Source organism: Photobacterium sp. GB-1, assembly GCF_003026165.1.
Taxonomy (GTDB): Bacteria; Pseudomonadota; Gammaproteobacteria; order Enterobacterales; family Vibrionaceae; genus Photobacterium.
Genome location: NZ_PYOB01000018.1, coordinates 1 through 57,671, shown reverse-complemented (window position 1 = coordinate 57,671; position 57,671 = coordinate 1). Strand labels below are relative to the sequence as shown.

The window sequence follows — 57,671 nt, the reverse complement described above, 5'->3', positions numbered from 1 at the left end:
TGATTTTCATCAAAATACAGTAACTCTTCAGGTACTTTGCCTTGAGTGTCACACTCTTCAAATAATGACTCATCAGATGTAAAAAGAAATTTACTTCTGTTCCAATATCTAGAGCCTGTCTTTATTTGATATTTGTGTTCAAAAGGACGAATCGAGTTGGTATAACCAGCATCATTCATACATTGCTTAAACATCTCTTGAGTTGTTGGTGATACTAATTCGACATGTAAGTCTTCATTCTTCACCTCTATCTTCTGATTTTCAAGAAGGTTTAAGACTTGTTGAACTGACATATTATTTAACTTTCCTTATCTATCATTCGCATGATTCTCTCACGGACCTTAGGATCCTTGACTTTAATCTCTAACTTCCGTGTTGACTCGTTAAACTCTACATCTTTACCTTCACCCTTTTTACCTATTTCTAAAGTAGAGTGTACACGTGCAATGAGTCCATTATCTTGATCGGAAAAGTCGATCCAAAGGTGCTCGTTTACTTGTTGTGCAGTAGGTTCAATGTATTGATTAATCATGAACTCACTTTCATTAACAAACGTAGAAAATGTGTTCTCCATCTCTTTTCTATGTTTTGGCAAAGCTGATTCAATAACTGTTGCAGCTTGATCGATTGAAAAAGATGACTTATCAGAGTTTTTTATATTAACAACAAAGTCTGTTAGCTTTTCTTCTGCTTCGAAATAAAAATCTTCACCAAGATTATTGATAGTAGTATATGAATCAATAGCTTTATAAAGGTTGTTAAGCGACTCACCGTTATCAGATTTTTCTTTACAGCCAAATGCCAGTCTGAAGTAGCTTGCGGAGGAAGAGCCTCTAATAAACTTCAAGTATGCTTCCGACTCTGGTGAATTTGGGTAGCAAGCATCAAAGAGATCTACATCAATTGATACTGCTTGTTTAAGAGCTTCTAAGTTGATGTGCTGAGCCTGTTTAGGTAGCAATAATTCTTCGGTAAAGTCAAAGCCTGATTTTTTATCAACCATAACAGCCAAAAGCCTTCCAAAGTCGTCATTTTCCGTGCTTTTATAATGCATAAATACGATTTTTGAACTGACAACTTTAGACGCAACTTTAAGCTCAAAGATAGCATCTTTTAGCTCATTCGTAAGCGAAGTAACTAGTGTGATGAAATCTTTCTCTAATATTGAAGAAGCAATGTACTTGTGTAGAGAAGACGCAACTTGTGTTCCTGTATCGCTATCGTAATAGCCATGAAATTTATTTTTGCGTTTGAACTTAAGTTCAATTTGTTGAATAAATTGGAAAGATACATCCTCACCTTCTAACGGCCAAATAGAACCAAAGCGTGGAGTAACTTTTGATTTACTATTATCGATTTCTAGTTCGACGGTTATTGCATGAACCGCTACCATACTATTGGTTGATTCAGTGTTCACTTTGATAGCGTCACATGAAGGGCATTGTTCTTGTTGATTATCGTATTCAGTATCGCAGCTATGACAAATATGCATGATTAAAGTATCTCAATTTTTTTGCAAATTATATACATAATATCAATAGCTTCAACAAAAAAACGCTCATAAATTGGTTGAAAACTACGTACTACTTTATAATTATATTTGACATCACACTAACAAAAGCAAAGATAAATAGTTCTTACATTTTTTATATCCATTAACTGGGGAACATTTAAATCACTCTGCAATATTTCATGCTTCTATAAGTCTAAGGACTACACTATTGTGCAGAAACGAGTCAGCCATAAATGAGTTAAAGTAAATTAAGCTATTCAAAAAACATATCAGCCTGAAATTCCGCTTTCTTGTTATGCAGTCCCCGATCTTCTAGCCAAGAGTAAAATCGACTTCTAGAAATCGAAATACCGCGTTCGTTTAGCTTTCTTAGGATTTCAGCTTTAGAGGTCTTGGTATCGAGGAGATTTAATATAAACGCAGTATGTTCATCCAGCTTAGATTTAACTTTTTGTCCCTTTTGGCGACCAGATGATAGCCCACTGGCTTTTCGTCTGGCATGACCTGCTTTAGCTCGTTCAGAACGTTTCTGAGCCTCTACTGCGCTGGCAAAGGACTGTCCTATAACCGTAAAAATGATTTCAGCGTTATCAACATTTTCTGAGCTTATGACAGTATCGTTATATGCGAGATGTAATTCACCATATGAGGCTATTTGGCCTATAGCACCGACCAACTCCATAACCTTATGACGACCTAATCGAGTGATATCCGATACAATCAGGCTTTGTTGAGAGGTGATGAGAGAAGATAACTTTCGCTCACTCAGTTCTGTCTTGGAAGCAGACACATGTTCTTCGATCCAATCTGATATCTGTATGCCACGTTTAGCGGCATAAGCCTGAATCGCTTCTCTTTGAGATTCGCCATCGGCTTTCTGTGTATCTGATACTCGAATATAACCAATCATGCCTGCCTCCAAGTGGAAGAGTTACGTATTGATGGACAGTTATTTGCTGTTTAGGTAGTCCAATACAACTTCATGGTGATCTTTGGTCTTAAACTTGTTGAACACATGTTCAAGGTTGCCAGACTCATCAATCAGGAAGCTTGTTCTTACAACACCCATATTCTCTTTGCCCATGAACTTCTTCAGTTGCCAAACCCCGTACTTTTCACATACTGCATGTTCTTCATCGGCTAGAAGAGTGAAGTTAAGCTCTTGCTTGTTGATAAAGTTCGTCAGTTTTTTTGGGGTATCAGGGCTTACACCAAGCACAACAACATTGTGAGCATCTAGTTCAGCTTTAGTATCACGCAGTCCTTGAGCCTGAACGGTACAGCCTGGTGTTGACGCTCGTGGGTAGAAGTACAGCAGTACTTTCTTTCCTTGCAGCTCAGATAGCGTTACTGGGTTATTGTCTTGGTCATTCAGGGTAAAATCAGGTGCAGTTTGTCCAGCTTCTATTGCCATCGGTTTTTTTCCTTACTTTCTTAATTAGTGGTGTGTGGCGTAGCTATATTTCCTACGTCCTTTTTAGAGCATTTTTATTACGTTAGAGTGTACATTTTTATCGATAATTCAGTGTCCTGTCTAGTGATTACACTAGGCAGGACGTTTTTAAATTACAGAGTGAAAAGCTACTTTGGCTTTTTAAATTGTGGAGTAATAATGTTATCGGAACGGGTCGATACGATTTTATCCATTGCTTTTTCTCGCTGACTTTCATGCAACATATCCATCAACTCTTGAACGATTTTGATATGCGTGGCAGCTTGAACAGCTAACGCCTCTTTATGGCTTTTAGCTTCGTCGTAATATTCTTTTTTCTTTTTATTTGCTTGCGTCCTCTCACCTTTGAGTGACTTAATTTCTTTTTGAAGAACTTCAATGGGGGAGTGCGTGGTTTCATCTTGAGCAAGTTGCGCCTCTAATGACATGTTTTTTATCATTAAAACAACGTCATCATGCCTTCTGAGTGCGCCAGCAGACAGACCCGCTTCTTTTTCAACATTACTATTGTTAATTTTGAGCTTGCCCTTGCGAGCTTTGTTACGAAGCTCTTTCGATGTTAACTTGGTTATGTCACCATCCAAAAGCCTTTCTAACGCACTGATTAGCTTATTTTTAGTTGCTTGTGACATTATGATGTTACTCCATATGGGATAAGCATGTTTGTCACTTCATCGGGAAAGGTAACAGGCTCAAAGTCGATATCTAAATCTCTCAAAATACGTTCAGCGGCTTGAATTTTTATATACGATTCAGACGCGGTTTGCGGACTTAACTCATCGTTTTCAATGTCATATAACATGTGTATTTCAGCCTCTTTACGCTTTGCTTCTGCAAATACGGCATCAACGATGAAATCATTCATGCAGTCTACACATTCGATGAGGTTAACTTGCGTTCTTAAACTACAGGAAGTCGAGGTGCAGAATATTCCCGGCGCAACGGCATGAATGTGGCGGTTTTGAGTACGAATTTGCTTTTTCCAATAGCTAAGAGAAAGCATGTCATTGTCTACCTTATCTTTGAATAAGTTGCGGTCTGTCCGCATCATATTTTTCGCAAACTCTTTGCCTTTACCACCTGCAACTCGCTCTTTGTTTGCCAGTTTTTGATAGATGTTTAAATAGATTTGGGCTTGTTGATTAACCCTTTCTTCATCAATGGCATTGGCGAGAGTTTTCTGTTTCCGAAGCTTTTGAAATTTACTGGCATTCTTTGCATAGTGGCGAGTCATTGCCATAGATACATGGCTAAATTGCTGTTTTAGTTGCGGAAAACCGCAAAGTTCAAAACCTATTAAATAATAGGCAAAAGAGCGACGAAGTTGATGCCCTGTAAATACATAATCTTGACCCACGGTAAACGATAAATTGGGATCAGATATTTTTAAATCAACAATGTCTTCATTGGTAAGCGCCAGTGCTTTACCCATCACCTTTTCAAACCAATCTTGTGAATGTTTACCTAATTGCCTCTTAGTTACTTCACTACAGTCTTCTTTCATTTTATGGAAAAAAGATTGAGAGTTTGGATGAAGTTTTCTTAGTGGCGAATGCAGCGCTTGTAGTACCTCATACGCTATCATGCCTGTTTCGGTGGTGACAAACTCATCTTGTATTGATTGTGCGCCCTTGGTGGTTTTTGATAAGTCGGCATGGATAACGTGTATCTTCTGCCTTTTGATTACCTCTGTCGTGCAGCCCTGAGCGGTGTTCAGATGATACATTTCATCGGCTCTCATTCCCGTTCGAGCCATTAGTCCCCATAAGCAGCCACCATTAAGGTGTTTAAAGAGTGATTGAGCCTCTCTAAGGTTGGTGATTGTCCATGGCCCAATCGTTAGCTTACGTTTGGTGTGGAAGGTATCCATTGTTTCGTGAAATATTTCTGGTTTATGGCGCTGAAGAAGCGTCAATGTTTCTTCTTCATTTGGAGAGTGCAGTGCTAAAAAGGCGGCTTGAAAAGCAAGGGTGCGCTGTTTGTTTTTTTTGCCCGATTTTTTTAAGTACCAGCGAATAGTACCGTTTTTGCATCGGGCTTTATCACTGACCAGATACTTAGCGTACTCCTGATATGCCGTATCAAAGTAAGTGGCGATATATTGTGGAAGTTGTTCTAGCTCATCACGAAGGGCGTAAGCGTCAGTAATCAGGATTTCTGATTCTTGAAGGCCAAGGTAATACAGCCGCTGTGGAATGACAGTATGCTGCTCAGCATCTTTTATGGTTAAACCAAAGTCAGCGGAGTTAAGCTTTTTGTTCAGCTTAACCTCAAACGGCAAACCTCTGGCTTCGGTGTAAAGGCGATTTAATCCGTAGTAAATTCTTTCTCTTTCAAAGTCGATATCTGTAAAATTGCTTAGTGCCCATGATTCCAGTCGGTCAAAATCTAAACTTGATAAAGTGTTACACCCTTCATCTAAAAGTGGGGCAATGACTTTTTTGAGGTCATTTAATGCATCCCAAAGAGTGTGAAATGAATAATCACGAGGTGAGAGCCACATCATTTTAAGCACGAGACTGATAAGCTGATTTTTAAGGTTACGCTCTATTAACTTACCATCGAGAGTAAAATCAAGGGTGCTGGTTTGTGTTGCTCTTGGTTCGAAATAAGGTTGCAGGCTTTTCCACGCGGTATTATCGCCTATTTTCCCCATTGATTTACCCGCCACCGTAAAACCAATATCAAGGCTTTCGAGTTCATCCCAATCGCCACGCTCAATGGCCGGTTTTAATACATCAATCAAGTAATTAGTATGAACGCCAACATTTTCTTGTGCTTTAAGTAGCTTACTTTGATATTTAAGATCACTGAGTTTTATCATTTTAGCCTTCCTAAAGATAAAATTGCGTGGTCGATAGAGACTCTTGGATGACGCCCTTGTGTGTTAAATTTCGCCATGGCTTCTTCAAACACAGTGTCACTCGCCCCATCGAGCGTAAACTCAAATTGTTCAATTTTTTCATGAGCTTCACTTTTCGCATCGGGGTACATATTAAGCGTGTCTTTTAGCGCATCGATTAATGAAATGAGCTTATAAATTGCCTCCGTTTCATTTACCGCCTTGGCGGATTGGCATTTATGGCACATATCAAATTCAGTACAAGGTAAGTTCAACCCTAACTTATGGTTTGTAGCTCGCTGCGTGTTCTTGCCATCAATAACCTGTTGCCCATTGCACAGCAACCCATTGGGGTTGGTTTTTATGCTTTCTTCGCGCATTTTCTTCGCCTCATCGTGTGACAAAATCGGAATACCGCGCCTTTTCGCAACAATCGCCTTTGCTTGCTCTACATTTGTTTCATTATTGAGGTTTTGTAAAACCTCAATGCCCTGACTTGTGATGACATTATTTAGCCGTGGGTCGCCGTTAAGGTAATTTCTATCCAGTGTTTCCAACGTGTTGCCGAGTAAACTTTGTGCCGCTTGAATGCCGCCATCCGCATAGGCTTGGTTGCTGGTCATTTCTCGCCAGCGACTCGATTGAAGAGAAAGATAATAATTGTTTGGCTCAACAGACCAAGTTTTCATTAACGTTGATGAAATAGGGCTGATGCCTTCCCAGTCGTAAGGAACGAAGCGGCTACTTTTTGTTAAAAGTAGCCGCTCATATTTCTTTGGCTGTTTGTTTGCGTTCTCATTGGCATAGTGCTCAATATCTTTGATTAACGCTAAATCAGAGGCTGGCACGTTAAAGCAACCATGAAGGCCGTTTCTGTAGTTAAAAGAAACAGTAATATAGCCATCACTGTCTTTTTCAGAGTATGTAAGTGGAAGTAATATGCCTTTAAGCGGTAAGTCTGTGTAGCAAGATAAAATACAATAGCCACTGTTTTTCGCCCCCTGTACAGCCCCAGGTTTGGCAATTGCTTCAACTTTTTTGTGAACAACAGTGCGCCCCAAGTGATTTACAGCTTTCTTTAACGTGATTGCTTGTTGATTTCTGTATGCGTAAAACAGTGTCTTAAACCAAGGCAGGTTGCCAGCTCGATTTGGAGATAACAAATGCAGTTGGTTAACGAGCTTTTTATTTATCTCTGTCAGGTTAAAGCTATCACTTACGTTCGCAGCATTATCGAGGGTAAAAAGTAACGGATCGCCATCTTCTGTGTTGCCATAGAGTTTAGACAGTCTCTCTAGGAGTTTAATAAACTTCACACCATTTCGCTTATCAACATCAAATGTCTCACCGAGTAACAGCGCATCGACCTCTTTGTTCGCTCTAGGCTTGTAACTAGAGACTCTCACTGTCTCTAAGGTCTTATCTCGCTCTTCAATATGCACTTCAATGGGGTGTGAAATATTTCGAACGTTGCTGTCATTCAATGATGTAAAAAAACACATCAAATGATAGCCTGCGCCCATCGTGAGATTAAAAGCAGCGCCAGTATTAACTGCTGTACCATCTTTTTTACTTTTACCGACTTTTTTATTTAATGATGTGGGGATTTGCACAACTTCCTCATGCTCGCCAAGGGCAATGACAATTGGCAGCGTGGCTGGTAAAGGCGTATTGTTTTCTTTGGCTGCAATAAGCTGTGGGGCGAGAGCGAAAAACACATTACTCAAACGTGCAACAAGCAGCTTTTCTTCTTGATCAGAATATGCCTTATAAGATGTGTTTTTCCCTGAAAACCCTCGGTGGTGGCGAGCCCAATCGGTAACGGGCAAGGCACACCAATCGAGTGCACTGCGAAGCATTGATAGTTGATTCACAGCTGTCGCTTCTTTAATGCCTATTTCATCACCATGGCTGTATTCCCACAATCGCTTGGAGGGGTGATACATTTTGATACGATGCCGTAACTCGCCATCGTTGCCAGCAAACTTTAAGTAACCACTTTCAGTAAATGGGTCAACATCTACTGCCTCACAAAAAGCAATATAGCTGCGTAAGCTCTCGTAGATATTTGAAACTGTAACTGCTGAGTTTCCATTGCTAACATATTGATTTGCTTTTTTGCAAAAGCGCCGAATGTATTCAGTTCGACTACTTATTTTCAGCTTTTTCTTGTTGCCACCTAAGTGCAATAAGTGAGAGACATCGAACGATTTTGGTTGATTTGAACTAGTATTTTTATAAGGGATCGTCAGGTTTAAAGGCACGACATTTTGACTGTTGCGTACACGCTTAACGGCGTTGGATTGCCTTGCAATTTTACTTTTTGGCATTACACCCAACCTCCGTTTATTTTGCGATTTTTCGCTCTAGCTGTGCGGATTTGGTCGTCCATTTTATTCATGAACTTAATGTATTTTTCAGTGGTTGAACTGCTTGCGTGCCCCATCAATTCAGCCAGTTCGTCCATCAGGTAGTCATAGTCAACTGTGCGCGTTTTCGACTCCTGCCAAAGCCAATGAGTTGCAAAGGTAGAACGTAAATCATGAATGCGGTAGTACCATGAAGAGTCCACTTCACGAATCTGTTTTCGAAGATTTGAAAAGTGTGTTTCCAACGTCTTGTTTGAGTATGGTGTCCCTTTATTTGAAATAAAGAGGTAATCCACTGCATCTAAAATGTCGCCTGTCTGCACAAGTTCATTGCGTTTATCGAGGTTCTTCAGCCGTGCGTGACTTTCCTTGTATATTTCTAACTCTTCGTAAAGCTCAATCGGGATTTGTATTGTGCGGGTTTTACTGAGTTTTGTGTGAGTAATTTGGATTGGTACAACATCTAAGTTACTGTAATCAGCCTTTCCTATGTCATGAGCGGGGAAGTGAGTGGCTTCATCAATCCTAAGTCCTGCCTCGTCACATAGTCGGAAGATTAATGCGGTCGCTTTGGGTAGTGAAGATACATGTTTATTGAATAAAGCCCTGTGCTCTGGGTGCATCGGCTTGAGCTTTTTGTGGGGAGGGGTATTTTCTTTTTTAGGAAACATCCTCATGATATTTGATGTTTCATAAGTACGTTCAGAGTCCGATTTTGTATGAGCCAACATGTCGTGCTGGTTTAACTCTTGATGTACTTTTCCAGTTGTGTAGTGAGTAAGCACATGCTGGTCGTTATTTTTTATATAGCCGTATTTTTGCATCCACTTATAGAATCCCATCACGGCACTCATATAACTTCGAGCGGTAGATAAACTAAAGGCTTCATCGCCATTAGCCCCTTCAATGTTATTACAGTTAGCAAGGAGAAACTCAGCAAACCGCCAAGGCGCACCTTCTTCCTCATATTTGGTGAGAGATTTATAGCTTAAGTATTCAGGGGGAATGGTATTTCCATCTTCGTCTTCTTGCTCTACACAGGTTGAATCTAAGAATCGAGTAAAGGCGAGTAGCCCTTTGCCAATAGAAGCTGTGTCTTTTACTTTGCCTTCACCACGTAATTTCGAGACTAAATAGAGGGATTGAGGATAGACAACCAACCCATCACGACCAATGATGATATCGGTTTTCTTTACGAAATGTTTTAAGCTCGAAGGATCTAAGGTGGCAGAGAAAGCAACTTCCCCTGTTTCGGTGTTAGTGCTGCTGTTGTTTATCTTGAGCTTGGCTAATGTATCAATTTCTATTTTCAATAACCAATGATCATCATAAACGTCTAAGCATGTGCTATTTGTTTCTATCACAAACAATCCTCAATATGTTACCCACATATTAAAGATAGTTTGTCATGAAAATTAATCAAGGTTATCTGTCAATGAAAATTTCTAAGGGTAAATTTCTTCAGTCCCCAAACACCGAACTGATCAGCGACGGCATGATCTTCATCAGATAAAAGGGTGAAGTTTAGGTTATCGCGCTCGATAAATTTTGGTAGACGTTTTACTGCATCAATACTAATACCCAGTACGACTACATTTTTTTCATCAAGCTCGGCTTTGCTGTCACGCAGTCCACATGCCTGTACCGTACAACCAGGGGTCATTGCTTTAGGGTAAAAGTAAGCAAGTACTTTCTTACCTTTAAAATCACTGAGACTAACAGGCTCGTTATCTTGATTCATTAAAGTAAAATCAGGTGCAGGCATGCCTGCTGTGAGCGTATTCATAAGTATAATATCCTTTTAGTTATCGTATCTCGATGCATTGCATGTTGAACGAACATGAGGCTGATAATGAAAGTCTTATTATTTTTGCTTTCGTTAATTTTTATGACTAATAAAATTCACAGACCCTTTTGCTGATAAGCTATGGCACAAGGTTTCAAATTCCTCTTGCAGTGTCATCAGATTACAGTCTTCAGGTAAATTTGTGCTAATTTGCAAAATAAGTTTATTCATTGTTTCCACAGTTTGGCTTTCAACGGTATTGGCACTAAGCGTCGAAATATCGATGTGTCGGCTCGCCATAAAGTGAGTAAATTGCTTAATTAAACCTGGACTATCATTAGCTTCGACATGGAAATCAGCGGTATAAGGGAAAAAACGTTGTTGGTGTTTACTCGTACGTTTTATAACAGTAATAAGATCATGCTCTTGCCCTTTTAATGGCAAGGTCGATTCAATTCGAGATATTGCATTGTTATTACCTGATAACAGCATGATCAAGGTAAACTCAGAACCAAACAGGGCGATGCGGCTATCTACGATATTACAGCCACATTGAGTCACAAGGTGGGTGATTTCATCAGAGATACCTGGGCGATCAGTACCTACAGCAGTGATGACAAGGTAGTGTTCCATATTGGTCTTCATTGTAAAATTATAATTTAAACATGTTAGCACAGACTGCTATTGATACGATGGCAAATTTAATGACAATAGTCATTGCTGTTGAGATTAAATTTGACTGATTTTTAAGCAAAAAAAGAGAAACATGATTGGGTTTATTGATATTTGAGTTTCAAAGTACAAAATTGTGATGAAAGAAGATGATAAAGCCTGTTAGTTCACTGTTTTCAATCAGCCTTTGCTTGAGTTTATAGTCACTCAAAAGTACCATGACAAAGTTATACCCTAACGGTTTTAGCATACAGCCCCATAAGGTAATGGTGAGAAAGCCGTTTGGATATATAAGAAGAGGGGGATGGACATGTTTAAAGGAAGCATGGTTGCGCTATTAACTCCACTAGATTCAGCAGGCGAAGTAGATTACGTCGGTTTGAAAACGCTGGTGGATTATCATATTAACGCAGGAACAAATGCGATTATTGCCGTGGGTACCACGGGAGAGTCTGCAACACTTACCGTTGATGAGCATATCAAGGTTGTTTTAAAAACATTGGAATATGTTGATGGACGAGTTCCTGTTATTGCAGGTACAGGCGCAAATGCGACGCATGAAGCCATCACTATTACCAAGCTTTTTTCTGGCACGGGTGTAGCAGCATGTTTAAGTGTGACACCGTACTATAATAAACCAACCCAAGAAGGTTTATTCCAACATTATAAAGCTATTGCTGAAGCAACAGATATTCCGCAAATTCTTTACAATGTACCAGGACGAACTGCGGTAGACTTATTACCTGAAACTGTCGCACGTTTAGCTAAAATTGATAATATTATTGGTATTAAAGATGCGACAGCTGATTTATCTCGTGTGAAAAAAACACGGGAACTTTGTGGCGAAGATTTCATCCAATTAAGCGGTGATGACGCTACAGCCGTAGATTTTGTCGCTGAAGGTGGTCACGGTGTTATTTCTGTTACGGCAAATATTGCCGCTGCAGATATGGCTCAAATGTTTACACTCGCATTAAGTGGCCAAATTGACGCTGCACGAGAAATTAATCAGCGTTTAATGCCATTACACAGTCATCTGTTTGTTGAAGCTAACCCTATTCCAGTGAAATGGGCCGCTCATCAGTTAGGTTTGATTGATAATGGTGAATTACGACTTCCGCTAACTGTATTAAGCGAGTCACAGCAACCGGTTGTTAAACAGGCTCTTTTGGATGCCGGTGTGCTTTAAGTTGCACAAGCGTAGGAGCGCAGGAGCATAAATGAATTATAAATATCGACTAGCACTAGCTGCATTCGTGGTAACCAGTTTGTCTGCTTGTTCCGGTGGGCCAGAGGCTCGTCGTCAAGCTAATCAAGATTTTAACTATCTTGATACTCACCCCTTAGAATCATGGACGTTGCCGTCAGGGGCTATGCCTTTTAGTAATGCCAGTTACGCGATTCCGAGTAAGGCATTTGCTGGTGATGTTGGTGCTAGCGTTGATATTCGCCCACCGCAACAGGTTCTTAATCTGATCCCTGGTATGCGCTCTAACGTGGACCAAGATGGTGTAACAGTTCAACTTCCTCGAACTTCTGATTTAACCAAACTATGGCAAGTTACCCAAAATTTGATCAGTAAAAATAACATTGGAATTGCAAAGCAAAGCGCTGATCGTATTGATACTGATTGGGTAAGCTGGACAAATGAAGATGAAGATCATGAAGTGAGCAGTCGCTATAGTATTGAGAAATCACCAGCGACGAATAGTTACCGCATTATCTTAACGGATTGGCGTGAAGATGGTAAAACGATGCCTGTTACTGCGAATAATAAACGTCGTTACAGCATTTTGATGACTAACTTGGTGATGTCGAAATACGATGAGACTATTCGTGAGCAAGCACGTTTAGCAGCGGCTGAGCAGCTGAAAAATATCCCTATTTCAATGGGAATGGATCGCAGCGGTTTCCCTGTGCTTATTGCTCGTGCTTCTTATAATGATATGTGGGAACGTTTACCGAAAGCGTTAGAAAAACTTGGCTTTACTGTTGAAGATCGTAACCGTTCACAAGGTTTGATTGATGTTAAGTACCGTGAGCCTAATGATGAGTTCTGGCAAAAATTAGGGACTAAACCAATGAAATTAACGGATGATACGTACCGTATTTTAGTTGGTGATCTTGGTAATCGTACGTCAATTAATATTACTGACAATGATGGTAAGCCAGTGACCGGTGAAATTTTAGAATCAGCGGCTCCCGCTTTTGCTGCAAGTTTCCAGAAATAATTCGTTATTTCTGTCATAAAAAAAACCGCTTTAGTTAAAGCGGTTTTTTTATATTTAATTTTTAGCTTACTGCCAAAAATGTCGAGATATTATTTAATCTCTACACCTTGTGCTTGTAGATCGGCGTGGTACGACGATCGCACAAATGGCCCACATGCCGCGTGCGTAAAGCCAAGATCGAGAGCGATTTCTTTAAGTTCATCAAACTCTTCTGGCGGAACATAACGCTCAACCGGTAAGTGGTGACGACTTGGTGCTAAATATTGGCCCAGTGTCAGCATGGTAACGCCATGAGCACGAAGATCTTTTAATACTTGAATGATTTCTTCTTTGGTTTCACCTAAGCCCATCATTACACCCGATTTAGTCGGTACATCTGGATGAAGCTCTTTGAATTTTTTCAATAAATCCAGTGACCACTGGTAGTTAGCACCTGGGCGAGCTTTACGGTACAGGCGTGGTGCAGTTTCTAAGTTGTGGTTAAAAACATTAGGTGCAGTATCACGGAAGATTTCTAGTGCACGGTCCATACGGCCACGGAAATCAGGCACTAATGTTTCAATATGAATGCTTGGGTTTTTGGCTCTAATCTCAGTAATACAGTCAACGAAATGTTGTGCGCCACCATCACGTAGATCGTCACGGTCAACAGAGGTGACAACCACATAACGTAGCTTCATATCTGCGATTGTCTGTGCTAAATGCGCAGGCTCTTCAGCATTCGGTGGTAGAGGACGACCATGAGCAACATCACAGAATGGGCAACGACGGGTACAAATGGCACCTAAGATCATAAAGGTGGCTGTACCGTGGTTAAAACATTCGGCTAAATTCGGGCAAGAAGCCTCTTCACAAACTGAGTGAAGTTTATTTTTACGTAGGGCAGATTTGATTTCCTGAATACGCTTACTATCAGACGGTAGCTTGATTTTCATCCATTCAGGTTTACGTAATACTTCTTTTGGCGCATCTTCATTCGCAACGTTACGAACTGGGATCAATGCCATTTTATCGGCATCGCGATATTTGACGCCTTGTTCAATTTTAATTGGTTTACTCATGGTTGATTGCTTTCCGTCATCCACTCGATTTTCGGATAATCGAGTAATTTAGTTAATTCTTCAACGAGTACAGGCTGAACTTCCGTCAGTTCAGTTGGGCCATTTAATGACGCTGTTTGTGTCATTTCCATTCCAGCATAACCGCAAGGATTAATACGAAGAAAAGGCGCCAGATCCATATTTATATTGAGTGCCAGACCGTGAAAAGAGCACCCACGTCTGATCCGTAATCCTAATGAGCATATCTTTTGGTTATTCACATACACACCAGGCGCATCAGGGCGAGCGTTAGAGCTAATCCCAAAGCGGGATAAAGTATTGATTACTGTATTTTCGATGTGCGTAACTAATTCACGTACACCTAATTTTTTACGGCGCAAGTCGATCAAGATATAAGCCACTTGTTGTCCAGGACCATGATAGGTTACTTGACCGCCACGGTCACTTTGAACAACAGGGATATCGCCTGTGTTGAGCAAGTGTTCGACTTTGCCTGCCTGTCCTTGAGTGAAAACAGGTGAATGTTCGACCAGCCAGATTTCATCTGCGGAGTCTTCAGTTCGATTATTGGTGAACTCATGCATGGCATCGTACGTCGCTTGGTAATCGCAACGGCCAAGGTTTTTAATAATAAGAGCTGTTTGCAATGTACTACCCAGATAATAATTAAGATGCCAATCATAAAGAAGGCCAGGTCAGGGCATTATACCTAAACTTGTTGTGGATGTAATGTTAACGACTGATGAAGGAGTTATGGATAATAAATGAGGATTATAAGAAAGGTAAAGAGAATAGAAGACAGGCGGTATTATAACCGCCTGAAAAATAGTGCTTATAACACTACACGAACAATATCAATTGAACCTAACTCTTTGTATAAGGTTTCAATTTGTTCAACATTGGTCGCGTTTACAGCAACAGAAACTGCAGTGTATGTTCCTTTGCTACTTGGTTTTGTTGTTGGAGTGTAATCACCAGGGATAATACTCTGAATAACTTCAACCACACGATCTGGCAATTCTGGCTTGTTTTCGCCCATTACTTTAAAAGTAAAGATACAAGGGAATTCCAGTAGATCTTTTAGTTTTGGTTGCTCTTGTTCTTGCATATAGAACTCCAAAGTTCGCTTTCAATGTGTCTTTCATCATTACTATTATGGTTAATAGTAGTGTATTGCAGGCATCTTAATGTGTCAGTGATTGTAAAACAAGGGAAGGATGAAGAGGATAGGGAATATAGGAGGTAATGTTTGTATTCAGTAATGAAAACAAAGAGGCAACCGAAGTTGCCCCTTAGTCGTTGATGAAGTCGATGGTTTAAATTACTTAAACCAACTTTGTACTAGCATCATTACGTAGTCGACCATACGGCTAAATAGGCTACCTTCTTTTACATCGTTTAATGCCACAAGAGGGTATTCAGCAACGTCTTGATCGCCAACACGGTAAGTTAATTTACCGACGACTTCACCTTTGGTGATTGGCGCCTTTAGCTCTTTAGTTAGCACAAAGCTAGCTTTCAGATCTTTAGCTTGGCTACGAGGTAATGTTACGTAGGTGTTTTCAGCCACACCTAGGTTTACTGTGTCAGTGTCACCCATCCAAACTTTTTCAGTTTCAATGGTTTGATCTTTTTTGTTTGGTGAAAGTGTTTCGTAGAAACGGAAACCAAAGTTCAGTAGCTTTTTGCTCTCAGCAAGGCGAGCGTTTTTACTTGCAGTGCCCATCACAACAGAGATCAGGCGCATATTGCCTTCTGTGGCAGTACTTACGAGGCTGTAACCTGCGTTATCTGTATGGCCTGTTTTTAGACCGTCAACGTGCATGCTTTTATCCCAAAGTAGACCATTACGGTTGTATTGGGTGATGCCGTTGTAAGTAAATGATTTTTCTGAGTAGATTTTAAATTCATTAGGCAAGTCACGGATGAGTGAGCGCGCTAGAATTGAAAGATCGTAAGGTGTTGTGTATAGATCTGGGCGATCTAGGCCATGAACATTTGCAAAGTGTGTTGATTTCATGCCAAGATTTTTAGCCCAGCCATTCATTAAATCAACAAAAGACTCTTGAGAGCCAGCAACGTGCTCAGCCATTGCGACACAGGCATCGTTACCAGAATCTACGATAATACCGCGGTTTAAGTCAGAAACTTTTACGCTTTTACCGACCTCAAGGAACATTTTGGATGAGCCTGGGAAATTTTTCGCCCATGCATTTTTACTGATAACAACAGTGTCATCTGGTGAGATGTTACCGTTTTTAATTTCTTGACCGATAACGTAACTGGTCATCATTTTTGTCAAACTAGCAGGCGCTAATTTTTCATATTCATTATGACCGGCAAGGATTTTACCTGAGTTATAGTCGACGAGGATATAGCCTTTTGCCGCAATTTGTGGAGCTTCAGGTACGACTGCTGGTGATGCAGCAACAGTAGCTGAAGCCAGCAAAGTGGCTGAGATGGCGACAGAACGGAAAAGCGCAGCTGTTTTCTTCATGATTATTATAACTTTAGTTTATCTAAGACAAGAAATGACGCTCACTATAGCAGATAACGCCTTACCTATCAGTTGAATGGGGGGAGAATCCCAATTATTGACATTAAGCGGACGTAATGTGCGCAAAGATTGGTGATTACCTCATTGTTGTGAACAAAATAAAGCTTGTATGTTCATTACGTTAAACGAGTAAACATACAAGCCGATGTTATGAGTCCTAAATGTCGATTAGGTTCCCATTATCTATTAACAGTGGTTATAAATGCTTTTGGATAGTGATGAGATTTTACTTTGCTAAGTTGTATTTCAGCATCTCGGTGATCCATATAGGGGCCTAAGCGCACACGATATACCGCACGACTCTCAATTTTTTCGATATCAATATCGGTATTGAAGTTACGCTTTAGCTCTTTTTTCATCTCTTCGGCTTTTGCTAAGCTATTTACCGCCGCTAATTGGACAAAATAGTGATGAGGAATTGGAGAGTTCTTCATCGTACTTTTATTTGTCGGCTTGGGTACATTTATCACTTCTATCTTAACTGGGGCTGTGCCAAGACTAATGACGCCAATTTTTGCGGCAGCTGCCATGCTTAAATCGATGATACGACCGTCATGGAATGGACCACGGTCGTTCACTCGAACGATGGTCGATTTACCATTAAGGGTATTGGTTACGCGTACAAAACTCGGAAGCGGTAAGGTTTTATGTGCCGCTGTCATAGCAAACATATTGTACGTTTCACCATTAGAGGTTTTGTGTCCGTGGAACTTTTCACCGTACCAAGAAGCGTAGCCTGTCTCGGTGTAACCTTTGGTGTTTTTTATAATATGGTAGCGTTTACCACGTAATGTGTAGTCTTTATTACCACCACGGCTATAAGGTTCATAATGCGGTACCACTGGCGGCACTTTACTAAAATCAGGTACAACCTTTGGTGCACGGTCATCTTTTAATGAATAACGGCCCGCGTTGGGATCATCATTGGTTGGAGTATTGGGTTTAAACAGTAAACCGGGTGTGGCTTGATCTGCTTTTGTCTCTGCCTGTTGAGGTTTATCTGGCGCGGAGCTACATCCTGCAAGTAGAACAAAGAACAATAAAAAAAGTGAACGCATTTAGGTCGCCTTAGACAACATTTTTCTGTGAGTGTGGATAGACATCAAAATACCGAAGCCAGCTAGTAGGGTCATCATGGATGTGCCGCCGTAGCTCACCAAAGGAAGTGGAACACCCACCACAGGCAGAATGCCACTTACCATGCCGATATTTACAAAAACATAAACAAAGAAACTTAATACAATACTACCAGCCATCATACGCCCAAATGCAGTTTGTGCTTGGCTGGCTAACCATAAACCTCGTCCTAATATGAACAGGTACATTGTTAGTAAACCAATCACACCGGTTAATCCCCATTCCTCTGCAATTACAGCAAAAATGAAGTCGGTATGTCGCTCTGGAACAAATTCAAGCTGTGATTGAGTACCATGGAGCCAACCCTTACCGCTTATTCCACCAGAGCCAATCGCGATTTTGGATTGGATAATATGATATCCTGCACCAAGCGGATCAGACTCTGGATTAAACAAAGTCAACACTCGTGTTCGCTGGTAGTCGTGCATAAGGAAGAACCATAACACAGGAATAAACGCACCGAGTAATACTAACGCCCCGATAATCAGTCTCCAGCTCATTCCTGACAGAAACAGAACAAAGATACCTGATGCAGCCACCAAAATGGAGGTTCCAAGGTCGGGTTGTTTAGCAATTAAGATGGTCGGTGTGAAGATTAATACTAAGGCAACAAAGATATTACGCATCGATGGCGGTAAGGGACGATTACCAATGAATCTTGCCACCATCAAAGGTACAGCGAGTTTTAATAGTTCTGATGGCTGAAAGCGAACAAAACCTAAATTTAACCAACGTTGAGCACCTTTTGATACTTCACCAAAAGCTAATACACTGAATAACAGCAGTAAGCCAATACCAAAGAGGTAAGGTGCCCATGCTTCGTAATGGCGTGGTGCAATTTGCGCGAGTAAAACCATGATCCCTAGTGACATCAGCATGCGCATTGCCTGGCGTTCCATCATAGCAATGTTTTGTCCGCTTGCGCTCCACATGATGATAAGGGCAAATCCCATTAAGGCAAGGATCCCTAGTAATAGTGGCATATCGATATGTAAGCGATCAGTTAACGTTCGCTTGGTACCGGTTGCCGCCATAATACTCATTATTGTACCTCTGTTGGTTGTGTTGCAGTGAGTTCAGGCTTTGATTTAAGATCGCTGTCAGCGATTGGTTTAATTAACATATGATCAAAAATTTGACGTGCAATTGGCCCACCATTACTCGAGCCACCACCGGCATTTTCTAATACCATAGCAACGACGACTTCAGGTTTATCAAATGGCGCAAATGCAGTAAATAACGCATGGTCACGTAGACGCTCTTCAAGTTCATCAGCATTATATTTTTGGTTTTCAGCCAAACCGAATACCTGTGCTGAGCCTGACTTTCCGCCCGCTTCATATGGCGTATCATAAAATGCTTTACGTGCTGTACCACGATTGCCATAAAGCACACGATGCATACCTTCACGAGCAATCTCCCATGTTTCAGGTGTCACGCCTGTTATCGGTGGGAAATCTTTAAATTCAGCTGGTTTAACTGTTTCTTCGTCAATAACATCTTTTAGAAGATGAGGGCGATGAACTACACCGTTATTGACCAGTACAGATGTCGCTTTTGCTATTTGTAATGGTGTTGCTGTCCAATAGCCTTGTCCAATTCCGACAGGAATGGTGTCACCTTGATACCAAGGACGTTTATGGCGTGCTTGTTTCCACTCACGTGTTGGCATGTTGGCCTTACTTTCTTCGTGAATATCGATACCGGTATAGACGCCATAACCAAATTTATTCATCCAGGTTGAAAGTCTATCGATCCCCATATCGTAGGCGACTTGGTAAAAGTAAGTATCTACTGACTCTTCAATGGCTTTATAAATGTTGACGCGTCCATGTCCCCAACGTAGCCAGTCACGGAATTTACGGCTAGTCGTGTTAGGGATCTGCCACCAACCGGGATCGTTACGGGTGGTTTTTGGCGTGATCACACCTTCTGTTAATGCAGCGACTGCAATTAACGGTTTTACCGTCGATGCTGGTGGATAAATGCCAAGCGTGACACGGTTAACTAATGGGCGATCAGGATTATTTAATAATTCGCGATATTTTTTACTGGAAATCCCACGAACAAATAAATTGGGATCGTAACTTGGGCTAGAAACCATGGCGAGAATAGCATCGTCTTTTGGATCTAACACTACGACAGAGCCACGCTTGTGTTTAATGATCTCTTCACCCGTTTTAGGATCGATCTTACGTTCAGTCAGTAGTTCTTGTACATAAAGCTGAAGCTGAAGATCAATATTTAACGCAATATCTTTGCCAGGGATAGGAGGCACGTACTTAAGGGTACGAATAATACGTCCACGGCTGTTAACTTCGACTTCTTGGTAGCCTGAAGTTCCATGCAAGAGATCTTCATAATAACGTTCGATACCCAATTTACCGATATCGCGTGTGGCTTTGTAGTTACTGAGTTTCTCAGCTTTATCGAGTTTTTTAAGGTCACGATCGTTAATTTTCGCGACATAACCCAAGACGTGCGTGAGCGAATCACCATATGGATAGTAACGTTTTAAATAGGCTTTAACTTCCACGCCTGGGAATTTATGTTGGTTAACTGCAAACAAAGCAACTTGCTGCTCGTTTAATCCCTCAAGGATCGGCACAGACTTAAAACGGCGAGTACGGCGACGCTCTTTTTTAAATTGCTCAATGTCTTCATCGGTTAGACCTAATACTGATTTTAAATCCGCATAGGTTTGTTCCATGTCTGGTACTTTTTCAATGGTGACTTCAAGGTTATAGATAGGTCGATTTTCAGCCAGAAGCACACCGTTGCGGTCATAAATAAGACCGCGATTAGGTGCGACAGGAACAATTTTGATTCGATTGTCATTAGAACGGGTCTTATAGTCTTGGTGTTGTTCAACCTGAATATTAAAGAGATTGAACAATAAGACACTGACCAGAATGATAATTCCAATAAATGAGACAAGAGCTCGGCGGAAAAACAGCGCCGACTCAGCGCGATGGTCGCGGATCTGGGTTCGCTTTTGTCTCATCGATGGTTATTCCCTGTGGTACGGATGGTTAGCCGTGATGCTCCATGCACGGTATAAACTTTCTGCCATAACGACACGCACTAACGGGTGCGGAAGTGTTAATGGTGATAGTGACCAGCTTTGCTCTGCAGCTGCTTTACAGGCTGGTGAAAGGCCTTCAGGTCCGCCAATTAAAATTGAGACGTCGCGACCATCAAGTTTCCAAACTTCTAGCTGACCTGCTAGTTGCTCGGTATCCCAGCGTTTGCCAGGAATATCTAGAGTAACAATTCGGTTACCCTTAGCAACGGCAGCTAACATCGCTTCACCTTCCTTTTGAAGGATACGAGCAATGTCTGCATTTTTTCCGCGCTTACCTGCTGGGATCTCAATCAATTCCAGAGGCATATCTTTAGGGAAACGGCGGCTATATTCTTTATAGCCTTCCTCAACCCATTTAGGCATTTTTGTGCCAACAGCAATTAATTGAAGCTTCATGACTCACTTAGCTCCAAAGCTTCTCCAGTTGGTATACTTGGCGAGCATCTTCTTGCATGATATGTAGCATTACGTTACCCATATCAACGATCACCCATTGGCCTTCTTCTTCGCCACTAATACCAAATGGAGGGAAGTCAATTAACTTTGATTCTTTGTTTACGTGATCAGCAATAGAGCTCACGTGACGGTTTGAAGTACCAGTACAGATAACCATTACGTCTGTGATGCTTGATTTACCACGAACATCAATTGTTACGATGTCTTGTGCTTTAATGTCGTCAATTTTATCAACAATGAAATCGTGTAGTTCTTGAACTTGCAAAGGGATTCCCTCAATAAGCGTTTAATAAATGTTTAGTCGTTATGATCTATTTTACTACTGGCTAGGATAGGTAAAAAGGTTGCGACCGTAATAAGATCGGAAGTATACCACGCTCTTATCTGACAGCGATAAAAGGACATGGTTCAGACGGTGATTTTTCGACCGCTTAAGGTTAGTTTTATAAAAAAAACGGTCAACAATGACTGAAGACCGTATTTATATAGAATTATGTGTGTTGTAAGTGAGTTTCTAAGCCGCAGATTTCAGCACACAGGGCACTAAGGGCTGGCCATGGTGTGGTGTCGTAATCAGTTTTAACCTGGATTTCAAGTTGAGTTAATTGCCGAATGATCTTTACTAAACGCGACAACGGTAAGCGATGAAGTGCACCAATATAAATTTCACGGCGGTTTTGCCACACTCTAAATTGCTCAAAAATGATATTAAGTGGTGTCCCTTTTTTCCCCATCTCTTGCATCTTATAGAGCTGGGTTAACTCTCGTTGCAAGGTACGTAATAAGATCGTGGCTTCAACTCCCTCACCTTGCAATTGACGAAGCACGCGTTGGCTGCGTTTTGCCTGTCCTGCTAATACCGCATCAACCAATTGGAAAGGGGTATAGTGATTATGGCGACTTAATGCTTCTTGTAGGCGAATAATGGTTAGCTCACCATCAGGATAAAGTAAAACCAGCTTATGTAAGCTTTGTGCTAACGCCAGTAAATTACCTTCATGCCATTGCGCTAGCATTTGTACCGATTCATGATCTGGCTTTAAACCGAGCATTCGACAGCGGGTTTGAATAAAGCGCGGCATTTGTTTAGCGTCGGGGGTATTACATGGCACATATAAGCCTAAGCTATCAAGTGCTTTAAACCACTTTGTCGCTTCTTGCTTCTTATTTAAATAAGGGCCTGTCAGTAATAAAAGAATGTCAGGGTTTAAGTGTGCAACAATCTCTAACAAGGCTTTTGCTTGGTTGGCATTAAGCCCTGTTTCTGGAAATTCTAATTCAATGATTTGCTGGGCAGAGAATAAGCTCATTGCTTGGCAGCAATCGAGAACTTGATTCCAATCTAACTGGTTATCAATGGTAAAACGGTGGCGCTCAAGAAAGCCTTGCTGTTGAGCAAGTTGCTTAATATTGTCACCACATTCTTGTTTAAGTAGTGGCTCATTACCAAATAAAAGGTAAGCCTGACGCAGGCCCTTATTGAGTTGCTGCGTCAGTTGTTCAGGATAAACTCTCATTGCGCGTTATGACTATCATGCTCAATAACTGTATTTGACTGCTTAGCAGGTAACGTTGTAATAATCGTTTTACCTGTCTCATCTGAAGATTCTTTTTTATCTTCTTCGTTAAGAATTTCTTTTAATTGAGAGTCTAATTTATCTTCTTCAATCTTATTAAATACAGCGGTTAGACGCGCTAATTTACGCATAATTTGTTGCGCGGCTTGTTCACGCATAACGTTAACCAATTCATCTTGCTCAACAGATTTTGCTAATGCTGTTAATGGGTTATCAAGGAACGTACGAGTCACTTTGGTGGTATACGTTTGCTGACCTTGATTAGGAATAGTGACTGAGTAATTAACTGTTAAGGTTAAATCGTATTCCGCTTTACCGTTATTTTGATAAATCGATAAAGTGCGCTCACCTTGAGACTCACTGTTTATATTTAGGTTCGGCACATTTTTCGCAGGTGCAACTTCGCTAATACCATGGAGTTTAAATTGGTATCTAACCATACGGGTTAGCTGACCATAAGGGTCAAAACTGGTTAATGATAGTTTAGCAATACCGTCAGGAAGCATGTAATTACCGCGAAGGTGGAAGCCACAAGAAGCTGTTGTTAGCGCGAGAAGAGTAATGATAAGTAGTCGAGTTAGGCTGTTGGCCGAGAAAAAACTTTTCACGAAAGTCAGCTCCTTGAAGTAAAAGAAGGTGCGCTAGGCGCAAAATAAAATTGAACGGTTATTATAAAGATCCCCGCAGAAGCGGGGATCTTAAGGTTACTCGCTCTGCTAGATGCACTAACAGAGAAAATAACCTAATTAGCTAGCAACAATGTTAAGCAGTTTACCCGGTACGTAAATGACTTTACGGATCGTTAAACCATCAGTGAACTTAATGACGTTCTCATCGTTTAGACCAAGTTCTTCAACTTGTTCTTTTGTTGCATCTGCTGCAACTGTTAACTTAGCACGAAGCTTACCGTTAACTTGAACAATGATCAGCTTCTCATCTTCAACTAATGCTTTTTCGTCAGCTTGTGGCCATAGTGCATTATCAATATCAGTTTCGCCCAGTGCCGCCCACATTTCGAAACAGATATGTGGCGTGATAGGGTAAAGCATAGTAACAATTGCTTTTAGTGCTTCATCAAGAATTGCGCGATCTTGAACTGATTCTTGAGAGGCTTTAGCCAGCTTATTCATCAGCTCCATGATAGCAGCAATTGCAGTGTTGAATGTCTGACGACGACCAATATCATCACTTACTTTTGCAATAGTTTTGTGAATATCACGACGAAGTGCTTTTTGATCTGCAGTTAGTGCTGCTGTATCAACTGCTTCAGCTGCGCCTTTCGCTGTATGTTCACGTACGAGTTTCCAAACACGCTTAAGGAAACGGTTAGCGCCTTCAACGCCTGATTCTTGCCATTCAAGTGTCATGTCGGCAGGTGATGCAAACATCATGAATAGACGAACGGTATCAGCACCGTACTTATCTACCATTTCTTGAGGGTCGATACCGTTGTTCTTAGACTTAGACATTTTGATCATGCCTGAGTGTTCAACGTTGTGACCTTGAGAGTCAACAGCAGACGTGATACGACCTTTACCGTCACGTTCAACAGTTACATCTGTTGGTGCAACCCACTCTTTACCGCCTTTCTCTGTGGTATAGAAGAATGCGTCAGCCAGTACCATGCCTTGACATAGTAATTGTTTGAATGGCTCGTCAGACGTTACGTAGCCTGCATCACGTAGCAATTTGTGGAAGAAGCGAGAGTACAGTAGGTGCATACATGCGTGTTCAATACCACCGATGTATTGATCAACAGGTAGCCAGTAGTTCGCTTTTTCTGGATCTAGAATATCGTCAGCTTGTGGCGAACAGTAACGCGCGTAGTACCAAGACGATTCCATGAAAGTATCGAATGTATCTGTTTCACGAAGTGCTGGTTCACCGTTAAAGGTAGTTTTTGCCCACTCTTTATCCGCTTTGATTGGACTCGTTACGCCATCCATTACCACATCTTCAGGCAAGATCACGGGTAGTTGATCTGCAGGTACTGGGTGAACTTCGCCATCTTCAGTTGTGACCATTGGGATTGGCGCACCCCAGTAACGTTGACGAGAAACGCCCCAGTCACGTAGACGGAAGTTAACTGTCTTTTTGCCTTTGCCTTCAGCTTCAAGTTTCGTTGCAATTGCATCGAACGCTTGTTGGAAGTTAAGGCCATCGAATTCACCTGAATTAAACAGTACACCTTTTTCTGTGTATGCCGCCTCAGAAATGTCAGCATCGCTACCATCTTCAGGCTTGATAACCGCCATGATGTCGATGTTGTATTTTGTTGCAAATTCAAAGTCACGCTGATCATGCGCAGGTACTGCCATTACCGCACCTGTGCCGTAATCCATCAGTACAAAGTTTGCAACGTAAACTGGTACTTCACGACCATCTAGTGGGTGGATAGCTGTTAAGCCTGTATCCATGCCTTTCTTTTCCATCGTTGCAAGATCGGCTTCTGCAACTTTGTTATTGCGGCATTCGTGAATGAAATCGGCAAGCGCAGGGTTATTTTCAGCCGCTTTTGCAGCAAGCGGGTGGCCTGCAGCAATGCTGACAAATGTAACCCCCATAAGGGTATCAGGACGGGTAGTATAAACTTCTAGATCGTCTTGACCTTTAACGTTAAATGTTAGTTCAACACCTTCAGAGCGACCAATCCAGTTGCGCTGCATGGTTTTAACCATTTCAGGCCAGCCATCAAGGTTGTCAAGATCGTCAAGTAGCTCTTGCGCGTACTCAGTGATCTTAATGAACCATTGTGGGATCTCTTTTTGCTCAACAGGTGTATCACAACGCCAACAACAACCATCTTCAACCTGCTCGTTAGCAAGTACAGTTTGGTCGTTAGGACACCAGTTAACAGATGAAGTCTTCTTATAAACTAGGCCTTTATTGTAAAGCTTAGTGAAAAACTCTTGTTCCCAACGGTAGTACTCTGGCGTACACGTTGCGAATTCACGGTTCCAATCATAACCAAAGCCTAATAGCTTAAGCTGGTTTTTCATGTACTCAATGTTTTCGTAAGTCCATGGTGCAGGGGCTGTCTTATTTTTTACTGCCGCATTTTCAGCAGGTAGACCAAATGCATCCCAGCCGATTGGCTGCATTACATTTTTACCTTGTAAGCGCTGGTAGCGAGAGATAACATCACCGATAGTGTAGTTACGCACGTGACCCATGTGCAGTCGACCACTAGGGTACGGGAACATGGACAGACAATAGAATTTTTCTTTATTAGGGTCTTCACTAACAACAAATGTTTTTTTGTTGTCCCAATGTTCTTGAACTTTTTGTTCAATGTCCTGTGGACGATATTGTTCTTGCATCGATGACATCCGGGATTTTGTGAGTTTAATATAAACACATTAAAATTAATCGACATAGAATAACCAAAGGTAAAGGTGTCAACAATAGCTGAAGGCAATTCGGTACCTTTAATCTTCTATTTGGCGGTATTTCAGCACGCTTTTAGTCAATATAGGCTAAGGAGAAACATCATGACTCAGCAAAAAGCACATTACGAAGCACTATTAGAAAAAGTAACAGAGACATTAAAGAATAGCCCACACGAGCTTAAGAAGTTTATTGAGACGACTGAACTGTATGGTAAAGCCGCCAGCGATATGACCAAAGATGAACTTGCACTGATCGAAGCATATTTAAAAAGTGATTTAAAAACATTCAGTGATGAAGTGAAAAATAGCCCTGAACCGTTTAAAGAAAGTCCATTCTATAAGTTAGTAAGTGAAACAGTATGGCGACACCTTGCTGAGATCACAGACAAAACACAATTAGAGTGGATTGAGGTGATGGATGATATTAAACATAAAGGAGTGTATCGCGCAGGTGAGCTGGTTGGACTTGGACATTTAGTTTGTGAAAAATGTGGTCATCAACAAACCATTACGCATGTGACTCGTATTGAGCCATGCATTAAGTGCGGTTGCGTAGAGTTTAATCGTCAGCCTTTAGAGCCTTAATCTTCGTATAGGGGATTAATGCAAAAAATAAAAACGCAGCGAATAGGCTGCGTTTTTTATTTTAGAATAAGTCATGACGCTTAGGCGTTAAAAATCGTCAGGGCGCTCGATAGTATCAACCACAACAGCAGAATCATCTTGGGGTTGAGTTAACGTTGCTGCTGGTTTTTGCTGTTTCTGTTTTGCTGGCTGCTGAAGCCCTTGGGGAACATCGTTATCGTAACCTTTTACTTTTCGCGTTGCTTCTGTCATTGGCTCGAAAGTGAACTTTTGTCCAGCCAGTGATGCTTCAACCATGGCACCGCCTTTCGTTTTGGTGAAAATGGCTACGCCATTGATGTAACTTTTTGTTGCATAGTTACCATTAGAGCCAGCACCGGCACCCGCGGTTCCCGCTTTTGCAGATGCGCCTTCATCTATGGCTACTGCTGATGCTTGGGCATCTAGCTCAAAGCTGCCGCTGACGAAATTGTCATAAGCACGTTTGTCTTGGAAAAACAGAATCTCGCTGTAAGCTTGCCCCCCGAATTGTAAGCCAATAGAAACTTGAAATAGTTTTGCAAATCCAGTGGCTTTATTCGCTTTAAAGACAACGCCCTTACCATAAGCACCACCAACCCAGAAGCCACCTTTACCGACAGATGGAAAAACCGCATAGCCATAGGCTGAGTTAAAGAAAGGTTGTGTTTGCGGTGATTGGTAAAAATGATCTAATGCGATTTTTGTATCGCTATCTTGTGCAAACACAGACGTTGAACTCAGCATTACGGCACAGGCACATAAGGTTACAAATAGTTTATGTATCGCTTTCATTATCCGATCCTTGTGGGTTGCGTAAGTACCAAGGGAAGCCTTACGAATCATAGGTTCTCATTATTAAGTGTTCTTTCTATATTTATTTTGTTATTCAACTCAACATACCATGAGCTGAAAAAAAAGGTGAAGTTTAAAGCTTCACCTTTTTGAGTATCTTATTCTGTTTCTAATTGCCTTGTGTCACGGAAATGTCCACGTTGACGGCGGATAAGGATCCAAGATAACGCGAAAGCCCAGAAGCTATAGAAATATAAAGGCCAACTACCCATGGTAGTATAAGGTGTCATACCTATCGTTGGGATCACCGTTGCTTTTAGTACTCCAGTGACAAACTGAGGTAATTTTTTAGTGATCATCCCCTTATAATCAACGACCGCTGTAATACCTGTATTAGTTGCACGTAAGAGTGGTTTCCCCAATTCTAATGCGCGCATTTGGGCTATTTCCATATGTTGGAAAGGACCAATAGAGTGACCAAACCATGCGTCATTAGAAAGCGTTAGTAGCATTTCCGTGTGCTTGGTTATGTTCTCACGCATTTGCTCACTAAATGCCACTTCATAACATAATGCAGGTGCTATTGAATAGCCATGGGCTTGAATATTCGGTTGTATATAAGCACCACGACTAAATGATGACATTGGCAAGTTAAACAACGGTGCAATAGGGCGCAATAAATTGCCAAACGGCACAAACTCACCAAATGGGAGTAAGTGATGCTTACTGTATCGTGTTGCTGTGTCGTAGTTATACGGACCATCAGCATCCACACCGAGAGTTAAGATATTATTGAAGAACTGACCATCAGGTTTTTGATCAAGAATACCGGTGATCACTGTACTGTTATGGGCACGGGCTGCATTATCTAAGCCTTGTAAAAAAACAGGAATATGTGCTTCGAGTGCAGGGATTGCAGCTTCAGGCCAAATAATAAGGTCGGATCCCCAGTTTTCACGGGTGAGATCCATATATTTCATCAAGGTTGGCCAACGTTGGCTCGGTAGCCATTTTTGGTCTTGAGGAATATTGCCTTGAATTAAAGCGACAGACACGCTGTGTTTATGATCAGGTTTCACCCATTGTGCTTTTCCTGCCCATAAAGACAAACCAATAATGACAATAGGGATCAGTAATGGTTTCCAATTACGGTAGGTTATCGCAGCAACAATCGCACCGGAAATAAGCACTAAGGCAAGGGTAATACCTTCAACGCCGAAGATTGGCGCAATAGCAGCCAAGGGAGTATCAATTTGGCTATAACCCATCCATAACCATGGGAAGCCGGTAAATAGCCAACCACGTATCCAGTCTAAAATTAACCAGATCACAGGGCCTGTTAACAGTAGCTGGTGGAAAGGGCGAGTACGATTAAAGCGATTGTAGAGATAGCCATATAACGCAGGGTATAGTGCTAAGTAGCTGATCAGCAGTGTCATTAAGAATACACTTGCAATCTTTGGCATACCACCAAAGTTATCTATACTCACGTGTACCCAGCTGATGCCAGTACCAAACATACCTAAACCGTAAAGAAAACCGATTAGGGCTGAACGTTTGGCTGTTTTATGTTGGAGTAAAAAGAAAAAAGCGATGAGAGATAATGGCGCGAGAAGCCAGTAGTTATAAGGTGCAAAAGAAAGTGTTGCAATTGCACCCGCAGGTACAGCTGCAAGCAGCTGTCCCCACGATAATAATGATTTTTTTGTCATTCTTTAAGAAGTAATAGTCGGTTGAAATGCTTCGTCAGGTACCGTTACTTGTAACTGGATAACACGACGGTTATCGGCAGAAGTCACTTTAAACGAGTAACCATTAACTTCAACAACTTCACCACGTGTTGGTAGGTGACCAAAGTTCATCATCACAAGTCCGCCGACAGTATCGACTTCTTCATCACAGAATGAGGTTTGGAATAGTTCATTGAAATCTTCAATGGTTGTCAGTGCTTTTACCGCAAAAGTATGTTTACTTAACTGACGGACATCTTGCTCTTCCTCGTCATCGAATTCATCTTCAATTTCGCCAACGATTTGTTCAAGAATATCTTCAATGGTGATAACGCCTGAAACACCACCAAACTCATCAACCACAATAGCCATGTGGTAACGTTCTTCACGGAACTCTTTTAATAGTCGGTCAACGCGCTTACTTTCCGGCACCACAACGGCGGGACGCAGCACTTTATCCATATCAAAAGGCTCGCTATCAGGAAGCAGATAACGCAGGAGATCTTTAGCAAGTAAGATACCTTCTACGTGGTCTTTATCATCACTGATAACAGGGTAACGAGAGTGTTGGGCTTCAACAATTAAATCAATCAGATCTTCTAACTTCTGAGAACGTTCAATCGTGATCATTTGCGAACGTGGGATCATGATGTCACGAACACGCATTTCAGAAATTTCCATAACACCCTCAAGCATATCGCGAGTGTCATGGTCGATTAGATCGTTTTCTTCTGAATCTCGAAAAACTTCAACCAATTCTTCACGGTTTTGTGGATCACCTTGAAATAGTTGGCCAATACGTTCAAAGAAGGACTTTCTACTCGGACCTTCAGATGTTGGAGAGTTATCTTCGTTCATTATTTACTTTCAGCAAATAGCTTGTCAGCTAAGTGGACGATGCCACGGAAATGCGATTCATCGTTGGATGAATCGCGATATAAATGATTACAGCTTCTCAGAAATATAAGGGTCAACAAATCCCATGTTTTGCATGATCTCTGTTTCCAAATTTTCCATTTCTTCAGCTTCTTCATCTTCAATATGATCATAACCTAGCAGATGGAGACTGCCATGTACAACCATATGTGCCCAGTGTGCTTTTAGGGGCTTATTTTGTTCAACGGCTTCTTTTTCTACAACTTGACGACAAATAATTAAATCGCCAAGCAGTTCCAATTCCATGCCAGGAGGCGCTTCAAATGGGAAAGATAACACATTTGTTGGACGATCTTTACCACGATACTCGAGATTTAGTGCATGGCTCTCTTTTTCATCAACTAAACGGATCGTGACTTCTGCATCAGCTTGAAAAGGGATAACGGCTGCATTTAACCACTGTTGAAACTCCGCTTCTGTCGGTAACCCGTCCAGACTCTCAGTGGCGTGTTGTAAATCGAGGTAAATAGCCATTAATTACTCTTTTCTGATTCTATCTTTGCCGCAGTAGCGACGGCAACTAATGCCGCTTCTTTTGCTTCCTGCTCTGCTCGACGGCGTTGCTCTGCAAGCTTACGTTGTTTTTGGTCTTCGCTTTCCCATACTTCGTAAGCTTGAACAATACGTGCTACCACAGGATGTCGAACGACATCATCGGCTAAGAAGAAATTAAAGCTGATCTCATCAACTTCAGACAATACTTCAATAGCATGACGTAGCCCTGAACGTGCACCACGAGGTAGGTCAATTTGCGTCACATCACCTGTGATCACGGCACGAGAATTAAAGCCAATACGAGTAAGGAACATTTTCATCTGCTCCACTGTAGTGTTTTGGCTTTCATCTAGAATAATAAATGCATCATTAAGGGTACGTCCACGCATATATGCTAATGGGGCAACTTCAATCACATTTCGTTCAATTAATTTTTCTACACGCTCGAAACCTAACATTTCAAATAGCGCATCATAGAGAGGACGTAAGTAAGGGTCGACTTTTTGGCTTAGATCGCCAGGAAGGAAACCTAACTTTTCCCCAGCTTCTACTGCTGGACGTGTTAATAGAATACGTCGGATCTCTTGACGTTCTAATGCATCAACGGCAGCGGCAACGGCAAGGTAGGTTTTACCTGTACCTGCTGGACCAATACCAAAGGTTATATCATGCGTCACCATATTGGCAATATATTGCGCTTGGTTAGGGGTACGCGGTTTAATTACACCTTTTTTGGTTTTGATGTGAATTTCTTTACCGTATGGGATAGAAGATTCTGTTGTTTGCTCTAATATGCCAGATTCTTTGATCGCAAGGTGGATTTGATCTGGTTCGATATCAGGAATAACGTTACGAACTGGCGCCGTATCAACGTAGAGATCTTTGATGATATTTGTCGCAGCCTCTACGGAATAGTTTTTTCCAACTACGCTAAAGTTATTGCTACGGTGATTAATTTCAACCCCTAATCGACGTTCTAATTGTTTGATATTATCGTCGAAAGGGCCACAAAGACTAGATAAACGTTGGTTATCAGCCGGCTCTAGTTGAAATTCTACAGTAATTATTTTGCTCAAGGTTTGCCTCTCATTAAGGCCGCCATGATGACGGCCATAGGTTCAGGGCAGGAGACGTACTCAGGTAAAACGTACATGCCTACCAATGTAGAGCAAGAGCTAACGGTTTACTCTGGTGTAAATACGCCTACACCCAATTCATTTTCTTTACGTGTTTTTGCCATCATTTCAGATGGTGACATTGCAACACGTAGATCCATTTCTGCTTCAGTACGTACTAATTCGCCACGTAGGGAGTTGGTAAATACATCAACAATTTTCACATCGACGAATTGACCAATTAAATCAGCAGAACCTTCAAAGTTTACGATTCGGTTGTTTTCAGTACGGCCACGCAGTTCCATCACGTTTTTACGTGAAGGACCTTCAACAAGGATACGTTGTTCTGTACCTAACATTTGACGCGCATGTCGCATTGCTTGGCTGTTTAGCTGTTGCTGTAGTGCGTATAAACGTTCTTTCTTCACTTCTTCAGACAAATCACAAGGGTAATCAGCTGCTGGTGTACCTGGACGTGGAGAGAAGATAAAGCTGTAACTAATATCAAAGTCGATTTCACGAATTAACTTCATCGTATCTTCGAAATCTTGATCCGTTTCACCAGGGAACGCGACGATAAAGTCTGAGCTCATTGTGATATCTGGGCGAACTTTACGCAATTTACGAATCTTAGATTTGTACTCTATTGCCGTATGAGGGCGTTTCATCATCGTCAGAATACGATCTGAACCACTTTGTACTGGTAGGTGTAAGTAGTTCACTAATTCTGGTGTATCTTTGTACACATCAATAATGTCATCAGTAAACTCAATAGGATGACTAGTTGTGTAACGAATACGGTCAATACCATCAATCGCAGCGACTAAACGCAGTAACTCGGCAAAGCTTGCTAGTTCTCCATCGTGCATTGGACCACGATAAGCATTTACGTTTTGTCCAAGTAGATTGACTTCACGAACGCCTTGTTCTGCAAGTTGTGCAATTTCAAACAGTACATCATCTAGTGGACGGCTCACTTCTTCACCGCGAGTATAAGGTACTACGCAGTAAGTACAGTATTTAGAACAACCTTCCATAATAGATACAAATGCTGTTGCGCCTTCAGCACGAGGCTCAGGCAAGCTATCGAATTTCTCAACTTCAGGGAAGGAGATATCCATAACGGTTTTTTCATTTGATTGTGAACGCTTAATCATCTCTGGCAAACGGTGCAGTGTTTGCGGACCAAAGATTACGTCAACATACGGTGCACGTTTACGAATCGAGTCACCTTCTTGCGTGGCTACACAACCACCGACACCGATCACAAGATCTGGCTTATTATCTTTTAATTTTTTCCAACGCCCTAGCTGATGGAAAACTTTCTCTTGTGCCTTCTCACGGATCGAGCAGGTGTTAAGTAGCACAACATCTGCTTCTTCTGGGATATCGGTTAACTCAAAGCCATTAGCTGCATTAAGAAGATCTGCCATTTTTGATGAATCGTATTCGTTCATCTGGCAGCCCCAGGTTTTGATCAGCAGTTTCTTCGCCATCTCTAACTCTTCGCTCGTAGTGTTGATTTCATTACATTCAGATTACGGGCTGACAGGGGACATGATAGTCATCGCCTGTAGCAAGCCGCGTATTGTACTGCTTTAAACTCGCTCTGACCAGAACATCACCACCCTGAATAAATTGTGGGTTTATTCCAAGCTATGGGTAAAGATGGAATGATTTAAAAAGTGATTGTTCATTATAGACTTTATCGAGCGTTACCATACCAAGTTGGTGCATTTGACGGCGGATCCATAGAGTACGTTGATAGACGTAATTACTCATTGGTGATGCTTTTATCTTATATGGGTTTGGTAATACCGCAGCAAGCTGTGCAGCCTGTTGGATACTTAGTTGGCTGGCAGGTATATGGAAAAAGTGTTCACTTGCTGCTTCTACACCATAAATACCAGGACCGAATTCAATAATATTTAGGTAAACTTCAAGAATACGTTCTTTTCCCCAAACTATTTCCATCAATAAAGAGAAGTATAATTCGATACCTTTACGAATATATGAGTGAATTGGGAATAGAAACATATTTTTAGCCGCTTGCTGGCTAATCGTACTGGCTCCACGTACAGGCCCATTTTTACCTTCGTGTCTTAACACTGACAGTGTCGCTTGTATGTCAATGCCGTGATGCTCAGGAAAGGTTTGATCTTCTGAAGCAATCACCGCTAACTGCATATTTTTTGATATTTCATCTAAATTAACCCACTGATGTTGAGTGTGCGCAGGGTAACCTTGAGGTGGAAATAGTGTTCGGCTAATCTCCCATCCCCAAAATGGTGGATTAATAAACTTAAAAATAATCACGAGAAATATAGGAAACAAAAGTACAAATAAAAGAAATTTAGTAAAAAAACGTTTTAGCATGGTAAGACTGTTTCCTGATTATCAAAGTGATTGCACAATAAAAGAATGTTTATCTTAGTGACATTCCTTATATATTAAAATTTTTTATACAATTCGAGTTACTATGATGGTTTATTGGATTATAACCAAATAATGAGCCTGAACGTAATAGGTAGGTAAATAATGAAGCAGTATGATGTCATCGTTGCGGGTGGCGGTATGGTTGGGGCTGCAACCGCGCTTGGCTTAGCGAAGTTAGGTTTAGATGTTGCTGTATTAGAAGGCTTTGCCCCTCGACCTTTTGCAAACACACAACCGATGGATTTACGTGTTTCCGCAATTTCTCCTCATTCCGTTGCATTATTAGATCGGTTAGGCGCATGGAATGAGGTGCTCAACATGCGTTTGTGTCCTTTTAAACGATTGGAAACATGGGAAAATCCAGAATGTCGTACACGCTTTAATGCTGATGATATGGGATTAGATCAACTAGGCTATATTGTTGAAAATCGCCTGTTGCAACTTGCGCTTTGGCAGCAATTCGACAATATCGAGAACTTGACGTTATATTGCCCATCAAAAATGGTTTCAACAACATCGATTGAAAATGGCTATATCGTTGAGCTAGAAAATACTCAACAGCTACAGTGTCGATTATTAATTGGTGCCGATGGTGCTAATTCTCAAGTACGCCAACAAGCCGGTATTGGTATTACTGCGTGGGATTACCGTCAACACTGCATGCTCATTAATATAGAAACAGCATTGCCGCAACAAGATATTACTTGGCAGCAGTTTACGCCAGCAGGCCCTCGTTCATTCTTACCGTTGCCAGGACATCAAGGTTCATTAGTATGGTATGACAGCCCTGAACGTATTCGACGCCTATCACATATGACTACCGAACAGTTGCATGCAGAGATCTCTGCCGTTTTTCCTGAAGAGCTTGGTGAGTTCAGTGTGGTTGATCATGGATCTTTTCCATTAACGCGTCGTCACGCACAAACCTATTACAAGCCAAATGTCGTTTTATTAGGTGATGCTGCTCATACGATTAATCCATTAGCAGGCCAAGGTGTGAATCTTGGCTTTAAAGATGTTGATGTTTTACTTCAAGAAATAGAAGCGGCAGGTGAGCATTGGGCGGAAAGTTCGGTACTTGATAAGTACCAACGTCGTCGTCGTCCTGATAACCTTATAATGCAAACAGGGATGGATTTTTTCTATGTGACATTTAGTAATAACATCACGCCATTAAAGTTTATTCGTAATGCAGGACTTCGTTTAGCTGATGGGGCTGGCGGCATTAAAAAACAAGTATTGAAATACGCGATGGGTCTTTAGTTAAAGATTTTGCTATTTTTATAACGAAATGCAGAAAGCCGAGAGACATGATCTATCGGCTTTTTCTTTATCTAATAATATATCGCTAGATAAAAGAAAACCCACTCAAAGAGTGGGTTTCTAGTGTATGGTGCGGAAGGAGAGACTTGAACTCTCACACCTTGCGGCGCCAGAACCTAAATCTGGTGCGTCTACCAATTCCGCCACTTCCGCATGATTAATCGTCGAGACAATCAATCTTAAATAATGGCAGGTCTACCTGGATTCGAACCAGGGAATGGCGGCATCAAAAGCCGCTGCCTTACCGCTTGGCGATAGACCTACAGCGCTTGCTTACACAAGACTTTCACAAACTAGAGAGAATGGTGCGGAAGGAGAGACTTGAACTCTCACACCTTGCGGCGCCAGAACCTAAATCTGGTGCGTCTACCAATTCCGCCACTTCCGCATATTGTCAGTTATAAATAACTGTTGTCTCTAGTTATATAATTTAAATCAGTAATTGGTAAAAAGCTGATTTAAAGAATAAATGGTGGCTACGACGGGATTCGAACCTGTGACCCCATCATTATGAGTGATGTGCTCTAACCAACTGAGCTACGTAGCCAACATAGAATACTGACTAATATCAATATTCTTAAATAATGGCAGGTCTACCTGGATTCGAACCAGGGAATGGCGGCATCAAAAGCCGCTGCCTTACCGCTTGGCGATAGACCTACTAGTGCTTTTTAAAAGCATCTCTCAACGCTATTGAGAGAATGGTGCGGAAGGAGAGACTTGAACTCTCACACCTTGCGGCGCCAGAACCTAAATCTGGTGCGTCTACCAATTCCGCCACTTCCGCATGTTATCAGTTTCTAGAACCGATATTCAATTTTAACGTGAAAATTGAATGGTGGCTACGACGGGATTCGAACCTGTGACCCCATCATTATGAGTGATGTGCTCTAACCAACTGAGCTACGTAGCCATTTTCCGTTTTTTAACACTGATTCTTAACGAATCACTGTGTCGGGAACGGGGCGCATTATGCTCATACCAGCGAAAACCGTCAATAGTTTTTTTAAATATATCGTCAAAATTCGTTTGTTCGGCGCATATTTGGGCGATGTGTGCGAATGACAAACTGAAATTACGATTGTCAGCTTAAAACTTCAAAAAATGTGAACACTATCAAGTTATTTATATTGCTAACAAATAAGTGAAATTTATATTTAGATGAAAATAAGCCAGCTAATAAAGCTGGCTTATATAATTTGTAAAATTAGCGGCTAAGCTACAAATTACACGTTAAAACGGAAATGAACAACATCACCGTCTTTAACAATGTACTCTTTACCTTCTAGACGCCATTTACCTGCTTCCTTAGCACCTGACTCACCACCGAAATTGATGTAATCGTCATAGCCAATAACTTCTGCACGAATAAAGCCTTTTTCGAAGTCAGTGTGGATAACACCCGCTGCTTTTGGTGCTGTTGCACCGACAGGGATTGTCCATGCTCGCACTTCTTTAACACCAGCTGTAAAGTAAGTCTGAAGAGACAATAGCTGATAACCTGAACGGATAACACGGTTAAGACCTGGTTCTTCGATACCCATATCGGCAAGGAACTCTTCACGATCTTCATCATCCAGTTCAGCGATCTCTGATTCCATTGCCGCACATACTGGAACAACAACCGCATTTTCTTCAGCTGCACGTGCAATTACTTTGTCAAGGAATGGGTTATTTTCAAAACCGTCTTCATTAACATTAGCGATGTACATGGTTGGCTTAAGCGTTAAGAAGTGTAGGTAATCGATCGCCGCTTTTTCTTCTTTTGTCAGCTCAAGTGCACGTAGCATGCCACCTTCAGTTAAGTGAGGAAGCATCTTCTCTAGTACTTTGATTTCAAACTTAGCATCGTTATCACCGCCTTTTGCGCGTTTAGCTAAACGCTGGATTGCGCGTTCACACGTATCTAAGTCTGCCATCGCAAGCTCAAGGTTGATGATATCCATGTCTTCTAACGGATCGATACGGCCAGCAACGTGGACAATATTATCGTTTTCGAAACAACGAACAACGTGGCCAATAGCATCTGTTTCACGGATGTTAGCTAGGAATTTATTACCTAGACCTTCACCTTTAGATGCACCAGCAACAAGACCCGCGATATCAACAAACTCCATCGTCGTTGGCATAATTCGTTCTGGATTTACGAATACTGCCAATGCATCCATACGTGGATCAGGAACAGGTACTACACCTGTGTTTGGTTCAATAGTACAGAACGGGAAGTTTGCTGCTTCAATGCCTGCTTTTGTTAAGGCGTTGAATAGAGTTGACTTACCAACGTTTGGTAGACCTACGATACCGCATTTAAAACCCATGGTTTAAAACCCTTTTGGTGATTATTCTGTGTAACAACTCAACTATAGTACGAATGACTGTATCTATAGCGGCAAAATAGTACGCGAAAATGTGTGGCTATTCTGCTTTGAATGTATGTAGGCGATTTTGCGCCTTTGTTAAGCCGTCTTTAAGTAAGATATCAATGCAGCGAACAGATTCATCTACTGCAGCATCAATCAATTCTTGCTCTTTAGCAGGTGCTTTTCCAAGTACGTAGCCTGCGACTTTGTTTTTATCGCCTGGATGACCGATAGCGATCCTCAGACGATAGAAATCTTTATTGTTGCCCATTTTACTAATGATATCGCGAAGACCATTATGTCCGCCATGACCACCACCTTTTTTAAATTTCGCAACACCGGGTGGTAAATCTAATTCATCGTGAGCAACTAAAATTTCTTCGGGTTTGATTTGGAAGAAGTTAGCTAACGCAGCAACCGACTTTCCTGACAGATTCATAAAAGTCGATGGGATCAATAGGCGAAGATCTTGTCCATTGGCTGTAATTCTTCCTGTTAAACCAAAATACTTGGGATCAGGGCGAAGGGTTACATTGTGGACGCGCGCTAATTCTTCAACGACCCATGCACCAGCATTATGGCGGGTGTTGGCGTACTCTTGACCCGGGTTAGCGAGGCCAACAAGCAAACGAATATTATTACTCACGTTTATCTCTCTTGTCATTTACCAGTAACTTAGCGGGTTGCACCTGAAATTATAGTGACAATGAGTTACTGGGTGTTGGGCTCAAAACGCGCCATATATTATATTAAATTAACTAAAATTGATATGGCTCTTCGTAGTCACTGTTTTTGCTGGCTAGACAAAAGAAAACGCCTCGCTATTGCGAGGCGTTAAATATCTTATTCGGTTAAATTAAGGCAACCTAACCGAGTGAGCAAATTAGTGCTCAAACATTGCTGAAATTGATTCTTCGTTGCTAATGCGACGAATAGCTTCAGCTAGCATACCTGACAGTGTTAATACTGATACTTTACCCGTCGCTTCAATTTCTTTTGTTAGCGTAATTGAGTCTGTAACGATAATTTCATCGATAACAGATTCACGGATATTCTCTAGTGCACTACCTGAAAATACTGGGTGAGTAGCGTATGCAAATACACGTTTTGCACCACGCTCTTTTAGCGCTTCTGCTGCTTTACATAGGGTACCGCCTGTATCGATCATGTCATCAACGATGATACAGTCACGACCTTCAACGTCACCGATTAGGTGCATGACTTGAGATACGTTTGCACGTGGACGACGCTTATCGATGATAGCGATATCTGTGTCATCAAGTAGTTTTGCAATAGCACGAGCACGGACAACACCACCGATGTCTGGTGATACCACAACAGGATCTTGAAGATCTTTGGCTAGCATGTCTTCTAGAAGAACTGGGCTACCAAATACGTTATCTACAGGAACATCGAAGAAGCCTTGGATTTGCTCAGCGTGTAGGTCAACAGTAAGAACACGGTCAACACCCACATTAGAAAGGAAATCAGCAACTACTTTTGCAGTGATTGGTACACGAGCAGAGCGAACGCGGCGATCTTGGCGAGCATAACCAAAGTATGGAATTACTGCTGTAATACGGCCAGCTGAAGCGCGGCGTAGTGCATCGATCATAACAACCAGTTCCATTAGGTTGTCGTTCGTTGGTGCACAAGTTGATTGGATAATGAATACGTCGCTACCACGTACGTTTTCATTAATTTGTACACATACTTCACCATCGGAGAAACGGTTAACCGTTGCATCTCCCAATGAAATATAAAGACGATCAGCGATGCGTTGGGCTAGTTCTGGTGTTGCGTTACCAGCAAACAGCTTCATATCAGGCACGGTGTAAACCTCAGGTTGCGTCCAAGTTGTAATTACTGACAATCCGTAGAATGTGCGGCTAAGGTTGTCATAAGAGGAGACGTGTTGACACCTTTTGCGACAAATCCGTGGAGCCAGTCAGGTAAAATTTTCAAAATTGCGTTGGCTTCTTCCTGCGTATTAAACTCCGAAAATACACAAGCGCCAGTGCCGGTCAATCTTGATGGCGCGTATTCTAACAGCCACGAAAGCGCCTGATCAACCTCGGGATTAAGACTTCTTACAATTTTCTCGCAATCGTTTTCGTAAACTCCACGTAACAGTGCATCTAGGCTACGTTTTTTAGTATTACGCGGAAGTTCTGGATGGGTGAAAATATCGACAGTTGCAATGCTAATATCAGGCTTTGCGATTAAAAACCATTTTTCTTGCGGTTCTGCCGGTTGCAGTTTTTCACCAATACCTTCGGCAAATGCGCTAGTACCACGGACAAAAACAGGGACATCAGCACCTAATTTAAGACCAATATCTGCTAATTCATCAATCGATAGCTGGGTTTGCCAAAGATGATTGAGGGCGACTAATGCTGTGGCTGCATTAGAAGAGCCACCACCAAGACCACCTCCCATAGGAAGGATCTTATCAATATGAATATCGGCTCCTAAGTCACAATGTGAGGCTTGACGAAGTGCATTTGCAGCGCGATAAATCAGGTTATCTTCGGTTTTAACTCCTTCAATTGCAGGCGTTAAATTAATTTGGTTATCACGACGTGGCGTGATGGTTAAAGTATCGCCATAATCGACAAACTGAAACAGCGTCTGTAAATCATGGTAGCCATTTGGACGTTGGCCTGTAATGTATAAAAATAAATTCAGTTTTGCTGGCGCTGGCCATTGGCTCGCGACACCAAAAGGGATGTATTGACTCATGCAATGCTCGTCTATTTTGAGTAATCGAAAATGCTTTGCTGTTTAATTTGCTAACCAGTTAGAGATTTTTATTTTAATTTTGAGTTTGCCTTGGTTTAGTACCATTTGTGTGGGTAAGGCAGGGCTTTGATCATTATACGTGTTGTAGTGCATTTCCCATACTTGACCATCAATCTCTTTGGCGAGATAAGCGACTTGATCATTTTTGTTTAGCTGATAAGTATCAGCAGCCGTCGGTAAACCAATTAGCCAATCGCGCATTTGTGATAGGGGTAATTCGATTCCTGTTAATTGCTTCACTAATTGCGCAGCATCAGTGCCATGATAGGTTTTACCATCAGGATCGATGAGTGTTACGTTGCCTGGCTCTGCATTGAGATTAAGGACGGTTTTGTACATTTTTGTTAAGATTAACTGGTATTTATCAGCATGATTTTTCCAGTTAAAGGTGAGAGATATGCGTTGCTCAGGGCTTAAATAGCCAAACACACCTTTCGCTTGATAATCGGTGAGGTGTTTTAATTGGGCTTGATGGATTTCCCAATCGACTTTTGCGGTGCTTTTGGGCGTTTGCGCACAGCCAGATAATAAGGAAAATGTAATAGCAATAAAGGCTAAATTACGTAATCTCATGATGAAAGCTCGTAATAAGAATGAGCAAAAACAATAACGATTATTTTAATTAAAGCCAAATATTAAGCAAAAATAAGGGGTAAATTAGGCAAATAAGGCAATAAAAATGCAGTCATTATTGATTGATTACGTCAGCTACCTTTTATTAAGTCAGGGCATCAAGTAAAATCCCCTCCTTAGATTTTTTCACTGGCGAAGTGGGTACACCGTCTCCATGACCTTGCTTGCATTAGGAATCAACCATAAAACAGCTTCTGTTGATTTACGCGAAAAAGTAGCTTTTTCTCCTGAAAAGCTATCTTTGGCGTTGCAGCAGCTGAAAAACCACCCTGAGGTATTAAGTGGGGTTATAGTATCTACCTGTAACCGTACTGAAGTTTACTGTGAGATTTCACAGTCAGGGCCGGGTGTGATCATTGACTGGTTGACCAAATTTCATCAGATCACAGCCGAAGAACTGATGCCAAGCCTGTACTTTCATGAAGAGCAAGCGGCAGCACGTCATTTAATGCGTGTTGCTTGTGGCCTTGATTCGTTAGTATTGGGCGAGCCGCAAATCCTAGGACAGGTGAAGCAGTCTTATTCGGAATCAAAAGACAACGAAGCAGTAGGTGGCACCTTAGAAAAGCTGTTTCAAAAAACCTTTACAGTAGCGAAACGCGTACGTACTGAAACGGACATTGGCGGCAATGCTGTCTCTGTAGCTTATGCGGCGTGTTCTTTAGCGCGACAAATTTTTGAGTCTTTATCGGGTGCTACTATTTTACTTGTTGGTGCAGGCGAAACAATTGAACTTGTTTCTCGCCATGTCGTTGAACAAGGTTGTAATAGTTTGATTGTTGCTAACCGTACGCGTGAGAGAGCAGAAGGCATTGCACAAGAGTTTGGTGCTGAAGTGATCAGTCTTGAAGAAATTCCTGATCACCTCCATCGCGCTGATATTGTTATTAGTTCAACCGCAAGCCCATTGCCGATTGTTGGTAAAGGGATGGTTGAAATGGCATTAAAACAACGTCGTCATCAACCTATGCTGTTGGTGGATATTGCTGTGCCTAGAGATATAGAACAACAAGTTGGCGAATTGAACGATGCTTACTTATATTCTGTTGATGATCTTCACTCGATTGTAGAGAAGAACCGTGAGCAGCGTAAGGTCGCAGCGATTCAAGCTGAAGCCATTATAAGTGAAGAAAGCGCTGTGTTTATGCAGTGGTTACGCTCACTTGAAGCAGTTGATAGTATTCGAGATTATCGTCAATTTGCCGAACAAATTAAACAGGAGCTACTACAGCGTAGTCTCCAAGCCATTGCTAATGGTACCGAGCCTGAAAAGGCGTTAGCAGAGCTCAGTAACAAACTTACCAATAAGCTTATCCATGCACCAACCAAGGCTATGCAGCAGGTCGCAAAAAATGGCGAATCTGAAAAATTAGCTGTGATTCGTGAAGCACTCGGTCTGGATTCCTATAACGATTAGTAGTTGATCGCCTTTGGCTTTCGCTCAGCACTATTAGAAGATTATGAAGCAATCAATTTTAGTTAAATTAGAAACTCTTGTTGAACGTTACGAAGAAGTTCAACATCTCCTCGGTGATCCAAGTGTTCTTGCGGATCAAAACCGCTTTCGTGCGTTATCAAAAGAATATTCTCAGCTAGAAGAAGTGACTAAGTGTTTTCAAGCTTACCAACAAGCAAAAGAAGATTTAGTGGCAGCTGAAGAAATGGCGCAGGAAGACGATGCAGAAATGCGTGAAATGGCACAAGAAGAGATCAAAGAAGCCAAAGCTGAAATTGAACGCTTAGCTGATGAACTTCAGGTGCTATTGATTCCTAAAGATCCTAACGATGATCGTAACTGTTTTGTCGAAATCCGCGCAGGTGCGGGTGGTGATGAAGCGGGTATCTTTGCGGGTGATCTTTTCCGTATGTACAGCAAATATGCAGAACGTCGTGGCTGGCGTATTGAGATCATCAATGAAAACCGCTCAGAACAAGGCGGTTATAAAGAGATGATCGCAAAAGTGAACGGCGATGGTGCTTACGGTATTTTGAAATTTGAGTCAGGCGGTCACCGCGTTCAGCGTGTTCCTGCAACAGAATCTCAAGGTCGTGTACATACTTCGGCTTGTACTGTTGCGGTATTACCTGAAATTCCAGAAGCGGAAATTCCAGAAATCAATGCTGGCGATTTACGTATTGATACCTTCCGTTCATCAGGTGCGGGTGGTCAGCACGTTAACACCACCGACTCTGCAATCCGTATTACTCACTTACCAACAGGTATTGTTGTTGAGTGTCAGGATGAGCGCTCACAGCATAAAAACAAAGCAAAAGCGATGTCGGTACTTGCTGCTCGTATTATCAAAGCAGAAGAAGAGAAACGTCATGCTGAAGAAGCGAGCACACGTCGTAACCTACTAGGTTCAGGCGATCGCTCTGACCGTATTCGTACTTATAACTACCCACAAGGTCGTGTTTCTGATCACCGTATTACACTGACACTTTACCGCTTAAATGAAGTGATGGAAGGTGATTTAGATGCATTGATCCAACCTGTATTTACTGAATACCAAGCGGATCAACTAGCTGCGATGTCTGAGCAAAACTAATGCCTCAAAGCATTGAATATTTGCTAAAGCAAACTACTGAACAACTAGCAAGTGCGGGCTCTGAGAGTCCGCAACTTGATAGTGCTGTGTTGTTATGTCATGTGCTTGATAAGCCACGTAGTTATTTATTAACGTGGCCTGAAAAGCAACTAGATGATGAGCAATATAATATTTTTCAGCAGGTACTTGCACGTCGCCTAAATGGTGAGCCTATTGCATATATTGTTGGTGAGCGTGAATTTTGGTCACTGCCATTAAAAGTCTCACCTTCAACCTTGATCCCTCGTCCTGATACTGAGCGCTTGGTTGAACTTGCATTAGATAAAATCACAAGCGCTACTACCAAAGTATTGGATTTAGGAACCGGAACCGGTGCGATTGCACTGGCGATTGCTTCTGAGTGTCCAAGTCTTCAGGTTACCGGCATCGACTTACGTCAAGAAGCGGCTGAGCTTGCGCATGAAAATAGCCAACGTTTATCAATATTAAATACCCGATTTTTAGCGGGAAGTTGGTATTCACCATTACAAGACAATGATGTGTTTGAGCTAATTGTGAGTAATCCGCCTTACATTGATCACGCCGATCCCCATTTAGTTCAAGGCGATGTCCGCTTTGAACCAAAGAGTGCATTAGTTGCTGATGATAATGGCTTAGCTGATATCCGTATTATTAGCGCGCAAGGACGCAAACACTTAACAGTAGGTGGTTGGTTGTTAATGGAGCATGGCTTCGAACAAGGTTCGGCTGTAAGAACTATTTTAGAACAGTTGGGTTATCAACAAGTATCTACCAGTCAAGACTATGCAGGGCTCGATCGTGTCACGATGGGCTGCTGGCAAGGAGAATTATAATTATGTATATGGCAATGAAACATCTTCATTTAGTGGCAATCGCACTCAGTGTTTTACTGTTTGTGACTCGCTACATCATGATGATGGCAAACTCATCACTTTTAAATAAAAAGTTTTTCAAGATCACTCCCCATATTGTTGACACTGTGCTTTTAGCAAGTGGTGTGGCATTAATTTTCATTACAGGATTTATGCCTTTTACGGCTGGTAATAGTTGGTTAACTGAAAAGTTAACTTGTGTACTCGCTTACATCGCCCTTGGTTATGTCACACTGCATATGGGTAAAAATAAAGTCTTTAAGACATTTGCCTTTTTAGGCGCATTGGGCTGGGTATTTCTGGCTGCGCAATTGGCGGTAACGAAAACGCCAATTTTAGGTTAAGTTAGGTTAGATCATGATGCTGTTTAATGAAGACGAATTAAATTCGCGGCCATTAGTTTATGGTGCTATTGATATGATGAAGGACATCGTGCCTGAATTTCCAACCCAGTGGGTGGAGTTAAAGTTATCTCAATTAGCGCAGGAAGCTGAGCAAACATTAATGGAAGAAGTTAATCCTCGTTTACGGTTAGAGGGGCTGTTACGCCTTTTTTATCGAGAGTGGGGATTTCAAGGCGATCACCAACAATACTTTTCGTCAGATAATGCATTCTTAGATAAAGTACTGGAGCGTCGAAAGGGGATCCCTGTCAGCCTTGGTGCTTTATTTCTTTATTTATCTCAGCACCTTGATCTGCCGATTGAAAGCGTAGGCTTTCCGACCCAGTTTCTATTAAAAGCGACATGGTCTGAAAGCGATGTTCAGTATATTAACCCCTTTGATGGTGAATTTGTTAGCACGCATATATTACGTAGCTGGTTGATTGGTCACCGTGGTCCATTTACTGAACTTAAACCTGAATACCTTAAAACGCAGCAGAATCATGAAATTTTAACGCGTTGGTTAACGGTTATGAAAAGTGCACTTCTTCGTGAAGAGCATTTTACGGATGCTTTACGTTGTAGTGATCTTGCGCTGGTATTTAGCCCAGGCGATCCCCATGAGATCCGTGACCGAGGCTATATTTATCAACAGCTTGACTGTAATCACGCTGCAGCGATGGATTACTCATACTTTATTGAGCAATGCCCAGAAGATCCAGCCGCTGATTTACTTAAAACTCAAGTAGAGACGCTCTTTGATGAGCCTCTGATTCTACACTAGAAGAGAACAACAAATATGATGGAACAAAAAACTGTTCGCATTGGCGATATTGATGTTGCAAATGATAAGCCATTTGTTTTATTTGGTGGCATGAATGTGCTTGAGTCTCGCGACTTAGCGATGCAAATGTGTGAGCACTACGTGAAGGTCACTGAGAAATTAGGTATTCCTTACGTATTTAAAGCTTCTTTTGATAAAGCTAACCGTTCATCTGTTCATTCATACCGTGGTCCTGGTATGGAAGAAGGTTTAAAAATCTTTCAAGAGCTAAAAGATACGTTTGGTGTGAAAGTTATCACTGATATTCACGAGAAAGAGCAGGCACAACCTGTTGCTGATGTGGTTGATGTGATTCAGCTTCCAGCGTTTCTGGCTCGTCAAACTGATCTTGTTGAAGCAATGGCAAAAACAGGCGCTGTGATTAATGTGAAAAAACCACAGTTCATGAGCCCTGGTCAAGTCGGTAACATTGTTGAGAAATTCGCTGAGTGTGATAATCACAATGTGATCTTATGTGAGCGTGGTGTATTGCACGGTTACGATAACTTAGTGGTTGATATGCTTGGTTTTGATGTAATGAAAAAAGCATCAAAGGGTAGCCCAATCATCTTTGACGTGACACATGCGCTGCAGTGTCGTGATCCACTAGGTGCGGCTTCTGGTGGTCGTCGTGAGCAAACCGTTGATCTAGCTCGCTCTGGTATTGCAACGGGTATTGCGGGCCTATTTATGGAAGCACACCCAACGCCAGATCTCGCGCTTTGTGATGGTCCATCAGCATTCCCACTCGATAAGCTAGAACCGTTTTTAGCACAAATTAAACAGCTTGATGATTTGATTAAGAGCTTTGCTCCAATTGAAGTGAACTAAGTCTTTCATTTAGATTTTAAAGCCCAGTGAGTATAAATCACTGGGCTTTTTTATTGCCGATAACGAACTGAATGATTATTTTGTGTGATAAATGTTCAATATATGAAAAGTTAATATATCCACAAAAACGATATTTAATTCTTATTACTTGAGTGGTATATGAAGTTATATATCGTTATTTGTTAGTATTGCAGTTCTCATGCTTATTGGGTATTAGGTGTTCAGTGTGATATGTGTCTCACTTATTTTGAAACTTAAAGCTCGTGGTTTCATACTTATAGCCGATTTTATTTGGTTAGAGAGTTACTTGTGTCATTAACAACAATCCAAGCGAACCCCGAAAAAGAGAGCACAGCACATCCTTCTAAATGGACACAGCATGACACCCGTTGGATGTTAAGTTTGTTTGGCACATCGGTCGGGGCGGGTATTTTATTTTTACCTATCAATATCGGCTCAGGTGGATTCTGGTCACTGGTTATAATGGCATTATTAGCAGGACCTATGACATTTTGGGCTCATCGTGGATTAGCGCGTTTTGTTTTATCATCATCATCTTCTGACGCTGATTTTACCGATGTAGTTGAAGAGCATTTTGGTTCCCGTTACGGACGCTTAATTTCAGCCCTGTATTTTCTTTCTATCTTTCCGATTTTACTCATTTATGGTGTCGGCCTAACCAATACCGTTGATAGTTTTATTGTCCATCAATTAGGTTGGCAAGCGCCGTCACGGGTGTTGTTATCAGGCGGATTAGTCTTCTTGATGATCACTGTGATGCTTGCGGGTGAAAAAGCGATGCTTAAAGCGTTTGAAGTGATTGTCTACCCACTGGCATTTATTCTGGCGGGCATTTCTATTTACCTGATCCCAAGCTGGCATGTACCTAATCTTAACTTCTCTCAAAGTATTACTGAATTTAGCTCATCGTTATGGTTATCAATACCAGTTGTTGTTTTTGCTTTTAGTTATACGCCTGTCGTTTCTGGCTTTGTGAATGCTCAACGTCATCAGTATGGCGATCATGCACATCGAAAATCAGAAACAATCTTAAAGCGTACCTCAATGATGTTGATTACTTTTGTTTTGTTCTTTGTGTTCTCTTGCGTGCTAAGTTTATCCCCTGAGCAGTTACAGCATGCAAAAATGGATAACGTGTCAGTGTTATCTTATTTAGCGAACGTTAAAGACAGTCACTTTATTATGTTGCTAGGCCCTTTAATTGCTTTTATTGCAATTACGTCATCGTTTTTAGGGCACTTTATGGGCGCACGTGAAAGCTTCAATGGCATTGTAGCGAAACAAACATCACTGCCATTAAAAACCATCGACAAGGTTGGGGTAGTGATCATGTTCTTCTCTATTTGGTTTGCTGCTGTTATGAACCCAAGTATTTTAGGGATGATGGAAGCGTTATCAGGCCCTGTGATTGCGATGATACTTTTTATTATGCCAATGCTTGCGGTATATCGAATTGAAAGTCTGAAAATGTACCGAGGTAAAATCAGTACTTGGTTTATTTTATTGATGGGATGTTTAGCAGTCGCGGCGATTATTTTTAGCTTAGTGTAAACATTTACTTGATAGCTGGTTTAAATTGGTTTCTAAAATAAAGGCTTGCGTTATACGCAAGCCTTTTTGTTTATTTAGCAGTATCAGGCCTTATAATTTAAAGCGGTTGATTTCTTGCTGCAGTTCATAAGAGAGCTCTGATAATTCAGCGGCTTGTTTTGCAGCTTCATTAGCTTCAACAGCCAACTCGTTTGAAACATCACGGATCCCTTCGGTATTGCGCGTGATCTCTGATGTCACTGATGATTGCTCTTCGGCAGCAGAGGCTATTTGGGTTGCCATATCATTGATGTTATTAACAGCATTGGTAATTTGCGCCAAACTAGCAGAAGCAGAGCTTGCATCATCAACACTGGTTTCAGATAGGTGACGACTATCTTCCATTATCCCAACCGCTTGCCCTGTGGTTTGTTGTAGCGTTTCAATCATTTGCTGAATTTCTTGGGTCGAGGCATGGGTACGTTGACTTAATACTCGTACTTCATCTGCAACAACCGCAAATCCACGACCTTGTTCGCCAGCACGTGCAGCTTCAATCGCGGCGTTTAATGCCAGCAAGTTAGTTTGCTCTGCAATGCCTTGGATAGTTGAAAGAATCGTATTGATACTTTGGGCATGGCTATTAAGATCGCTAATCACTGTCGTTGCCGTTTCAACTTCTTGCGCCAAACTAGAAATAGATTGTTGGCTTTGATTGACCTGAGTAGCACCATGATTAGATGCCATCACAGTTTCTTCTGCTGTTCGTGCTGTATTCTCAGCGTTAGAGGCAATTTCTTTGGTTGCCGCTGCCATTTCGTTAATAGCAGTTGCGACCATATTGATTTCATCTTGTTGATGCTGGATACGGGTACTACGTTCTTCTGCTTGGGTTGCCGTTAAATGTGACTGTTGACTGAGAGATTGAGATACATGGTTTAAACGTGCCACCATTTGATGCATGTTGCCAACAAACTGGTTGAAGTTATTGGCGAGTTGGCCCACTTCATCATTGCTCTTTGGCTCAATACGTTGAGTTAGATCGCCTTCACCACTGGCGATTTCTGCCAGCGCGTTTGATACGCGATCTAAATCGCGGAACAAGAAGTTAACTAACCATGCCACTGTAGTAATGACTAACAGTGCAATAACCGCAGCGGTAAGAAGGAGCTTATAAAGCAATGCTTTATGGCTGGCTTCCTCGGTTTTTTTATCCATGTTGAGTGCTAATATCCAGTCAGTATGAGGGATGTTAGCAAAATAAAGTAGTTTAGGCTGATCGTTAATGGTCAGGTTAGTCAGTGCATTATTATGAATTTGCTGCTCAATATAATTAATAGAAAGCGCGTTGCTATAACGTGAAATAGGTTGTAGCAATAGCTGCTGATCGGGGTGAGCGATAAATGTGGCGTCTTTTTTATTGATCAACATAGCAAATGCATTTTGACCAACATTCAAATTGACGATGTCGTCGATTAATTGGGTGATCAATATATCAGCGCCGATAACACCGATAAAAGTGGAATTATCATAAACAGGTTTGGCGATGGTCACCATTTTAGCTTTAGTTAAGGTGTCCATATACGGTGACGATATGATGGTTTCATTCGCTTTTTGTGCTTGTTGGTACCAAGGACGGGTACGTGGATCTACCTGAGATAAATCACGTTCAGCAAAAGAGCTAGTGGCGATACCTGCGGTGCTGCCGAAGTAAATATCTTCAAATTGACCCGCTAAACGGGCTTGCTTTAAAGAGGGGATCGTAGCAATGTCAGGATTGTTAATTGTTACTGAGTCAATAATATTGGTACGAATATTTACCCAGTCACCCACACTGCTGCTAACAGCCTCGGTTAGGCTACTTGCTCGAGCGTAAAGATCACGTTTAGCTTGAGTATCAATTTGATTAGCAGAGAGCCAAGTGAGTGCAGTCGCCATCACTAAAACTGCCGATAAACTCGCGACAATAAGTTTTTGTTTTAATGTTAACTGCATTATATATCCCTAAAATCCAGTAAATGTTAGCAGATTTTAGCGGTTGTTTATCATTGATGCACCTTAAATAATGGAATTGTTATTAGTGTTACTGAATTGAGTGATGACCGTTCCATTTTTTGTGCTTTTACTACAAAATAAGCGTTTTTCTTGTCATAAAACACAAGAAATAAACTGAACTTGACTGAATATGTAATTTAGTTACATATCTTTTGGATGTTTAGACGTCTAGATGTTGACACTGTGAGCGCATCCCTTTAGTCTTGGAATGAATGTATAAATAGAACTTTAGTCGTCGCCATGCCAAATATAGATAAAAAAAATCAAACCATTTCACCTTCTGCATTAGCACTCTTACCCTTGGGTATTTTTTTAGCTTTATTCATTGGTGTAGGTACTTACCTTACGATGCAAGGGGTTGATTTTGCTTTTTATCAATTACCTTCACCTGTCGCAGCTTTGCCTGCTGTTGTTGTTGCGATTTTATTAAGTAAAGAAAAACTGAATAAAGCGATAGAGCAATTTATCCGCGGTGTGGGTCATAGTGACATTATCGCAATGTGTATGATTTACCTATTGGCAGGCGCTTTTGCTTCTGTTGCTAAAGCGTCGGGTGGGGTCGATGCAACGGTTAACCTTGGTTTATCACTTATTCCTGCAAGCATGATTTTACCCGGTATCTTTGTGATCTCTGCTTTTATTGCTACTGCAATGGGAACATCTATGGGGACGATTGCAGCAGTAGCCCCCGTCGCATTAGGCATTGCGCATGCGTCTGGTATGGATGTCGCATTAACTGCTGGTGTGGTTCTTAGTGGGGCAATGTTTGGTGATAATCTTTCAATTATTTCTGATACCACAATCGCAGCAACGCGATCACAAGGCTGTCAGATGAAAGATAAATTCCGTGAAAACATTAAAATCGCCTTACCTGCTGCAATTGCCGCTATTTTATTATTTGCGTTTAATAGCTCGGTTACACAATTGCCTGAAACAGCACCTATTGAGTGGTTAAAAGTCATTCCTTATATCACTATCTTGGTGCTCGCAGTCTCTGGGGTTAATGTGTTTGTTGTTCTATCTGTCGGTATTTTACTGGCTGGTGGTGTCGGTCTAACATCTGCTGCTGATTATAGTTTTACCAGTTTTGGCAAAGATATTTATGGTGGTTTTAGCAATATGCAGGAAATCTTCCTGCTCTCTATGTTGATTGGTGGTATTAGTGAATTAATGCGCCAACAAGGTGGACTCGCTTTCTTAACTCAAAGTATCAGTCGTGTGATTAATGTATTTAGCAAAAAACATCAGTCATCTGAAAATTTACGAGCGAGTGAGTTTGGTATTGCTAGTCTTGTGAGCTTGACTAACTTATGTACGGCAAATAATACTGTTGCGATTATTGTATCAGGCGGTGTTGCACGTGAACTGGCTGATGAAAATGGGGTTACACCACGTCGTTCCGCGAGTTTACTCGATATTTTCTCGTGTGTAATTCAAGGTGTTTTACCATACGGAGCGCAAGCGTTACTCCTTGGTTCTGTTTTTGAGTTATCACCATTAGATGTTGTTGCGCACTCTTATTACTGTTTCTTCTTAGCTCTTTCTGCCATTGTTGCAATTATGTTGAAACACCCTAGTCGAAAATTGGCGAAAGTATAATGTGATATCTATCACTATAAAGTAGTGTTGAGCATAACTGTTTGAAAAAAGCCCAGTATTTACTGGGCTTTTTTGTGCTTGGGTGTGACATAAACAAGAGTTTTAAAAGACGAAAAGTGATCCTGTTAACAAAAATTTAAAATGGAAAATTCATACGTATTTATTTCGTTACACTGGCGATATTGGTCACATTGTTTCACTTTTACCGACATTTTTTTGTGGTGAAAATGTGACTAATTAATTTTTCCAGTTTTACGAAATATTATCTTCTTTTGAAGTCGCCATTAAAAATACAGTTAAGGTGGATACCATGAAGCAACGCCTATTTGCTAAAACAGCATTAAGCGCCGCTCTCGTTGCCGTTCTTTCAGGTTGTGCAACGACAGCGGAAAAAGCCTCATCAGCATGGGATGCTGATACAACTTATAGAATCACGATTCTTCATACCAACGATAACCATGGTCGTTTCTGGCATAATCAGAATGGTGAGTACGGTATGGCTGCCCGCAAGACATTGATTGATGAAATCCGCGCAGAAGTAGAAGAACAAGGTGGTACTAGCTTATTACTTTCTGGCGGTGACATTAACACGGGTGTTCCTGAATCAGATCTACAAGATGCAGAACCTGATTTTAAAGGAATGAATCTGCTTGGCTATGATGCAATGGCATTAGGAAATCATGAATTTGATAACCCATTAGATGTACTACGTAAGCAAGAAGAGTGGGCGAATTTCCCAATGTTGTCGGCTAATATTTACGATAAGACAACAGGTGAGCGCTTATTTCAGCCTTACCAAATTTTTGAAAAGCAAGGGATCAAGATTGCCGTCATTGGTTTGACGACAGAAGATACGGCTAAAATTGGTAATCCTGAATTTATCGGCAATGTAGAGTTTCGCGATCCAAAATCTGAAGCCAAAAAAGTGATTGCTGAGCTAGAAAAAACAGAAAAGCCTGATGTGATCATTGCGGCAACTCATATGGGTCACTATGAAGATGGTCATCGTGGTATTAATGCTCCGGGTGATGTTGCGCTTGCACGTTATTTAGATGATGGCGATCTCGATATGATCGTCGGTGGTCACTCGCAAGAGCCTGTCTGTATGGAAGGCCCAAATGTTGCGAAGAAAGATTTTAAACCGGGTGACGAGTGTGTACCTGATCAGCAAAATGGTACATGGATTGTCCAAGCCCACGAGTGGGGTAAGTATGTAGGTCGTGCTGACTTTGAATTTCAGAACGGTGAGCTTTCACTGGTTAGTTACGATTTGATCCCCGTTAACTTGAAGAAAAAAGTTAAGCTAGATGATGGCTCAAGCAAGCGTGTCTTTATTCAAGATGAAATTGTAAAAAACCAAGAAGTGTATAACTTCCTTAAGCCTTACCAAGAGCATGGACAAGAGCAGTTAAACGTTAAGATTGCCAAGTCGAATGGCAAGCTAGAAGGCGATCGTAATGTGGTTCGATTTGAGCAAACAAACTTAGGTCGTCTTATTGCTGCGTCACACATGCAACGTGCTAAAGCGGACTTTGCTGTAATGAACTCTGGTGGTGTTCGTGACTCAATTGAAGGCGGCGATATTACTTATAAAGATGTACTCACCGTTCAACCTTTTGGCAATATCGTGACGTACACCGATATGTCAGGTAAAGAAGTTTTAGATTATCTGAATATTGTTGCCACTAAGCCGATAGATTCTGGTGCTTATGCGCAGTTCTACGGTATTTCAATGACGGTTGAAAATGGCAAAGTAAGTGATGTTAAGTTAGCTGGTAAGCCGTTAGATCTGAAAAAGACTTACCGTTTCACTGTACCAAGCTACAACGCAGCTGGTGGTGACGGCTATCCGAAGATCAATGATCATGCAGGCCATGTAAATACGGGGTTTGTTGACGCGGAAGTATTAAAGCAATACTTGGAAACGAATTCACCCATTGATGTAAACAAATTCGCGCCGAAAGATGAAATTGTTTATAAATAAGCAATATTAATTGCTCGAAAGCGCATCTTATATTTTTATTCGATGCGCTTTTTTGTATTTAAAATCCTTCTTTTGATGGATATAGCCGAAAACTGTCAACTCACGATATAATCATTACAGGTAAACAGATGTTCTTAATTTCTTTAGTTGCTTTTGAGCAATAGGGGGAATTAACCACAGCTGTTTGAATGAAAAATAGAGTGAAAAATAATGACTCCAGCGATTCAATTAGCAAAGAAACAAAAAATTTCGTATCAAGTGCATCAATATGAACATGATCCAGCCAATAATAATTTTGGTCATGAAGCGGCAGAAGTCTTAGGGCTAGATCCTAATCGCGTATTTAAAACCTTATTATTTGCATTAAATGGCGATCCTAAAAATTTAGCGGTTGCCGTCGTTCCTGTATCTGGCATGTTAGATTTAAAAGCAGCAGCTAAAGCTGCGGGCAGTAAGAAGGCTGAAATGGCCGATCCAAAGCTTGCGGAAAAAGTAACAGGGTACATAGTGGGGGGTATTAGCCCGTTAGGACAAAAAAAACGGCTGCCAACCTTTGTTGATAGCAGCGCAGAAACGTTTGATACTATTTGTGTTAGTGCAGGTCGTCGCGGCTTAGAAATAGAACTTGCGGCAAAAGATTTAGTTAGTTTGACTGGCGGTAAATTTGCCCCGATTGGCAAGGAAGACTAATACCAAGGATAGAGAGCAAAGAGTGTGTCAGTACCTAATTTAAACTTACTTCGAACATTACATGTCTTATTGGATGAGTGCCATGTAACACGTACGGCTGAGCGTTTACACATTACGCAGTCTGCAGTAAGTCGGCAACTGACACAATTACGTGAAATTTTTTCTGATCCTTTGTTTGTGCGTGAGGGAAACCGGTTATTACCGACCCCTCGCGCACTTTCACTACAAGATAAAATTACGTCATTGCTTACCGATTGCGATTTGGTATTTGAACCAGAACAGTTCTCGCCGCATCACTGGCGCGGGAAAATAGTCTTGTCATCTTCTGATTATGTCGCGCAATATATCTTTCCTGATATCGTCGAGCTATTAACATTGCACGCGCCTTTGCTTGATGTGAGCTATCAGCTATGGTCACCAAGTTATACTGATCAATTAGCCGATCTTGATATTCAATTAGTCTCGACTATGGCCCCAAAGATACCTACCGGATTATCTGGGATACAGATTGGATCTGATCGTGCAGTGTGCGTGATGAGTACAACGCATCCATTAGCAAATACAAAGGTAGATTTAACGGTACAAGACTTTGTTGCCTACAATCATATTTCTGTTAACGGTGGTGGAGATAAAGACAGTTTCGTTGATGTGGAGTTACGTACTTTAGGTTATCGGCGACATATTCAAACAACAGTGCCATTTTTCGGATCTGCTTTAAGTATTGTATCTCGAACAGAAATGTTTCTTGTTATTCCAGAACATATAGCTGTTACGATGCAAGATTTCTATAATATTGTTTATAAGCCATTACCATTTCCAAGTGTGCTGAATCAGTATTGGCTGCTATGGCACCCTAAATATAACAACGAATTATCCCATCAATGGTTGCGAGAGCATGTGCTAACGTTAATGAAGAACTCTTTGTATTCAATGGGGCAATAAATCATTAACGAACAATGATGTGTTTTTACGACACCGAAAGGTAATGATTTTTTATCATGACCGTAATGATTTCTTTTGATTTCTTCTTATAACGCTTACTTGGTATTTTTTCTACCAATGTAAGGAGAACATCATGACCATCAGTATTTGGCTATCATTATTATTAATTTGTATTTTAGGGGCGATGTCACCAGGACCGAGTCTTGCTGTTGTTGCTAAGCATAGCTTAACCGGTGGGCGTAAACATGGCTTAGTAACGGCTTGGTCTCATGCTTGTGGGGTAGGTTTATACGCATTATTAACATTATTAGGGCTTGCGGTTGTTTTAAAACAATCACCAACAGTCTTTAATCTGATTAGCTATGCAGGAGCTGGCTACTTAGCCTATTTAGGCGTTAATGCGTTGCGTTCTAAAGGCGGCGTTGCAGAAAAACTCGCAGCAGGAAAGCCTTCTTCCCTTCTTCATGCGGCAAGAGATGGTTTAATGATCTCATTATTAAACCCTAAATTAGCGTTATATTTTTTGGCTCTATTTAGTCAGTTTGTTGCGTTGGGTACAGAAACTGGAAGTAAAATTGTTATTGTGGCGACACCACTATTAGTCGATGGATTATGGTACACCTTAGTTGCTTGTGTCTTGTCATACCCTCGAGTATTACAAACGTTAAGATCCCGCGCTGTACTGATTGATCGTCTATCTGGTGTAGTGCTTATTGGACTGGCTTGTCGTGTACTCTGGCTAGTATGATTGTAAAGTCTAAAAGAAAAGAGCGGCAAAACCGCTCTTTATGGTCTTTGAATTATTCACTGCGACGATTTAGATGTCGTTCACGTGTTTCAGCTTTTTTCTCAGGGCTTTTCTTTAGCATGACATATAGCGCACCAGTGCCACCATGTTGCCGTTGCGCCGAGTGAAAGCAAAGCACATCAGATATTTGCTCTAGCCATGTTGTGACATAGCTTTTCATTAATGCTGGTGGATTAGCACGCTCACCTTTGCCATGAACTATCATAACGGTGCGAATATCTAAACGTTGTGATTGCTTTAGAAATGCTAATATTTCATCACGGGCTTGTTGTAATGACTTTTTATGAAGATCTAAACGGCCGTGAATATCGTACTTACCTTGACGCATTTTTCTAAATACAGCTTCTTGTACACCATCTCGTTTAAATTCAATCATATCATCAGGTTTTACCATTTTGGCATTATCTAATGATAAGTATTCAGAATCACTTTCAGCGAGACTTTGAGCTGCAATTCGACGAGCTAGTTGAGACTCTGATACCTGATATTTTTGTGAAATGGTCACAGTATCTTGTTTGATTGGCGCAACATCGGCCATCATTTCTTTAAAAAGGTCTAATTCATTATTATCTGGCATAGGACTTTCACTTTAAGTAACCGATGCTATTGATTATACAAGTGTAATAAAATCTTGCCTAGTTGATGGTGAAAGGTAAGAAAATGAAAAAATAACAAGTATAGAAGCAAGTCCTATATTATTTCCAAATAAACGCTCTAATCAAATGTCCATATTATAGCCCTAACATTTAGATATGATGGTGGTTATTTAAGCCATGTGTATTGCCTGTTGTTATGATCTAGAACAGGAGTAAAAAGGCTGTTTCATTGTTGTGGTTATTTGTGCGTTTGAGAGCACTTAAGTTACCGAGAATGCACAAATTTGGTTGCTTGATGAGCAAAAAAATTCGTTACAAAAAAAAATACCGTATAGGGGTTGCTAAAATCAATTTGGCGAGTATTATAAGCGACCTCGACGACGCAGAGCGTTGTTGAATTTGTCGGTGAATAGCGCAGTTTGGTAGCGCATCTGGTTTGGGACCAGAGGGTCGGGGGTTCGAATCCCTCTTCACCGACCACTATTTTAAAAGTAGTGGTTTAATATAACCATTATTTACAGTCGGTGAATGACGTAGCTTGGTAAGCATCCTGTTTTTGGAAATAGCGGACCAGAGGGTCGGAGATTCCTTCTCTATATAGACTCAGCTCT

General features: G+C 41.3%; 51 protein-coding genes, 8 tRNA genes and 1 pseudogene (1 of these 60 running past the window's edge). 17 read left to right on the top strand and 43 right to left on the bottom strand.

Annotated features, from left to right (window positions below; genetic code table 11):
• The 10 genes and pseudogenes from C9J45_RS15830 to C9J45_RS15785 form a co-directional block, all read right to left on the bottom strand.
• Nucleotides 1–293 carry the 5' portion of a hypothetical protein gene (locus C9J45_RS15830; RefSeq protein ID WP_107292755.1) on the bottom strand. The gene continues 1,066 nt to the left of window position 1, outside the view, so only the first 293 of its 1,359 coding nucleotides appear in the window; the start codon lies at nt 291–293; its stop codon lies beyond the left edge, outside the window.
• Nucleotides 294–298: 5 nt separating this feature from the next.
• Nucleotides 299–1,492 (bottom strand): hypothetical protein, encoded by a 1,194-nt coding sequence (locus C9J45_RS15825; RefSeq protein WP_107292754.1) that lies wholly within the window; start codon nt 1,490–1,492, stop codon nt 299–301.
• 274 nt (nt 1,493–1,766) lie between these two features.
• The gene (locus tag C9J45_RS15820; protein ID WP_107292753.1) at nt 1,767–2,423 is read right to left on the bottom strand and encodes a recombinase family protein; all 657 of its coding nucleotides are present in this window, start codon (nt 2,421–2,423) and stop codon (nt 1,767–1,769) included.
• 39 nt (nt 2,424–2,462) lie between these two features.
• Nucleotides 2,463–2,927 carry a thioredoxin-dependent thiol peroxidase gene (bcp, locus tag C9J45_RS15815; RefSeq protein WP_006647063.1) on the bottom strand — a complete coding sequence of 155 codons (465 nt, stop codon included), beginning with the start codon at nt 2,925–2,927 and terminating at the stop codon, nt 2,463–2,465.
• 167 nt (nt 2,928–3,094) lie between these two features.
• Entirely contained in the window at nt 3,095–3,598 is a 504-nt protein-coding gene (locus C9J45_RS15810; RefSeq protein WP_023933331.1) for a hypothetical protein, read from the bottom strand.
• Nucleotides 3,598–5,790, bottom strand: coding sequence for an integrase (locus C9J45_RS15805; RefSeq protein ID WP_107292752.1), 2,193 nt, complete (start codon nt 5,788–5,790; stop codon nt 3,598–3,600). Before C9J45_RS15805 ends, C9J45_RS15810 begins: the two co-directional genes overlap by 1 nt.
• Nucleotides 5,787–8,138 carry a hypothetical protein gene (locus C9J45_RS15800; protein ID WP_107292751.1) on the bottom strand — a complete coding sequence of 784 codons (2,352 nt, stop codon included), beginning with the start codon at nt 8,136–8,138 and terminating at the stop codon, nt 5,787–5,789. Before C9J45_RS15800 ends, C9J45_RS15805 begins: the two co-directional genes overlap by 4 nt.
• Nucleotides 8,138–9,541: a tyrosine-type recombinase/integrase gene (locus tag C9J45_RS15795; RefSeq protein ID WP_107292750.1), complete on the bottom strand. Its 1,404-nt coding sequence runs from the start codon at nt 9,539–9,541 to the stop codon at nt 8,138–8,140. The genes C9J45_RS15800 and C9J45_RS15795 overlap by 1 nt, the downstream gene beginning before the upstream one ends.
• A gap of 89 nt (nt 9,542–9,630) precedes the next feature.
• Nucleotides 9,631–9,963 (bottom strand): annotated as a pseudogene (gene bcp, locus C9J45_RS15790) (thioredoxin-dependent thiol peroxidase); the annotation flags it as partial.
• A 93-nt stretch (nt 9,964–10,056) separates the two neighbouring features.
• Complete coding sequence (locus C9J45_RS15785; protein ID WP_107205362.1) at nt 10,057–10,596, bottom strand: glycine cleavage system protein R; 540 nt, start codon at nt 10,594–10,596, stop codon at nt 10,057–10,059.
• A gap of 349 nt (nt 10,597–10,945) precedes the next feature.
• On the opposite strand from C9J45_RS15785, the gene dapA reads away from it, so the two are divergent.
• Together dapA and bamC are read left to right on the top strand one after the other, a co-directional pair.
• A complete protein-coding gene (gene dapA, locus C9J45_RS15780) occupies nt 10,946–11,824 on the top strand; it encodes a 4-hydroxy-tetrahydrodipicolinate synthase (RefSeq protein WP_107205917.1) in 879 nt (292 codons plus the stop codon).
• Nucleotides 11,825–11,855: 31 nt separating this feature from the next.
• Entirely contained in the window at nt 11,856–12,866 is a 1,011-nt protein-coding gene (gene bamC / locus C9J45_RS15775) for an outer membrane protein assembly factor BamC (RefSeq protein ID WP_107292749.1), read from the top strand.
• An 89-nt stretch (nt 12,867–12,955) separates the two neighbouring features.
• Here bamC and lipA read toward each other — a convergent pair whose 3' ends face one another.
• The 12 genes from lipA to leuS form a co-directional block, all read right to left on the bottom strand.
• On the bottom strand, nt 12,956–13,927 hold the full coding sequence (lipA, locus tag C9J45_RS15770) for a lipoyl synthase (protein ID WP_107292748.1): 972 nt from the start codon (nt 13,925–13,927) through the stop codon (nt 12,956–12,958).
• Complete coding sequence (gene lipB / locus C9J45_RS15765; RefSeq protein ID WP_107205365.1) at nt 13,924–14,574, bottom strand: lipoyl(octanoyl) transferase LipB; 651 nt, start codon at nt 14,572–14,574, stop codon at nt 13,924–13,926. The genes lipA and lipB overlap by 4 nt, the downstream gene beginning before the upstream one ends.
• A gap of 185 nt (nt 14,575–14,759) precedes the next feature.
• Nucleotides 14,760–15,035 carry a DUF493 family protein YbeD gene (ybeD, locus tag C9J45_RS15760; protein ID WP_105060821.1) on the bottom strand — a complete coding sequence of 92 codons (276 nt, stop codon included), beginning with the start codon at nt 15,033–15,035 and terminating at the stop codon, nt 14,760–14,762.
• Nucleotides 15,036–15,248: 213 nt separating this feature from the next.
• On the bottom strand, nt 15,249–16,424 hold the full coding sequence (locus C9J45_RS15755) for a serine hydrolase (RefSeq protein ID WP_107205366.1): 1,176 nt from the start codon (nt 16,422–16,424) through the stop codon (nt 15,249–15,251).
• 239 nt (nt 16,425–16,663) lie between these two features.
• On the bottom strand, nt 16,664–17,542 hold the full coding sequence (locus C9J45_RS15750; RefSeq protein ID WP_107205367.1) for a septal ring lytic transglycosylase RlpA family protein: 879 nt from the start codon (nt 17,540–17,542) through the stop codon (nt 16,664–16,666).
• Nucleotides 17,543–18,664 (bottom strand): peptidoglycan glycosyltransferase MrdB, encoded by a 1,122-nt coding sequence (gene mrdB, locus C9J45_RS15745; RefSeq protein ID WP_105060818.1) that lies wholly within the window; start codon nt 18,662–18,664, stop codon nt 17,543–17,545.
• Nucleotides 18,664–20,625: a penicillin-binding protein 2 gene (gene mrdA, locus C9J45_RS15740; protein ID WP_107205368.1), complete on the bottom strand. Its 1,962-nt coding sequence runs from the start codon at nt 20,623–20,625 to the stop codon at nt 18,664–18,666. Before mrdA ends, mrdB begins: the two co-directional genes overlap by 1 nt.
• 6 nt (nt 20,626–20,631) lie before the next feature.
• Entirely contained in the window at nt 20,632–21,102 is a 471-nt protein-coding gene (rlmH, locus tag C9J45_RS15735; RefSeq protein ID WP_005363385.1) for a 23S rRNA (pseudouridine(1915)-N(3))-methyltransferase RlmH, read from the bottom strand.
• A gap of 7 nt (nt 21,103–21,109) precedes the next feature.
• Nucleotides 21,110–21,427 carry a ribosome silencing factor gene (gene rsfS / locus C9J45_RS15730; RefSeq protein ID WP_005363382.1) on the bottom strand — a complete coding sequence of 106 codons (318 nt, stop codon included), beginning with the start codon at nt 21,425–21,427 and terminating at the stop codon, nt 21,110–21,112.
• A gap of 226 nt (nt 21,428–21,653) precedes the next feature.
• Nucleotides 21,654–22,679 carry a DNA polymerase III subunit delta gene (holA, locus tag C9J45_RS15725; RefSeq protein WP_107205369.1) on the bottom strand — a complete coding sequence of 342 codons (1,026 nt, stop codon included), beginning with the start codon at nt 22,677–22,679 and terminating at the stop codon, nt 21,654–21,656.
• Nucleotides 22,676–23,347, bottom strand: a complete 672-nt coding sequence (gene lptE, locus C9J45_RS15720) for an LPS assembly lipoprotein LptE (RefSeq protein ID WP_105060815.1) — start codon at nt 23,345–23,347, stop codon at nt 22,676–22,678. Before lptE ends, holA begins: the two co-directional genes overlap by 4 nt.
• A 138-nt stretch (nt 23,348–23,485) precedes the next feature.
• Complete coding sequence (gene leuS / locus C9J45_RS15715) at nt 23,486–26,059, bottom strand: leucine--tRNA ligase (protein WP_107261817.1); 2,574 nt, start codon at nt 26,057–26,059, stop codon at nt 23,486–23,488.
• A gap of 171 nt (nt 26,060–26,230) precedes the next feature.
• Between leuS and C9J45_RS15710 the strand changes: the two genes are divergently transcribed.
• Entirely contained in the window at nt 26,231–26,713 is a 483-nt protein-coding gene (locus C9J45_RS15710; RefSeq protein WP_107205372.1) for a zinc ribbon-containing protein, read from the top strand.
• A gap of 87 nt (nt 26,714–26,800) precedes the next feature.
• On the opposite strand, the gene C9J45_RS15705 is transcribed toward C9J45_RS15710, so the two are convergent.
• The 7 genes from C9J45_RS15705 to mtgA all read right to left on the bottom strand — a co-directional run bounded on the left by C9J45_RS15705 (nt 26,801) and on the right by mtgA (nt 34,178).
• Nucleotides 26,801–27,526 (bottom strand): YSC84-related protein, encoded by a 726-nt coding sequence (locus C9J45_RS15705; protein ID WP_107205373.1) that lies wholly within the window; start codon nt 27,524–27,526, stop codon nt 26,801–26,803.
• A 158-nt stretch (nt 27,527–27,684) separates the two neighbouring features.
• Nucleotides 27,685–29,238 (bottom strand): apolipoprotein N-acyltransferase, encoded by a 1,554-nt coding sequence (gene lnt, locus C9J45_RS15700; protein WP_107291343.1) that lies wholly within the window; start codon nt 29,236–29,238, stop codon nt 27,685–27,687.
• Between the two features lie 3 nt (nt 29,239–29,241).
• Entirely contained in the window at nt 29,242–30,114 is an 873-nt protein-coding gene (corC, locus tag C9J45_RS15695) for a CNNM family magnesium/cobalt transport protein CorC (protein WP_107205375.1), read from the bottom strand.
• 87 nt (nt 30,115–30,201) lie between these two features.
• On the bottom strand, nt 30,202–30,666 hold the full coding sequence (gene ybeY, locus C9J45_RS15690) for an rRNA maturation RNase YbeY (protein WP_107205376.1): 465 nt from the start codon (nt 30,664–30,666) through the stop codon (nt 30,202–30,204).
• Complete coding sequence (locus C9J45_RS15685) at nt 30,666–31,763, bottom strand: PhoH family protein (RefSeq protein ID WP_107205377.1); 1,098 nt, start codon at nt 31,761–31,763, stop codon at nt 30,666–30,668. Before C9J45_RS15685 ends, ybeY begins: the two co-directional genes overlap by 1 nt.
• A 107-nt stretch (nt 31,764–31,870) precedes the next feature.
• Complete coding sequence (gene miaB, locus C9J45_RS15680; RefSeq protein WP_107247683.1) at nt 31,871–33,298, bottom strand: tRNA (N6-isopentenyl adenosine(37)-C2)-methylthiotransferase MiaB; 1,428 nt, start codon at nt 33,296–33,298, stop codon at nt 31,871–31,873.
• Between the two features lie 160 nt (nt 33,299–33,458).
• A complete protein-coding gene (gene mtgA, locus C9J45_RS15675; RefSeq protein ID WP_107205379.1) occupies nt 33,459–34,178 on the bottom strand; it encodes a monofunctional biosynthetic peptidoglycan transglycosylase in 720 nt (239 codons plus the stop codon).
• 162 nt (nt 34,179–34,340) lie between these two features.
• On the opposite strand from mtgA, the gene C9J45_RS15670 reads away from it, so the two are divergent.
• Nucleotides 34,341–35,501: a 2-octaprenyl-3-methyl-6-methoxy-1,4-benzoquinol hydroxylase gene (locus tag C9J45_RS15670; RefSeq protein WP_107205380.1), complete on the top strand. Its 1,161-nt coding sequence runs from the start codon at nt 34,341–34,343 to the stop codon at nt 35,499–35,501.
• Nucleotides 35,502–35,629: 128 nt separating this feature from the next.
• On the opposite strand, the gene C9J45_RS15665 is transcribed toward C9J45_RS15670, so the two are convergent.
• The 12 genes from C9J45_RS15665 to lolB all read right to left on the bottom strand — a co-directional run bounded on the left by C9J45_RS15665 (nt 35,630) and on the right by lolB (nt 41,296).
• Nucleotides 35,630–35,714 (bottom strand) — tRNA-Leu (locus tag C9J45_RS15665).
• A 34-nt stretch (nt 35,715–35,748) separates the two neighbouring features.
• A tRNA-Gln gene (locus C9J45_RS15660) sits at nt 35,749–35,823 on the bottom strand.
• Nucleotides 35,824–35,864: 41 nt separating this feature from the next.
• Nucleotides 35,865–35,949, bottom strand: a tRNA-Leu gene (locus C9J45_RS15655).
• Nucleotides 35,950–36,031: 82 nt separating this feature from the next.
• Nucleotides 36,032–36,108, bottom strand: a tRNA-Met gene (locus C9J45_RS15650).
• Between the two features lie 38 nt (nt 36,109–36,146).
• Nucleotides 36,147–36,221, bottom strand: a tRNA-Gln gene (locus C9J45_RS15645).
• Nucleotides 36,222–36,263: 42 nt separating this feature from the next.
• A tRNA-Leu gene (locus tag C9J45_RS15640) sits at nt 36,264–36,348 on the bottom strand.
• Nucleotides 36,349–36,397: 49 nt separating this feature from the next.
• Nucleotides 36,398–36,474, bottom strand: a tRNA-Met gene (locus tag C9J45_RS15635).
• A gap of 313 nt (nt 36,475–36,787) precedes the next feature.
• Complete coding sequence (ychF, locus tag C9J45_RS15630) at nt 36,788–37,879, bottom strand: redox-regulated ATPase YchF (RefSeq protein ID WP_107247682.1); 1,092 nt, start codon at nt 37,877–37,879, stop codon at nt 36,788–36,790.
• Between the two features lie 97 nt (nt 37,880–37,976).
• Nucleotides 37,977–38,567: an aminoacyl-tRNA hydrolase gene (pth, locus tag C9J45_RS15625; RefSeq protein WP_045153818.1), complete on the bottom strand. Its 591-nt coding sequence runs from the start codon at nt 38,565–38,567 to the stop codon at nt 37,977–37,979.
• Between the two features lie 237 nt (nt 38,568–38,804).
• Nucleotides 38,805–39,752 (bottom strand): ribose-phosphate pyrophosphokinase, encoded by a 948-nt coding sequence (locus tag C9J45_RS15620; RefSeq protein ID WP_005370023.1) that lies wholly within the window; start codon nt 39,750–39,752, stop codon nt 38,805–38,807.
• A 32-nt stretch (nt 39,753–39,784) separates the two neighbouring features.
• Nucleotides 39,785–40,663, bottom strand: a complete 879-nt coding sequence (gene ispE, locus C9J45_RS15615) for a 4-(cytidine 5'-diphospho)-2-C-methyl-D-erythritol kinase (protein WP_107291453.1) — start codon at nt 40,661–40,663, stop codon at nt 39,785–39,787.
• Between the two features lie 42 nt (nt 40,664–40,705).
• Nucleotides 40,706–41,296: a lipoprotein insertase outer membrane protein LolB gene (gene lolB, locus C9J45_RS15610; RefSeq protein WP_107205383.1), complete on the bottom strand. Its 591-nt coding sequence runs from the start codon at nt 41,294–41,296 to the stop codon at nt 40,706–40,708.
• 214 nt (nt 41,297–41,510) lie between these two features.
• Between lolB and hemA the strand changes: the two genes are divergently transcribed.
• From hemA to C9J45_RS15575, 7 genes are all read left to right on the top strand, one after another.
• Complete coding sequence (gene hemA / locus C9J45_RS15605; RefSeq protein ID WP_107205384.1) at nt 41,511–42,773, top strand: glutamyl-tRNA reductase; 1,263 nt, start codon at nt 41,511–41,513, stop codon at nt 42,771–42,773.
• 43 nt (nt 42,774–42,816) lie between these two features.
• Complete coding sequence (gene prfA, locus C9J45_RS15600; protein WP_107205385.1) at nt 42,817–43,905, top strand: peptide chain release factor 1; 1,089 nt, start codon at nt 42,817–42,819, stop codon at nt 43,903–43,905.
• Entirely contained in the window at nt 43,905–44,759 is an 855-nt protein-coding gene (prmC, locus tag C9J45_RS15595; protein WP_107291452.1) for a peptide chain release factor N(5)-glutamine methyltransferase, read from the top strand. Before prfA ends, prmC begins: the two co-directional genes overlap by 1 nt.
• Before the next feature lie 2 nt (nt 44,760–44,761).
• The gene (locus C9J45_RS15590; protein ID WP_107205387.1) at nt 44,762–45,142 is read left to right on the top strand and encodes a SirB2 family protein; all 381 of its coding nucleotides are present in this window, start codon (nt 44,762–44,764) and stop codon (nt 45,140–45,142) included.
• Nucleotides 45,143–45,155: 13 nt separating this feature from the next.
• Nucleotides 45,156–45,965: a SirB1 family protein gene (locus C9J45_RS15585; protein ID WP_039872581.1), complete on the top strand. Its 810-nt coding sequence runs from the start codon at nt 45,156–45,158 to the stop codon at nt 45,963–45,965.
• A 15-nt stretch (nt 45,966–45,980) separates the two neighbouring features.
• The gene (kdsA, locus tag C9J45_RS15580; protein WP_199190693.1) at nt 45,981–46,835 is read left to right on the top strand and encodes a 3-deoxy-8-phosphooctulonate synthase; all 855 of its coding nucleotides are present in this window, start codon (nt 45,981–45,983) and stop codon (nt 46,833–46,835) included.
• Between the two features lie 309 nt (nt 46,836–47,144).
• Nucleotides 47,145–48,407 carry an HAAAP family serine/threonine permease gene (locus C9J45_RS15575; protein WP_107292747.1) on the top strand — a complete coding sequence of 421 codons (1,263 nt, stop codon included), beginning with the start codon at nt 47,145–47,147 and terminating at the stop codon, nt 48,405–48,407.
• A gap of 90 nt (nt 48,408–48,497) precedes the next feature.
• Here C9J45_RS15575 and C9J45_RS15570 read toward each other — a convergent pair whose 3' ends face one another.
• A complete protein-coding gene (locus C9J45_RS15570) occupies nt 48,498–50,381 on the bottom strand; it encodes a methyl-accepting chemotaxis protein (protein ID WP_107205389.1) in 1,884 nt (627 codons plus the stop codon).
• A gap of 300 nt (nt 50,382–50,681) precedes the next feature.
• Here C9J45_RS15570 and C9J45_RS15565 point away from each other — a divergent pair, with 300 nt between their 5' ends.
• From C9J45_RS15565 to C9J45_RS15545, 5 genes are all read left to right on the top strand, one after another.
• A complete protein-coding gene (locus C9J45_RS15565; RefSeq protein ID WP_107205390.1) occupies nt 50,682–52,040 on the top strand; it encodes a Na+/H+ antiporter NhaC family protein in 1,359 nt (452 codons plus the stop codon).
• Nucleotides 52,041–52,350: 310 nt separating this feature from the next.
• Nucleotides 52,351–54,024, top strand: a complete 1,674-nt coding sequence (gene ushA / locus C9J45_RS15560; protein WP_107259268.1) for a bifunctional UDP-sugar hydrolase/5'-nucleotidase UshA — start codon at nt 52,351–52,353, stop codon at nt 54,022–54,024.
• A 210-nt stretch (nt 54,025–54,234) separates the two neighbouring features.
• Entirely contained in the window at nt 54,235–54,714 is a 480-nt protein-coding gene (gene ybaK, locus C9J45_RS15555; RefSeq protein ID WP_107259270.1) for a Cys-tRNA(Pro) deacylase, read from the top strand.
• Between the two features lie 24 nt (nt 54,715–54,738).
• A complete protein-coding gene (locus C9J45_RS15550; protein ID WP_107247680.1) occupies nt 54,739–55,656 on the top strand; it encodes a LysR family transcriptional regulator in 918 nt (305 codons plus the stop codon).
• Nucleotides 55,657–55,789: 133 nt separating this feature from the next.
• Nucleotides 55,790–56,404, top strand: coding sequence for a LysE family translocator (locus C9J45_RS15545; protein WP_107205393.1), 615 nt, complete (start codon nt 55,790–55,792; stop codon nt 56,402–56,404).
• A gap of 52 nt (nt 56,405–56,456) precedes the next feature.
• On the opposite strand, the gene smrA is transcribed toward C9J45_RS15545, so the two are convergent.
• A complete protein-coding gene (smrA, locus tag C9J45_RS15540) occupies nt 56,457–57,041 on the bottom strand; it encodes a DNA endonuclease SmrA (protein ID WP_105060798.1) in 585 nt (194 codons plus the stop codon).
• Nucleotides 57,042–57,463: 422 nt separating this feature from the next.
• On the opposite strand from smrA, the gene C9J45_RS15530 reads away from it, so the two are divergent.
• Nucleotides 57,464–57,540: transfer RNA gene (locus C9J45_RS15530), tRNA-Pro, on the top strand.
• Nucleotides 57,541–57,671: the final 131 nt, after the last annotated feature.

What these genes read in the sequence shown, in the direction of transcription:
- C9J45_RS15825 (WP_107292754.1), bottom strand. Translation starts at nt 1,492, where the DNA reads ATGCATATTTGTCATAGCTGCGATACTGAATACGATAATCAACAAGAA.
- C9J45_RS15820 (WP_107292753.1), bottom strand. Translation starts at nt 2,423, where the DNA reads ATGATTGGTTATATTCGAGTATCAGATACACAGAAAGCCGATGGCGAA.
- bcp (WP_006647063.1), bottom strand. Translation starts at nt 2,927, where the DNA reads ATGGCAATAGAAGCTGGACAAACTGCACCTGATTTTACCCTGAATGAC.
- C9J45_RS15810 (WP_023933331.1), bottom strand. Translation starts at nt 3,598, where the DNA reads ATGTCACAAGCAACTAAAAATAAGCTAATCAGTGCGTTAGAAAGGCTT.
- C9J45_RS15805 (WP_107292752.1), bottom strand. Translation starts at nt 5,790, where the DNA reads ATGATAAAACTCAGTGATCTTAAATATCAAAGTAAGCTACTTAAAGCA.
- C9J45_RS15800 (WP_107292751.1), bottom strand. Translation starts at nt 8,138, where the DNA reads ATGCCAAAAAGTAAAATTGCAAGGCAATCCAACGCCGTTAAGCGTGTA.
- C9J45_RS15785 (WP_107205362.1), bottom strand. Translation starts at nt 10,596, where the DNA reads ATGGAACACTACCTTGTCATCACTGCTGTAGGTACTGATCGCCCAGGT.
- dapA (WP_107205917.1), top strand. Translation starts at nt 10,946, where the DNA reads ATGTTTAAAGGAAGCATGGTTGCGCTATTAACTCCACTAGATTCAGCA.
- bamC (WP_107292749.1), top strand. Translation starts at nt 11,856, where the DNA reads ATGAATTATAAATATCGACTAGCACTAGCTGCATTCGTGGTAACCAGT.
- lipA (WP_107292748.1), bottom strand. Translation starts at nt 13,927, where the DNA reads ATGAGTAAACCAATTAAAATTGAACAAGGCGTCAAATATCGCGATGCC.
- ybeD (WP_105060821.1), bottom strand. Translation starts at nt 15,035, where the DNA reads ATGCAAGAACAAGAGCAACCAAAACTAAAAGATCTACTGGAATTCCCT.
- C9J45_RS15755 (WP_107205366.1), bottom strand. Translation starts at nt 16,424, where the DNA reads ATGAAGAAAACAGCTGCGCTTTTCCGTTCTGTCGCCATCTCAGCCACT.
- C9J45_RS15750 (WP_107205367.1), bottom strand. Translation starts at nt 17,542, where the DNA reads ATGCGTTCACTTTTTTTATTGTTCTTTGTTCTACTTGCAGGATGTAGC.
- mrdB (WP_105060818.1), bottom strand. Translation starts at nt 18,664, where the DNA reads ATGAGTATTATGGCGGCAACCGGTACCAAGCGAACGTTAACTGATCGC.
- mrdA (WP_107205368.1), bottom strand. Translation starts at nt 20,625, where the DNA reads ATGAGACAAAAGCGAACCCAGATCCGCGACCATCGCGCTGAGTCGGCG.
- rlmH (WP_005363385.1), bottom strand. Translation starts at nt 21,102, where the DNA reads ATGAAGCTTCAATTAATTGCTGTTGGCACAAAAATGCCTAAATGGGTT.
- holA (WP_107205369.1), bottom strand. Translation starts at nt 22,679, where the DNA reads ATGAGAGTTTATCCTGAACAACTGACGCAGCAACTCAATAAGGGCCTG.
- leuS (WP_107261817.1), bottom strand. Translation starts at nt 26,059, where the DNA reads ATGCAAGAACAATATCGTCCACAGGACATTGAACAAAAAGTTCAAGAA.
- C9J45_RS15710 (WP_107205372.1), top strand. Translation starts at nt 26,231, where the DNA reads ATGACTCAGCAAAAAGCACATTACGAAGCACTATTAGAAAAAGTAACA.
- C9J45_RS15705 (WP_107205373.1), bottom strand. Translation starts at nt 27,526, where the DNA reads ATGAAAGCGATACATAAACTATTTGTAACCTTATGTGCCTGTGCCGTA.
- lnt (WP_107291343.1), bottom strand. Translation starts at nt 29,238, where the DNA reads ATGACAAAAAAATCATTATTATCGTGGGGACAGCTGCTTGCAGCTGTA.
- corC (WP_107205375.1), bottom strand. Translation starts at nt 30,114, where the DNA reads ATGAACGAAGATAACTCTCCAACATCTGAAGGTCCGAGTAGAAAGTCC.
- ybeY (WP_107205376.1), bottom strand. Translation starts at nt 30,666, where the DNA reads ATGGCTATTTACCTCGATTTACAACACGCCACTGAGAGTCTGGACGGG.
- miaB (WP_107247683.1), bottom strand. Translation starts at nt 33,298, where the DNA reads ATGGCGAAGAAACTGCTGATCAAAACCTGGGGCTGCCAGATGAACGAA.
- mtgA (WP_107205379.1), bottom strand. Translation starts at nt 34,178, where the DNA reads ATGCTAAAACGTTTTTTTACTAAATTTCTTTTATTTGTACTTTTGTTT.
- C9J45_RS15670 (WP_107205380.1), top strand. Translation starts at nt 34,341, where the DNA reads ATGAAGCAGTATGATGTCATCGTTGCGGGTGGCGGTATGGTTGGGGCT.
- ychF (WP_107247682.1), bottom strand. Translation starts at nt 37,879, where the DNA reads ATGGGTTTTAAATGCGGTATCGTAGGTCTACCAAACGTTGGTAAGTCA.
- ispE (WP_107291453.1), bottom strand. Translation starts at nt 40,663, where the DNA reads ATGAGTCAATACATCCCTTTTGGTGTCGCGAGCCAATGGCCAGCGCCA.
- lolB (WP_107205383.1), bottom strand. Translation starts at nt 41,296, where the DNA reads ATGAGATTACGTAATTTAGCCTTTATTGCTATTACATTTTCCTTATTA.
- hemA (WP_107205384.1), top strand. Translation starts at nt 41,511, where the DNA reads ATGACCTTGCTTGCATTAGGAATCAACCATAAAACAGCTTCTGTTGAT.
- prfA (WP_107205385.1), top strand. Translation starts at nt 42,817, where the DNA reads ATGAAGCAATCAATTTTAGTTAAATTAGAAACTCTTGTTGAACGTTAC.
- prmC (WP_107291452.1), top strand. Translation starts at nt 43,905, where the DNA reads ATGCCTCAAAGCATTGAATATTTGCTAAAGCAAACTACTGAACAACTA.
- C9J45_RS15590 (WP_107205387.1), top strand. Translation starts at nt 44,762, where the DNA reads ATGTATATGGCAATGAAACATCTTCATTTAGTGGCAATCGCACTCAGT.
- C9J45_RS15585 (WP_039872581.1), top strand. Translation starts at nt 45,156, where the DNA reads ATGATGCTGTTTAATGAAGACGAATTAAATTCGCGGCCATTAGTTTAT.
- kdsA (WP_199190693.1), top strand. Translation starts at nt 45,981, where the DNA reads ATGATGGAACAAAAAACTGTTCGCATTGGCGATATTGATGTTGCAAAT.
- C9J45_RS15570 (WP_107205389.1), bottom strand. Translation starts at nt 50,381, where the DNA reads ATGCAGTTAACATTAAAACAAAAACTTATTGTCGCGAGTTTATCGGCA.
- C9J45_RS15565 (WP_107205390.1), top strand. Translation starts at nt 50,682, where the DNA reads ATGCCAAATATAGATAAAAAAAATCAAACCATTTCACCTTCTGCATTA.
- ushA (WP_107259268.1), top strand. Translation starts at nt 52,351, where the DNA reads ATGAAGCAACGCCTATTTGCTAAAACAGCATTAAGCGCCGCTCTCGTT.
- ybaK (WP_107259270.1), top strand. Translation starts at nt 54,235, where the DNA reads ATGACTCCAGCGATTCAATTAGCAAAGAAACAAAAAATTTCGTATCAA.
- C9J45_RS15545 (WP_107205393.1), top strand. Translation starts at nt 55,790, where the DNA reads ATGACCATCAGTATTTGGCTATCATTATTATTAATTTGTATTTTAGGG.
- smrA (WP_105060798.1), bottom strand. Translation starts at nt 57,041, where the DNA reads ATGCCAGATAATAATGAATTAGACCTTTTTAAAGAAATGATGGCCGAT.